Source organism: Enterobacter cloacae complex sp. 2022EL-00981 (assembly GCF_028737495.1).
In the GTDB taxonomy this organism is placed as follows: domain Bacteria; phylum Pseudomonadota; class Gammaproteobacteria; order Enterobacterales; family Enterobacteriaceae; genus Enterobacter; species Enterobacter cloacae.
Window position 1 is genome coordinate 1 of the sequence record NZ_JAQZRK010000004.1, and the last position, 55,544, is coordinate 55,544.

Genomic DNA, 55,544 nt, shown 5'->3' on the forward strand with positions numbered 1-55,544 from the left:
AAGTCATCCGGCATGAGCCCGGGAAAGTGAGACGGCTGAATATAGTTAACGAGATGAAAAAGCTGGGAAAAGAGTACAGTAATATGGTCATGGTGGCATGACCATATTACTGGGGATCCCTCAGCCCAAAGGGAGAGGGAACTTGAATACCCTCTCCCTTTGGGAGAGGGCAGGGTGAGGGGTGTTATTTTCTAGCGGCGACGATAGTTCTTCTGCGCCGTATTCACCTTATACAGATAACGACGGGATTCCGCAGACGGGTGGCGGGTGGTGAGGGTGGCGTACACATCCCCCGGCGCCATGCTGTTGATGATATTTGCGGCCTGCACTTTGTCATTCGAGAAGACACGCAGCACGCTGCCTGCACCGCCGTTGTACGCGGTAATGACCGCATAGCGACGTGAGGTTGGGTTATCAATTCCGCCCAGATAAACATTGTTCAGCATCGCCAGATAGGCCGTGCCGGTATCAATGTTGCTTTGCGGGTCAAACAGATAGCTACGGCTCGGCGTGCCGGATTTCCCCTGTGCACGGAACACGTCTTTACCGGCACTGTGCTGGACAACCTGCATCAGCCCCAGCGCGTCGGAACGGCTCACGGCGTACGGGTTAAAGGACGATTCGGTCTGCATGATCGCCAGGATCAGCGACTCATCCACGCCATATTTACGTGACGCCTGACGCACCATGCCCAGATACTTATGCGCACGCTTGTCGAGGTGGTTCGGCACCAGGTTAATCGTGACGCTATAAATCACTTTCAGGCCGTTGGTACGGCTTTTCAGACGCGTTTGCAGCAGATAGTCGGCGAATTTCGTGGCGCGGCCTTCCCAGCGGATTGGCTGACCGGTCTGGTCCACGACCTGACCATACAGGAACGGCTCTTTAGAAATGGTAATGTCGTCGGCGTCGGAGTAGAGATCGATAGAACCCGGATCGTCGCCCATCAGCAGGGTTTTGATAATGGCCTGCCGTAAATGCGCCGCAGGGTCAGTCCCCGCGATGGTTTCAACCGTGATCGTACCGTCATCGAAGTTGATGTGGCTACGGGTCTGGTAGGCGTCGGTGTACTTAACGTAATCCTTAGGTCCGGCGATAAGAACTTCGTTAAATCCCCATATGTTCTCGATGTTGTGGGCAAACTGCCCCATCAAAATATCAAAACCGTTGGTGTCCTTAACCCAGGCTTCGTTGTATTCATCGCCTTTTTTGGATGAACACGAGACAAGCAACGGCGCAACAAGGGCTAGCGCTAAAATTTTTTTCATCATTCCGGGAGTGCGTGTTGTGTTTGCTTGAACGGCGGGGTTTCCCCCGCGCGCTGTTATTTTTCCGGCGGCGTATAACCTTCGATGTGCACGTCTTTACCTTCGAACAGGAAGTTCACCATCTCCTGCTCCAGCAGCTTGCGGTGTTCCGGGTTCATCATGCTGAGTTTTTTCTCGTTAATCAGCATGGTCTGTTTTTTCTGCCACTGTCCCCAGGCTTCTTTGGAGATCTCGTTATAAATGCGCTTACCCAGTTCGCCCGGATAGAGCTGGAAGTCCTGGCCTTCAGCGTCGCGCTGCAGGAAAGTACAAAAAATGGTTCTGGCCATACTCATTCCTCTTTTTTAGCCGATGCTAAACCATTGCACCGGCACGTAATTGTTGTAACAGGCGCTCCACGGGAGCCGCCAGCCCGACTGATGGCGGTTGCGCTAAGTTATACCAGAGAGCGGTGCCTTCATCCATGCACGAGGCGAAGGAGGACACGGGAAGCCACATCGGCACTATATCCAGATGGAAATGGCTGAAAGTGTGGCGAAACGCGGTCTGCTGCGTCAGGTTATCGGCAGCAATGCCGCGCTGTTTAAGCCAGGCCCGCAGCGTGGCTTCATCTTCAAACTGTGGGAAGCAGTATAGACCACCCCAGAGGCCGCTCGGCGGGCGCTGCGCCAGAAAGACCTCGTCCCCATGCTGCATCAACAGCATGTAACCGGTGCGCTCCGGCAGCGTCTGCTTCGGCTTTTTACCGGGATACTGCGCCCAGGAATGATTTGCGTACGCCACGCACAGGTTATTGAGCGGGCAGAGCTCGCATTTTGGTTTCGAGCGCGTGCAGACCATCGCACCGAGATCCATCATCGCCTGGTTAAACCGCTCCACGCCCTTTGCCGGGGTCACCGCTTCGCTGATCTCCCACAGCCGCTTTTCGACCTCTTTTTTCCCCGGCCAGCCGTCAACCGCATAGCAACGTGCCAGCACGCGCTTCACGTTACCGTCAAGGATCGGGAAATGTTTGCCGAGGGACAGTGAGAGGATGGCACCCGCGGTGGATCGCCCAACGCCGGGTAAATCCGCCACCTCGTCGAAGGTTTCCGGGAATTTACCGTTGTGGCGCGTCGCGACCTGCTGCGCGGCTTTGTGCAGATTGCGCGCGCGGGCGTAGTAGCCAAGCCCTGTCCACAGGTGCAGCACCTCGTCTAACGGCGCGTTGGCCAGATCGGTTACCGTGGGAAAGCGCGCCATAAAACGCTCAAAGTAAGGGATCACCGTGGCAACCTGCGTTTGTTGCAACATCACTTCGGAGAGCCATACTTTGTAAGGCGTTTTTTCAATTTGCCAGGGCAGGGTTTTACGCCCGTATTTGTCGTACCAGTCCAGCACCTGGGCTGAAAATTGAGAGGCTTGCATGGTCATCGATTCGTATAATCAGGGACGCCGATTGCAGCACAGCGTCAATCTGCTGTAAACCGGATCTTTCCCATGCTTGCATAGAAGCCTTAACTTTGGATAATGCCCGTTTCCCGAACATTCTCACAAGCAGACAACTCTTTTATGAAAAACGACGTCATTTCACCGGAATTTGATGAAAACGGTCGCCCGCTGCGCCGTATTCGCAGCTTTGTCCGCCGTCAGGGTCGCCTGACAAAAGGGCAGCAACACGCGCTGGACAACTACTGGCCGGTGATGGGCGTTGAGTTCAGCGAGCAGCCGCTCGACTTTGCCGACCTGTTCGGTCGCGATGCGCCAGTGACCCTGGAGATCGGCTTTGGTATGGGCACCTCGCTGGTGACCATGGCGAAAGCCCGCCCGGAGCAGAACTTCCTCGGCATAGAAGTGCATTCTCCAGGCGTTGGCGCGTGTCTGGCCACCGCCCACGAAGAGGGGGTCGAGAACCTGCGCGTGATGTGTCACGACGCGGTGGAAGTGCTGCACAAAATGATTCCTGACAATTCTTTGAACATGGTTCAGCTCTTTTTCCCTGACCCGTGGCACAAAGCACGTCATAATAAGCGCCGTATCGTTCAGGCGCCGTTTGCTGAGCTGGTAAAAAGTAAGCTGAAACTGGGCGGTGTCTTCCATATGGCGACCGACTGGGAACCGTATGCGGAACATATGCTGGAAGTGATGTCGTCTCTGGACGGGTATAAAAACCAGTCAGAGAGCAACGACTATGTACCGCGTCCGGAATCGCGTCCGGTAACGAAATTTGAACAGCGTGGCCATCGTCTTGGTCACGGCGTATGGGACTTAATGTTCGAGAGGGTGAAATAATGGCAAAGAATCGTAGCCGTCGTCTGCGTAAAAAGATGCACATCGAAGAATTCCAGGAAGTGGGCTTCTCCGTTGCCTGGCGTTTCCCGGAAGGCACCAGCGTTGAGCAGATCGATCAGGACGTTGATGCGTTCATCAACGAGGTGATCGAGCCAAACAAGCTGGCCTTCGACGGTAGCGGCTATCTGGCGTGGGAAGGTCTTATCTGCACCCAGGAAGTGGGTAAATGCACCGAAGAACATCAGGCGCTGGTACGTAAATGGCTTGAAGACCACAAACTGGAAGATGTCCGCGTCAGCGAACTTTTCGACGTTTGGTGGGACTAATAAAGAAGTCAGGGGCCAGCATTAGCTGGCCCATTTTGTCTGAGGGAGTGTTAAAGATGCGCAAAACGTTGCTGGCTGTTGTCTTAATGGCAACCGGATTCACCGCCCATGCGGAGTATAAATGTAGCGTCACCCCGCGTGATGACGTGGTGTTAAGTCCGCAAACCGTTCAGGTTAAAGGTGAGAACGGCAATCTGGTCATCACGCCGCAGGGTGATGTCACGTTCAATGGCAAACAGTACAACCTGACCGCCGCGCAGCGTGAGCAGGCCAGAGACTACCAGGCCGATTTGCGTACTGCGCTGCCGTGGATTGACGAAGGCGCCCTGACCCGCGTTGAGAAAGGCCGCGTTGCGCTGGATAAGATCATTACCAAAGAGGTAGGTGAGAGCAGCAACATGCGCACCCGCCTGACGAAGCTCGACAAACAGCTGAAAGAGCAGATGAACCGGATTATCGAGCATCGTACCGACGGCCTGACGTTCCACTACAAAGCGATTGATCAGGTGCGTGCTGACGGCCAGCAACTGGTGAATCAGGCCATGGGCGGCATCCTGCAGGACAGCATTAACGAGATGGGCGCCAAAGCGGTACTGAAAGGCGGCGGTAACCCGCTGCAGGGCGTGCTGGGTAGCCTGGGCGGTCTGCAGACCTCGATTCAGAACGAGTGGAAGAATCAGGAAGCCGATTTCCAGCAGTTCGGTAAAGACGTGTGTAAACGCGTGGTGTCGCTGGAAGATAGCAGGAAGGCACTGGTGGGGACGTTGAAGTAATTAACTTCACCCCTCACCCTAACCCTCTCCCCAAGGGGGCGAGGGAATGGTTTGCTCCCTCTCCCTTTCAGGGAGAGGGCCGGGGTGAGGGTAGTAGCATTTGCAGGGTTTCCCGTATTTGTTCTAATACCGCCTCTTCGTTGTTCCAGAGTTCGTTATTCCAGAATCGAATGACATGCCAGCCTTTCCCTCAGCTGGCAGAACGGGATGCAAAATCCTGAATCAGCCTTCAGATTCTTCGGCGAGGAACAGCTCAAGAAGGGAGTTTAAGAACAGTTTGCCGTGCTCGGTGATCTGCCAGTATTCCTCACATTCCGTGAGATACCCCTGTGCCAGCGCCTCGTCAATTTGTGGGCGAATCACGGTTTCCGGCAACCCGGTATAAAGGGCAAACTCTTTACGCGGCGCGGCTTCCAGCAGGCGGAAGCGGTTCATAAAGAACTCAAACGGCTTATCCACCGCCTCGACATCGTGCTGCCGTTCGAGATAACGACCTTCCATATACCCGCGCGGATGGCGAGTTTTTGCGGTACGCAGGATACGCCCGTCAGGGAACGTCACTTTACCGTGCGCGCCGCAGCCAATGCCCAGATAGTCGCCAAAGCGCCAGTAGTTCAGGTTGTGCTGGCACTGGTAGCCCGGCTTCGCATAGGCCGACGTTTCGTACTGCTGATAGCCTGCGGCGGTCAACAGTTGATGGCCCTGCTCAAAGATATCCCACAGCGCATCGTCATCCGGCAGCACCGGCGGACGAGAGCCAAACAGCGTATTGGGCTCGATGGTCAGCTGATACCACGAAAGATGCGGCGGGTTCAGGGCAATCGCCTGACGCAAATCGTCCAGCGCCTCTTCCAGCGACTGATCCGGCAGGCCGTGCATCAGGTCGAGGTTAAAACTGCGCAGACCCAGCCCAGTAGCCAGCGTTGCCGCCCGCTTCGCCTCTTCCGGGCCGTGAATACGCCCCAGTCGTTTTAACTTCGGCTCGCTAAAGCTCTGCACGCCGATGGAAATCCGGTTCACGCCCGCCCGCTGATACTCGACAAAACGGTCGGCCTCAACGGTCCCGGGGTTGGCTTCCATCGTAATTTCAGCATCCGCTGCCAGATTCAGGCGCGCACGCACGCCGTCCAGCAGCGTCTGCATCGCCGGGCCTGACAGCAGGCTCGGCGTACCGCCACCAATAAAAATGGTCTTCACTTCACGTCCCTGTGCGTAAGGTACATCGGCATCCAGGTCGGCCAGCAGATGCGCAACGTAATCATCGTGCGGCACTTCACCTTTCAGCGCATGCGAGTTGAAATCGCAGTACGGGCATTTCTGCACGCACCAGGGGATATGAATATAAAGACTCAGAGGCGGCAAATTAGCCATTACGCAGGGCTTCCAGTAACAGTTTCAGGGCGCGTCCTCGGTGGGAAATCGCGCTTTTCTCTTCGCGGGTCAGTTCCGCAGCGGTTTTGCCCTCAGTCGGGACAAAGAAAATCGGATCGTAGCCAAAGCCGCCGTTACCGGTGGCTTCACGGGTAATCACCCCCGGCCAGCTGCCGTGGCAGACGACAGGCGTGGGGTCTTCAGCGTGACGCATATAAACCAGCACGCAGTGGAACTGCGCGGTACGCTGTTCGTCTGGCACATCCTTCAGGGCGACAAGCAGCTTTTCCAGATTCTGCTGGTCGGTGGCGTCCACGCCTGAATAGCGGGCAGAGTAAATGCCCGGAGCACCGCCCAGAAAATCAACCGCCAGACCGGAATCATCGGCAATCGCGGGCAGGCCGGTGACCTGTGCGGCATGGCGTGCTTTCAGGATCGCGTTTTCGATAAACGTCAGGCCGGTCTCTTCGGCGGACTCCACGCCAAGCTCGGTCTGCGCCACCACATCCAGCCCAAAATCATTTAATAGCGAGGCCAGCTCGCGCACTTTACCGGCGTTGCCGGTAGCGAGAACAACTTTCTGCATCGTTTTATCCTGTTAAATCAGAGCCGCGACTTCCGTCGGGATGGATTGCGGATTAAGGATTTTTACCTGTTTATGCCGCCCAAGTTCACCCTTTTCTATGATGACCTGGCTTTTAGCAACGCGAAACTGTTTTGCCAGATATTTGGTCAGATGCGCATTTGCCTGGCCATCTACCGGTGGGGCGGTGATGGCGACTTTTAACTCGTCGCCATGCAGTCCAACAATATTGTCACGGCTGGCTTTCGGCTGAATATACAGCCGTAAAACCAGCCCATCAGCGCAGGTGCTTACTGCACTCATAGCGCCATCCACAGCCCCGGCAGCAGCATATCGCCCGTGGACTGTAACAGCTCGGCAATGCCCATATTAACGACATACAGCAGCAGAACCAGGATCATCGGGGAAAAGTCGATGCCGCCCATTGACGGGAGCAGGTTGCGGATAGGGCGCAGCAGCGGTTCCGCCAGCTGAATCAATGCATATTCCACCGGGCTACGGCCCTGGCTGACCCAACTCATGATGGCCATGACCAGCAGCACCCAGAAGATCAGCAGACCGATGGTTTTAATCAGGATCAGGACGGCAGCAATCCAGATGATCGGCTGGAAGGTGATGACCATAAACAGCACAATCGCTTTGATAACGCTCAGAATAAACGCTACCAGCAGCGATGCGCTGTCAATGGGGCCCATCGCCGGAATAATACGGCGCAGCGGCCCCACAACAGGTTGGGTGATTTTCACGACAAACTGCGAGAACGGGTTATAAAAATCACAGCGGGCCCACTGCATCCAGACGCGCAGCAAAAGCGCCATCGTATACAGCTCAATGACCGTTGAGAGCAGGAAAGTCAACGTCTTCATGGCGTTCCTCAGGTTTCCTTATTATTGGGTGTAGTCGCGCGCACCGAATATTGCCGTGCCGATGCGCACCATAGTGCTGCCTGCCGCGATGGCGGCTTCCATATCATCCGACATGCCCAGAGAAAGCGTGTCTACCGTTTCGTAGCGCGCTTTAAGCGCCCCAAATGCTACAGCCATTTGCTGTGCCACGGCAAACTGCCTTTCATAACTTGACTCAGGCGCCGGGATTGCCATCAAACCGCGCAGGGTTAAGCGCGGCAGCGCGGCCACTTCAGCCGCCAGCGCATCCAGCTCGCTCAGCGCAATGCCGGACTTGCTGTTTTCATCACTGATGTTGATTTGAATCAGCACGTTAAGCGCGGGCATCTCCGCCGGGCGCTGATCGTTCAGACGTGTGGCAATGCGCAGACGGTCGATGGTATGGCACCAGTCAAAGTGCTCTGCCACCAGACGGCTTTTATTCGACTGCAGTGGGCCAATAAAGTGCCATTGCAGGCCGGTATTCCCCTGCTCCTGGAAGTAGCGAATTTTATCCACGCCTTCCTGCACGTAGTTTTCACCAAATGCACGCTGGCCAGCATCAATCGCTTCTGCGATGGCGCTCGCAGGCTTGGTTTTGCTCACTGCAAGTAACGTAATTTCTTCTGAAGCACGGCCGCAACGTGTTGCTGCGGCTGAGATTTTGTCCCGGACCTGTGCCAGGTTATGCGCAATGTTGTTCATTTTCCGAGGAGTAATGTATGGATGTGGAAGAAATTGTGGCCCTTAGTGTAAAGCATAATGTCTCCGATCTACACCTGTGCAGTGATTCGCCACCGCGCTGGCGCAGAGTAGGCCGCCTTGAACCGGCTCCCTTTCCCTCTCCCGATGTGGATGCGTTACTGAAAACGTGGCTCAACGATGAGCAGCAGGGGGCATGGTGGGCAAGCGGGCAGGTGGATTTTGCCGTGACCCTTACGGGAAACCAGCGTCTGCGCGCAAGTGCCTTTAAACAGATGAAGGGCAACTCCATCACGCTACGCCTGTTGCCCCGGGCCTGTCCGCAGCTCTCCGCTTTGGGTGTTCCCCGGGCTATCCCGGAACTCTTATCCCACGACAGTGGGCTGATATTGGTGACGGGGGCAACCGGCAGCGGCAAATCTACCACCCTTGCGGCAATGGTGGATTTTCTTAATCACCAGACGGATGGGCATATTCTGACGCTGGAAGATCCGGTGGAGTTTGTCTATCAGAGCGAACGTTGCCTGATTCAGCAGCGAGAGATCGGCCTGCACAGTCCCTCATTTGCCGAGGCGCTGCGCGCTGCGTTGCGTGAAGATCCGGATGTCATCCTGCTGGGAGAACTGCGCGACAGCGAAACGATCCGCCTGGCGCTGACGGCCGCTGAAACCGGGCATCTGGTGCTGGCGACGCTGCACACGCGCGGTGCCTCTCAGGCGATTGAACGGCTGGTCGATACGTTCCCGGCGCAGGAGAAAGACCCGGTGCGTAATCAGCTGGCCGGCAGCCTGCGGGCGGTGCTGGCGCAAAGACTGCTTCCCGACCTGCAGGGTGGGCGCGTCGCGCTGTATGAACTGCTGGTGAATACGCCAGCGGCAGCGAACCTTATCCGCGAAGGTAAAACGTGGCAGTTGCCCGGGATTATTCAAACCGGTCAGCAGGCGGGGATGCAGAACTTTGACCAGAGCCTGGCAGAGCGACGGGCGCAGGGGCGGTTGTAGGCCCCGGCGCTCAGTAACCCTGTTCGAAATAGCTTTCGAGGATAATGACGGCAGAAGCCGAATCGACGCTGCCTTTGTTGAGTGCGCGGAAACCCCCGTGCTCAAACAGGCCGGCACGCGCTTCGACGGTACTCAATCGTTCGTCGTGGAGCTTCACGGAGACGCCAAAGCGACCGTGGATTTTATTGGCAAACTTACGCGCGCGGGCGGTAAGCGGCTGTTCAGTGCCATCCATGTTCAGCGGCAGACCGACAATCACATCGTCTGGCTGCCACTCTTTGAGCAGACGCTCAATGAGGTTCCAGTCCGGTGTGCCGTCGTTCGCCTTAAGGGCCGTGAGCGGGCGAGCGGTGCCGGTGATACGCTGGCCGACGGCGACGCCAATGCTTTTCGTGCCAAAGTCGAAGGCCAGAAGTGTGCCGCTCATTACGCGTGCCCCGCTACGCCTGGCATGGTCAGAATATCAATGCCAATCAGTTTCGCCGCATCACGCCAGCGATCGGCGATAGGGGTTTTAAACAGGATATTCATATCCGCAGGTGCGGTGAGCCAGGCGTTATCCAGGATCTCCTGTTCAAGCTGACCCTTCTCCCAGGAGGCGTAACCCAGTGCCACCAGCACTTCGGAAGGCTGCTCTGCGGTGCCCAGCGTTTCCAGCACATCGCGGGAGGTGGTGATTACCGTGGTGTCAGAGATACGAATACTGGAAGAGAAAATGGGCGGCGTATGCAGGATAAAACCGCGATCCTCTGCAAGGGGGCCACCCAGCATTACCGGTTTATCAAGACGGATTTCCGGCAGGCGCGCTTCAGCTGTAATTTTCAGCTTTTCCAGAATCCCTTCAACCTGCAGGTTTTCCAGCGGTTTGTTGATGATAATGCCCATCGCGCCGTCTTCATTGTATTCACAAATATAAACCACGGAGCGGCGGAAAATCGGGTCCTGGAGAGCAGGCATGGCAATAAGAAAGTGATGCTGTAAATTCATTGTCAGAGGTACTGTTTCCTGGTTTAAAAAGCGACAGCCCCAGTATGCGGACAAACCGGGGTGCTGTCACTAATAGTATTGGTAAGTTATTTCTGGAGACGTTTTTCGATGGCGTCCATCAGCATTCCGGTGATCGAGACCGGGAATTCCGCTTCAATTTCACGAATGCAGGTCGGGCTGGTGACGTTCACTTCGGTCAGACGATCGCCAATGATATCCAGGCCAACAAAGATCAGGCCTTTGGCTTTCAGCGTTGGGCCGACGCGGCGGGCAATTTCCCAGTCGCTTTCGGTTAACGGACGCGGTTCGCCACGGCCACCGGCCGCCAGATTGCCACGGGTTTCGCCCCCCTGCGGGATACGTGCCAGGCAGTAAGGCACGGGTTCGCCATCCACGATCAGGACGCGTTTATCGCCATCTTTAATCGCGGGCAGATAGTTCTGTGCCATGCAGTAACGCGTACCCAGTTCGGTCAGCGTTTCGGCAATCACGCCGATATTCGGGTCGCCTTCTTTTACGCGGAAAATAGACGCACCGCCCATGCCGTCCAGCGGCTTCATGATGATATCACCGTGCTTCTGCCAGAATGCCTTAAGCTGTGTTTTGCTGCGGGTCACCAGCGTTTCCGGCGTCAGATCGGAGAACCAGGCGGTGTAGAGCTTTTCGTTGCAGTCGCGCAGGCTCTGCGGCTTATTGACGATAAGCGTCCCTTTTTCTTCTGCGCGCTCAAGGATATAGGTGCAGTAGATGTATTCGGTGTCGAACGGAGGATCTTTACGCATCAGGATGACATTGAGATCGGCGAGCGCAATATCCTGCTCGCTGCCGAATTCGTACCATTTGTCGTAATCTTGCTCGACGTTAACGATGCGGGTGCGTGCGCGGGCTTCACCGTTGATCAGATAAAGATCGTTCATCTCCATATAGTGGAGCTCATAGCCGCGACGCTGCGCTTCCAGCAGCATAGCGAAGCTGGAATCTTTTTTGATGTTAATGTTTGCGATGGGGTCCATCACGATGCCGAGCTTGATCATGTTCTTCTCCGTTAATGGGTCAACCCAGATCGCCAAACCGCACCTGTAGCGCGGTGATGGCTGTGAGTGCCGTTGTCTCAGTGCGCAGAACGCGAGGTCCCAACAGAATATCAGTAAACTGGTAACGCGCCGTCATGGCAATTTCATCTGCCGACAGGCCGCCTTCCGGGCCAATCAGCAGGCGTACACGCTCAACGGGCAGCGGCAACGTATTGATGCTGGCGCTGGCGCGCGGATGGAGATTAAGCTTGAGCCCGCTCTCCTCTTCTGCACACCAGTCTTCCAGGTCCATCGCCGGGCGGATCTCCGGAATACGGTTGCGGCCACTCTGTTCACAGGCAGCAATGGCAATTTTCTGCCACTGCTGGATCTTCTTGTTCAGACGTTCCGCATCCAGTTTAACGCCGCAGCGCTCAGAAAAAAGTGGCGTAATGAGGCTTACACCCAGTTCAATGGATTTCTGAATGGTGAACTCCATCTTTTCCCCGCGCGACATCACCTGGCCCAGATGAATGTGCAGCGGCGATTCACGGTCATCGATTTCGCCGCGCAGCACATTGACGTGCACGCTTTTTTTATCCGCCCGCGTAATTTCCGCGTCGAAAACCTGGTTGGAGCCGTCAAACAGCTGAATCGCCTGGCCTGCCCCCATGCGCAGCACGCGGCCAACGTGGTTGGCAGCATCGTCAGACAGGGCGATTTCGCGGCCAGCGGTAATCAGTTCAGGGTGATAGATGCGAGGAATACGCATAGTCAAAAATTCCATGTGTCATGCTGTGTAAGCGAATTGCCGCTAGTGTAGGTTAGCTCTTTTGCGCCTGGCAAGCCCGCTGGACGTAAGGGTTATGATTCCCCTGGACCCTGGCGATGCGTTCGTCGCGCTGACATTCCCACTCGGTGACCGGGTATTGTTTATTCCAGGCGTTAAACAGTTGGGTTTGCTGGCGGGAAAGGTTGAGGTTGTAACGATCGCGCATATAGAAGTACGTGCGGGCAATGCTGCCGCGTGCCCGGGCGGGTGGCTCAGCGACTTTCTCTTTAAAATCAACCTTCATACCGCACTGGCCGTACTGACCTTCGCCACCGTTCCACTGGCTGTACATAAAGTTGCCGCGATCGCCATTGACTTCGCCAACCGCCGGCTGCAGGTTGTGCATATCGCTTTCCATCTGACGATAGACCGGATCTTTGGCGCAGTTTTTACGTCCGCCATCCTGCCAGCACTGGCGCTGGTGACCAAACTGCCATGCCGGAACCACATGCTCCCACTCGATGCGGCTGGCGCGGTTTTCGTTTTTACGCACCTTATAGCCGCAGGATTCAAGGTCAACGATCCCTTTTTTACCCTGCCAGTTAATTTTGCAGCCACAGTAGAAATCGCCCGGCACGTCAGCGTTGACCTTCACGCCTGCCGCTTTGGCCTGGGAGAAACTGTTGATACCGTCGGCCAGAGCCTGGCCGGAGAGGGCCGTTGTCAAAAAGGCAACCGCGAGAGAGAAATTACGGGACATCTTACACTCCGTGTCAAAACGAGCCCGCAACGTAGCGAAAGTTGTTCCGGTATGCAATCAGCCAGATCAGGAAAGTTCCTGAAAGTTCAGTTGGTTATTCTGCGACCAGTGGCTCGCCGCACTTCACGCAGCGGTAGGTTGCCTCGCCGCGTACCACACGATTATGGCGACGAACGGTGAGCTGATGCTGTTGGCACTGGCAGCGGTAGGGGAAGGTATTACGGCGTACCGATTCCAGTTCAAACTGATGAGTCCGGCGTGCCGGAACGCCGAGCACCGCCTCCATCATCCATTTCCACTCTTTGCCGTGCGGAGCCACGCGGCCGAAGTGTTTCCATACCAGAAGGTGTGCCAGTTCGTGCGGTACCACCTCCTCGATAAACGCCTGCTGGTTTTCCATCATCAGAACCGGGTTCAGGCGGATCTCATAGGATTCCAGCCAGGCGGTACCCGCCGCGGTTCCTCGCTGCTGGTAGACGAGTTTCGGTTCCGGATAATTACGGCCGAGCTTCAGGTTGGCCTGGGCGAGTTTTTCCCGCAGGCTGCGCATAACGGCTTGCTGAATGGCGATGGGGAGACGGGGTGCTTTCATAGGGGCAGAGCATAAAGCGCGAAGCGGGGAGGCGCAAGAGGCGCCTCCCGCAAGAGGATTAGTCGTGTGCGCCGATTTCGCGCAGCGGACGACCTTTCATCAGGTTACGTTCAATGTGTTCCAGTGAAACGTGTTTGGTTTCAGGAACCAGCCAGACGGTGAGAACAATAAAGAACAGGTTCAGACCGGCGTAGACCCAGAAGGTGTTCGCATTACCCAGCGTGTTGAGCATGGTGAGGAACGTGGCACCGACGATCATGTTGGCAATCCAGTTGGTCGCAGTAGAGCAGGTGATACCGAAATCACGCCCTTTCAGCGGCTGGATTTCAGAGCACAGAACCCAAATCAGCGGACCGGCACTCATTGCAAACCCGACGATAAACATCAGCAGCATACCTACCGCCAGGTACTGCGCGGTTGGAGAGTGAATGCCCATGTGCATCATGGTACCGAGAATCCCCATACCGGCGGCCATCACCAGGAAGCCCAGAGTCAGCGTTGGCTTACGTCCCCAGCGGTCGACCAGACCGATGGCGATGAAAGTCGCCAGCACGTTGGTCAGCCCCACGATCACGGTGCCCCACATCTGCTCGGTGGTATTGGTATAACCCGCCAGTTCAAAGATTTTTGGCGCGTAATACATGATGACGTTCATCCCGGTGAACTGCTGCATTACCTGTAACAGCACGCCAAGGAATACCGCGCGGCGGAAGTTGCTGTTCTCTTTGAACAGCGCCCAGCCAGACTGTTTCACCTTCAGGCTTTCGCGGATCTCTTCCAGCTCGTTCTTCGCCTCTGCGCTGGTATCTCGCAGGCGCAAAAGTACCCGTTCAGCATCGTGGAAGCGGCGTTTGGCGGCAAACCAGCGCGGGCTGTCCGGCAGGAAGAAGACGCCAATCAGCAGCAGAACGGCAGGAATGATGATCACGCCCAGCATCCAGCGCCATGCGCCGCTGTAGCTGAACGCGGTATCGGACAGATAAGCACCCAAAATACCGATGGTGATCATCAGCTGGTACATCGAAATCATACTGCCGCGGATTTTCTCCGGCGCGATTTCTGACAGGTAAAGCGGCGCGGTATAAGACGCCACGCCCACGGCCAGCCCCAACAGCACGCGGGAAAGAATAAGCACTTCAACGTTAGGAGCGGCGGCAGAGAAGAGGGAACCGGCGACGAAGAGGATCGCGCCAATCATCAGGCTCTTTTTACGTCCCAGTTTGAAAGAGAGCCAGCCGCTGCCGACGGCACCAACGGCCGCGCCAAACATCATGGAGCTGACCACCCATTCCTGGGTGTGTGCGTTAATCTGGAATTCGTCTGCGATGAAGGGAAGAGCGCCGGCAATCACGCCGATATCCAGACCAAAGAGTAATCCTGCCAGGGCGGCAAGGAAGCAGACGAAGAAAGTCATCGCCTTGTTGGACGTACGCCCCTGTTTATTATTGTCAGGCATTATGCCCTCCAGTTGGGTTATCAGTTTTATCGATGTTAAGGGTAGGTGAGCGACCCGTAAAAATATGTGAGACAAATCACAATGGTGTAATCGGTTACACTAAGCTGCAACCGTAAAAATAATTAAAGCTTTGAAAATATAGAGGTAAATTAATTGATGTGCATCGCGTTTGTGTGAATTTCAGACTTAACTGAAAGGAAATGTAACAGCAGAAGAAAGGCGATCATGCAAAGAGAATATTCTGAAAGCGGGGTTTAGAAAGTGAGGTGTAAGCGGTTCCAAACATTGCCGCCACCCGCCATAAAAAAGGCCAGCACAAAGGCTGGCCTGTTTAAGCAGCGGGTAGTGGATTACTTCAGACCGGCAGCTTCACGCAGCAGAGCGGCTTTGTCGGTTTTTTCCCATGGGAAATGTTCGCGACCAAAGTGACCGTATGCAGCGGTTTCTTTGTAGATTGGGTGCAGCAGATCCAGCATCTGAATCAGGCCGTATGGACGCAGGTCGAAGAACTCGCGCACCAGCAGGGTCAGCTGTTCTGAAGGCACTTTTTCAGTACCGAAGGTTTCAACCATGATGGAGGTTGGCTCTGCCACGCCGATGGCGTAGGAAACCTGGATCTCACAGCGGTCAGCCAGGCCTGCAGCAACGATGTTTTTCGCCACATAGCGTGCAGCGTAAGCAGCAGAACGGTCCACTTTTGATGGATCTTTACCGGAGAATGCACCGCCACCGTGACGCGCCATGCCGCCGTAGGTATCAACGATGATTTTACGACCGGTCAGACCGCAGTCACCCATTGGGCCGCCAATCACAAAGCGTCCGGTTGGGTTGATGAAGTATTTGGTTGCGCTGCTCAGCCATTCGGTTGGCAGAACAGGCTTGATGATCTCTTCCATCACTGCTTCCTGCAGGGATTTCTGATCGATATCTTCGGCATGCTGGGTAGACAAAACTACCGCGTCAATGCCGACGATTTTGCCGTCGTCGTACTGGAAGGTCACCTGGCTTTTTGCATCCGGGCGCAGCCATGGCAGGGTGCCGTTTTTACGCACTTCAGCCTGGCGCTGCACCAGACGGTGCGCGTAAGTCACCGGTGCTGGCATCAGCACGTCGGTTTCGTTGGTTGCATAGCCGAACATCAGACCCTGGTCGCCCGCGCCCTGTTCCAGCGGATCGGCACGGTCAACGCCCTGGTTGATGTCTGGAGACTGTTTACCAATTGCGCTCAGAACCGCGCAGGAATTGGCATCAAAGCCCATATCAGAATGTACATAACCGATCTCACGTACCGTGTTACGGGTGATCTCTTCGATATCAACCCATGCGCTGGTGGTGATCTCACCGCCAACCAGAACCATGCCGGTTTTGACATAGGTTTCACACGCTACGCGCGCTTTCGGATCCTGAGTCAGGATCGCATCCAGCACCGCATCGGAGATTTGGTCAGCAATTTTATCAGGATGTCCTTCTGATACGGACTCGGACGTAAACAGGTGTTTTGCCATGTTTTATTTCACCTAAGAGGAATTTGGTTAGCTCAAGCTGCTGTGTGGAATAGCCAAAGGAGATAATTCTACCAAGGCCGCAGGTTTTTTGACACTGGCAGTATGAGTGTTAATCAGTATAGATGGATTAACATCTGGATGGCTATTTTAGGTCACTTCTTCGCCCGATTTCCAGTTTTTTTTGACAACGCTCTCACTGAGTTGAATTCATTACTGGAAATTTTTCCTGACGCTCCTGGCAACCCGCGTATTTATCTTTTGCTTTTTACCCCTGTTCTCGGTATAAAACGCGGCGCGCGGCTCATACCAAAAAAGCGCTCGATGAACTCATCGTGTCGCCACTTCCAGCCGGGTTAAGCAGTGAACTTTTAGCTTTGGCTTGTGGTCCGTTTCAGCAGAGGCGGCCGTGGAGGTGATACGAGATAATGAACCATCGTTTTCCGCTAATTCAGCGCAGCCGTTCTGGCGCGCATTTGATTCCCGCAACCCGCATTTCTAGTCTGCAAACCTGCCGATGTTATACCCATCTCGGCGCTTCTCAGGATTCCAGAGCCGGTCACGCTTTGTGAAAACTGAACAAGGGCGCTCTTGTTAATACAAGAGTTTTCTCGTGGTTTCGCCGAACCTTGTCATACAGAGTTCGGATACGTGTTTTACAATGATATGAATAAGAAACCGGTCGCACGGTCTGGATTTCAGCATACTCTGCTGGGAAACGGAGCCGTTTATGGGTTGTTATCGCCGTATAACGCTGCGATAGTAGTCAACTGTTTTACACTTAATACAAAGAGTTGAGGTTCGCTATGTCTGACGACATGTCTTCTTTTTCGCCTTCGTCAGCGGGCGAACAGGGTGTACTACGTTCCATGCAGGAGGTTGCGATGAGCTCCCAGGAAGCCAGCAAGATGCTGCGCACTTACAATATTGCCTGGTGGGGCAATAACTACTACGACGTCAACGAGCTGGGCCACATCAGCGTCTGCCCGGACCCGGACGTCCCTGAAGCGCGCGTGGATCTCGCCAAACTGGTGAAAGCACGTGAGGCGCAGGGCCAGCGTTTGCCTGCACTGTTCTGCTTCCCGCAGATCCTGCAACACCGTCTGCGTTCTATTAACGCCGCGTTCAAGCGTGCGCGTGAATCTTACGGTTACAAAGGCGACTACTTCCTGGTTTACCCCATCAAGGTGAACCAGCACCGCCGCGTCATTGAATCCCTGATCCACTCCGGCGAACCGCTGGGCCTGGAAGCGGGTTCAAAAGCAGAGCTGATGGCCGTACTGGCGCATGCGGGCATGACCCGTTCAGTGATCGTCTGTAACGGCTATAAAGACCGTGAATACATTCGTCTGGCGCTGATTGGCGAGAAGATGGGCCATAAGGTCTATCTGGTTATCGAGAAGATGACAGAAATCGCTATCGTGCTGGAAGAAGCCGAGCGCCTGAACGTGGTGCCACGTCTTGGCGTGCGTGCGCGTCTGGCCTCGCAGGGTTCCGGTAAATGGCAGTCCTCCGGCGGCGAAAAATCTAAATTCGGTCTGGCGGCAAACCAGGTACTGCAGCTGGTGGAAATTCTGCGCGAGCGCGGTCGTCTGGACAGCATTCAGCTGCTGCACTTCCACCTCGGTTCGCAGATGGCCAACATTCGTGATATCGCCACCGGCGTGCGTGAGTCAGCGCGTTTCTACGTTGAGCTGCACAAGCTCGGCGTCAATATTCAGTGCTTTGACGTGGGTGGCGGCCTGGGCGTGGACTATGAAGGTACCCGCTCGCAGTCCGACTGCTCCGTGAACTACGGCCTGAACGAATACGCGAACAACATTATCTGGGCGATTGGCGATGCCTGTGAAGAGCACGGCCTGCCGCACCCGACGGTGATCACCGAGTCTGGCCGCGCGGTGACCGCGCACCATACGGTGCTGGTCTCTAATATCATCGGCGTTGAGCGCAGCGAAATCACCGAAGCGACGCCTCCGCAAGACGATGCCCCGCGTTCGCTGCAAAGCATGTGGGAAACCTGGCAGGAGATGCACGAGCCGGGCACGCGCCGTTCACTGCGCGAATGGCTGCACGACAGCCAGATGGACCTGCATGATATTCACGTCGGCTACTCTTCAGGCACCTTTAGCCTGCAGGAGCGCGCGTGGGCCGAGCAGCTTTATCTGAACATGTGCCATGAAGTGCAGAAACAGCTGGACCCGAGCAACCGTGCGCACCGTCCGATTATCGACGAATTGCAGGAACGTATGGCGGACAAGATTTACGTCAACTTCTCGCTGTTCCAGTCGATGCCGGATGCCTGGGGTATCGATCAGCTGTTCCCGGTTCTGCCGCTGGAAGGGCTGAACCACGCCCCGGAACGTCGTGCGGTGCTGCTGGACATCACCTGTGACTCCGACGGTGCCATCGACCACTATGTTGACGGCGACGGTATCGCAACGACCATGCCAATGCCGGAATACGACCCGGAGAACCCGCCAATGCTGGGCTTCTTTATGGTCGGCGCGTATCAGGAGATCCTTGGCAACATGCATAACCTGTTCGGTGATACCGAAGCGGTTGACGTGTTTGTCTTCCCTGACGGCAGCGTGGAAGTGGAGCTGTCCGACGAAGGTGACACCGTGGCGGACATGCTGGAATACGTGCAGCTGGATCCGAAAACCCTGCTGACGCAATTCCGCGATCAGGTGAAAAACACCGGTCTGGATGACGCACTGCAGCAGCAGTTCCTGGAAGAGTTTGAAGCGGGTCTGTACGGGTACACCTACCTGGAAGACGAATAAGGCAAACCTCCCTCTCCCCGTGGGAGAGGGTTAGGGTGAGGGGCAAAGGCCGCACAATGCCCTATACTCACTTGAACCCGTATGAATTAACGGCGATAATTCGCCCCAATAAGCGATTTACGAATCAATCCCTTCCTCGTCGGGTTTAACGACGCGGAGGGGATTTTTTTTCATCTGTTTTTAACGCATCGACTTTAAAAGAGGTCAGGACATGAGCACTTTAGGTCATCAGTACGACAACTCTCTGGTATCTAACGCGTTTGGTTTTTTACGCCTTCCGATGAACTTCCAGCCGTACGACAGCGATGCTGACTGGGTGATCACCGGCGTGCCGTTTGATATGGCCACATCAGGCCGTGCGGGCGGTCGTCACGGTCCGGCGGCGATCCGTCAGGTTTCCACCAACCTGGCCTGGGAGCATAACCGCTTCCCGTGGAACTTCGACATGCGCGAACGCCTGAACGTGGTGGACTGCGGTGACCTGGTGTACGCCTTCGGTGACGCGCGTGAAATGAGCGAAAAGCTGCAGGCCCACGCCGAGAAACTGCTGGCTGCCGGTAAACGCATGCTCTCCTTCGGTGGCGACCACTTTGTGACCCTGCCGCTGCTGCGCGCCCACGCGAAGCACTTCGGTAAGATGGCGCTGGTCCACTTCGATGCGCATACCGACACCTACGCGAACGGCTGCGAGTTCGACCACGGCACCATGTTCTACACCGCGCCGAACGAAGGTCTGATCGATCCTAACCACTCCGTGCAGATCGGTATCCGTACCGAGTTTGACAAAGACAACGGCTTCACCGTACTGGATGCCTGTCAGGTGAACGATCGCGGCGTGGATGACATCATCGCGCAGGTTAAGCAGATCGTCGGTGATATGCCGGTGTACCTGACCTTCGACATCGACTGTCTGGATCCGGCGTTTGCGCCGGGCACCGGTACGCCGGTGATCGGCGGGCTGACCTCAGACCGCGCCATCAAACTGGTGCGCGGCCTGAAGGATCTGAACATTGTCGGGATGGACGTGGTGGAAGTGGCGCCTGCCTATGACCAGTCCGAGATCACCGCGCTGGCCGCGGCGACCCTGGCACTGGAGATGCTCTATATCCAGGCTGCGAAAAAAGGCGAATAAGCCTTACGCGCTGATTGCTGCTGCGCGACGCATGCGCAGCAGCAACATTCCCCCCGCCAGCAGGGTGATAATCTGCGACACCACCAGCACGGAAAAGCCAGAGCTGACCGACCCCACCGATCTCATCACCATCCCCATCAGCAGTGGAATAAAGGCGGCGCAGAGATTGCCGATCCCATTAATGATGCCGTACGCGCTTCCCACCGCCTCCCGCGCGGCGTGATGTTGGATCACCGCCGGAATGGCCGCGCCCTGAAGTCCCCAGAAGACGTTAGCCGACAGCATAAACAGCGCCAGCCAGGCAGGCTGATTGCTGAGCATCAGCGCGATCACGGATAACGCCGTCAGCGCCCCGCCCGCGACAAACAGCAGCGGTGCCTGTTCCGGCCGCATTTTATCGAGCAGTACCCCGCCAAGGAATTTTGAGCCCAGGCTCAACAGAAAGGGGATGGCCGCGAGCATGCCCGTGGCGTGCAGTGAGAAGTGATGTTCGTCGCGTAGCCACGCCGGGAGCCAGGCGCTGCTCCCCCAGAGATAGCTCAGCGTGGCGATTTCAACCAGCAGGATCCAGCCCAACAGCGGGGTTTGCCACGCAAGCATCACTGTCTCTGCGAGCCCCCGTTTGTGCATTTTTACTGTACCGCGCGGTGCCGGCAGGAAACGCCAGATCAGGCCGCCACCGAGCACCAGGTTGATTGCCGCCAGCGCATAAAACGATCCGGCCCAGCCCAGATGGGCCATCAGCCAGGTCACCAGCGGAAAGCCCACGGCTAGCCCGAGCGAGACGCCCAGTGCGGTCACGGCGTTGGGTTTGCCAACCTCTTCCGCACGAAAGTTATCGCTGATAAAGCGGGTTTTCAGTGAAAAGAGCGGTCCCTCAGCGATCCCCAGAATCACACGGGCGATGAGCATTCCCATTAGCGATCCGAGTAAGGGAGAAATGGCGCAGACCAGAGCCCAAATCGCAATGCTGCTTAATAATCCATGTCGATAATGCAGTTTGCTTTCGATAACCGGTGTTAATAATAAAGCCGATAATCCATAACCCAGAAGAAAGCAGGTCATTAACATTCCTTGTAACATTCTGTTTTCATTTAACTGAAAATGTTCGGCAAATTCCGGGTTTAAAATCATCACCGAGATATTTACCCGGTCAATGTAGGAAATAATAATGAGAAATAACAGTGCAATTGTGCCTTGCCATCTTGCCGTCATATTGCCCGCCTTATGCGTTCTCGCATTTATATTTTTATCAATGTGATTGTCACGGAGGTAAAATGATTCACCAGTGAAACTTGTTGTTTTTAAAGATGTATTTTTAAATGTGTTCACAGGTGAAACACGGTTCTTTTTCGGTTGTTTATTTTTAAGGAAGAAAAAGAAAAGAAGTCAATATTTTTTATTTGCGCTTTGAGTTCATCACTAAAACGTATTCATTCACGCCTTAATAATGAAAATTTCATATCGCTGCATTTTTTCGTGATCCCTTGCACACTTAGCTTATTAATTGTCGGCTGATTAACAAATTCGTCACATTGGCGCTTGACGAAACATTCATCGCTTTTATATTGACCGTATTAAATAAGAAACAGAGTTTCATATATGAAACAAAGGCCTGGAGGATCGTGATGAGCTGGATAGGCGTATGTGACGCAGAACAAGTACAGGAAGATTTCCCTTTTAGCGGCAACGTTGAAGGTAAAGAGATCGGCGTTTATTTAATCGACGGCGAATATTACGCGCTGGAAGACGTATGCCCGCACGCCTATGCGCTGCTGAGTCAGGGCTTTGTCGAGGACGGCAAAGTGGAATGCCCGCTGCACGAGGCGGTGTTCGACGTCAAAACCGGCCAGTGCCTGCAAGGCCCCGGCGGCCGAAACCTCAACCGCTACCCGGTTCGGGTATTTGAAAACCAAATCCAGATTACTTTTGTCGAGGAGACCGTGGCATGAGCGACATCCTGAACTTCAACCCGGCGCTGCCCGAAAGCCGCCAGTTTACGCCCCCGGCAGAGGGCGGGAACGGCGCCATTCATAAACCGGGTGAGTATCAGAACCTGATCTGGCAGACCCGCAGCCGGGTGCCGGAAAACTGGGAAATGAGCCTTATCGCCACGCTGGAAGATCTCTTTGAGCAGGGCGTTGAAACCTTGCCGGAGCTGGTCAACGGGCTGAATGCGGTGCGCATGCATGACCAGCAGGGCGAGCCGTGGAGCGACGCCAGCTTCCAGGCATTCTTACAGGTTAACGGCTACTGAGGACGACGCGATGACAACTACCGTACAAAACTATCTCGATAAAGGTCTGCGTGGCCTCTGGTATCCGGTGCTGGCGAGCTGGGAAGTGCAGTCTGCGCCCGTGGGCATTACTCGTCTGGGCGAACAGATTGTGGTCTGGCGCAATAAAGATGGTCAGGTGCAGGCGCTGGAAGACCGCTGTCCGCACCGCGGTGCGCGTCTGTCGATGGGCTGGAACCTTGGCGACCGCATCGCCTGCTGGTATCACGGCATGGAAGTGGCGGGAAACGGTGAAGTGAAAGACGTGCCCGCCGTGGACAAATGTCCGCTGGTCGGCCAGCAGTGCGTGCGCAGCTATCAGGTGCAGGAGGCGCACGGTGCCATCTTCCTGTGGTTTGGCGTCATCGCCGATCAGCAGCCGGACGAGCTGACCTTCCCGGATGAACTCGCCGACACGGAACATTTCAGCAACTTCCTCTGCACCGCAGCCTGGAAATGTAACTACCAGTACGCGCTGGAAAACGTGATGGATCCGATGCACGGTACGTATCTCCACTCCTCCTCGCACTCGATGGCGGAAGGGGATCGCAAGGCCGACATGGTCCTGCAGCCGACGAAGGCCGGCTTTATCTTCGAGAAAAAAGGGCAGAGCGGCGTCAACTTCGACTGGGTGGAGCTGGGCAATAGTGGCACCTGCTGGATGCGACTGTCCATTCCCTATAAGAAGCGTTTCGGACCGGGTGGCCACTTCTTCATCGTTGGCATGGTGGTGCCGGAAGATAACGACAACTGCCGCGTCTTCTTCTGGCGTATCCGCCGCGTACAGGGCTGGCAGCGCGATATGTGGCGCTTCATGTACCGTAACCGCCTGGAAAAACTGCACTGGGAGGTGCTGGAACAGGACCGCGTGGTGCTGGAAAGCCTGGCGCCAAACGCCCGCGACCACGAATACCTGTACCAGCATGATGTCGGCCTCTCGCGCCTGCGCCGCATGATGCAAAAGGCCGCTAAAGAGCAACTGGCGATGCGTGAAGCGCAGCAGGGAGCGGCCTGATGAATGCGCTGCTGAGCGGAAAACGCATTGTGGTGACCGGCGCCGCGCGCGGGCTGGGCTATCACTTCGCCAGCGCCTGCGCGGAGCAGGGCGCCGCGGTGGTGATGTGCGACATTCTTGAAGGCGAGCTGGCCGAAAGCGCACACGCTCTGCGGGCACAGGGTTTTACGATCGAATCGCACGTTATCGATCTCGCCGATCCGGCCTCCATTGAGCAGGTGTTCAATGCGATTGGCGAGCAGGGGCAGATTGACGGGCTGGTAAATAACGCGGCGATGGCGACCGGCGTGGGCGGCAAAAACATGCTCGATTACGACCCGGATCTGTGGGACCGGGTAATGCGCGTCAACGTCAAAGGCACCTGGCTGGTGACGCGCGCCGCCGTGCCGCTGCTGCGCGATGGCGCAGGGATCGTGAACGTGGCGTCCGACACAGCACTTTGGGGTGCGCCGCGCCTGATGGCCTACGTGGCCAGCAAAGGGGCCGTGATTGCCATGACCCGCTCAATGGCGCGCGAGCTTGGTGAAAAGCGTATTCGAATCAACGCCATCGCGCCGGGGCTGACCCGCGTCGAGGCAACGGAATATGTTCCCGCCGAACGACACCAACTCTACGAAAACGGCCGGGCGTTAACAGGGGCACAGCAGCCGGAAGATGTCACCGGCAGCGTGGTCTGGCTGTTAAGCGATCTGTCGCGTTTTATCACCGGGCAGCTGATCCCGGTCAACGGCGGTTTTGTCTTTAACTAAGGTAGGGCGATGATGGCAAACGATCAGGAAGTGAAGTATCTGGTACCGGGGCTGGAGCGTGGCCTGCAGCTGCTGTTAGCCTTTGGCGAGCAGCATCGCGAACTGACCTTTGCCGAGCTGCACCGGCTGGTGGATATGCCGAAGGCCACCGCCTACCGCGTGGTGCAGACCCTGGAGTATATGGGCTTTCTGGAGCGCAACACCCGTACCAATACCTTCTCGCTCGGCATGAACGTGCTGCGTCTGGGCTTTGAGTACATCGCCTCGCTGGATGTGGCGCAGGTGGGTCAGCCGGTGATTGAACAGCTGCGCGACGTAAGCCAGTGCAGCAGCCATCTGGCGATCCGCGACGGGCGCGACATCATCTACATCGCCCGCGTCAGCGCCGCCGGATCACGCATCAACCAGGTCAGCATTGGTACCCGTTTGCCGGTGCACTGCACCTCGCTTGGCCGCATGCTGTTGACCGATATTTCCCGCGCCGATTTCGAACAGCTGTTCCCGCAGGAGCGCCTGCCGGGCAACACACCGGGTCAGCTTCACGATCGTGAAGCCCTGTGGCAGATGGTGCAGCAGGATAAAGCCCGGGGGTACGTGATCGGTGAATCCTTCTTCCGCCACGGTATCTCCTCCATCGTTTATCCGGTGTTTGACCGAAGCCATCGCGTGGCGGCGGTAGTGAGCATTCTGGTGCCGTCGGAAGAGATCCCGCAAGCCGACCGCGAGCGACTGCAAAACGAGGTTCGTCTGGCGGCGGACAAAATTTCTGGCTTCTTAGGGTATTTATCACAGGCCAGTTAAATCAGTGAGTTAAGGTCAGGCGCTTTGCTGCGTCGGGCATGTTTTACGCCCTATTTGGGCCAGATGAGGCAACGAACGATGAGTGTAACCGGAATTGAAAAGCTGGAATTTGGCGTTGAAGACCTGACGCACTGCGCCAAATTTATGCGTGATTTTGGCCTGACGGGCGATGCCAGTGGCCAGCGTTTTACCACCCTGAGCGGCGCGCGCGTGGAACTTAACCCGATCGACAGCCCCGACCTGCCCCCGGCGTTTGAAGCGGGCAACACCCTGCGCCGCATGACGTGGGCGGTTGCCGCACAGTCAGATCTGGATGCGCTGCGCCCGAAGCTTGCGCAGCAGCCCGGCTTTCGCGAAGTGGGTGACGCCCTGGAGTGTCTTGACCCGAACGGCATGACGCTGCGTGTGCAGGTCAGCCAGCAGACTGAGGTGGAACTGAATGTTGAGCCGATCAACCAGTGGGGCGACGCTCGCCGTATCGACACCCCCAGCCCGGTTTACGATCGCGCCCAGCCCATTAACGTGGGGCACGTGGTGTTCTTCGTGGAGGAGCTCGCGGCGGTGGAGACATTTTACCGCGAGGTGCTCGGCTTCCAGGTCTCTGACCGCTACATCAACCGCGCCGTGTTTCTGCGCTGCGGCGTGCGCGGGGGTCATCACAACCTGTTCCTGCTGCAGCTGCCGAACCGCAAGCGCGGCCTGAACCACGTGGCCTTTACCGTGCGCGATATTCACGAAGTGATCGGCGGCGGGATTGCGATGAACAAAAACGCCTGGAGCACGTTTATCGGACCCGGCCGCCATCCGGTGTCGTCAGCCTACTTCTGGTACGTCAACAGCCCGACCGGCGGGGCGTTCGAGTATTACACCAATGACGACTACCTGACGGAAAACTGGCAGCCGCGCGAGCTGGAGCATTCGCTGGTCTCCTTTACCGAGTGGGCGGTGGAAGGCGGGATCGATCACGACACGCGCCGCCAGCAGAAAAAACCGGAGGCGGTATGACGTCGCGCATTGTCATTATTGGTGGCGGTCAGGCGGGAGGCTGGGCGGCGAAAACCCTGCGCGACGAGGGCTTTGACGGTGAGATCTGCGTGGTGGCGGAAGAGGCGTGGGATTTCTATGAACGTCCGCCGCTGTCGAAAGCGGCTCTGCTGGAGGCGGACGCGACGCTTCCGCGACTCTTTACTGAAGAGGCTCAGCAGGCGCTGAATCTGACCTGGTACCGTCCGCTGCGCGCGGAGCAGATTGACCGCAACGCAAAAACGGTGCGCTTGAGCAGCGGCGAACGAATTAGTTACAACATCCTTTTAATTGCCACCGGGGGGCGGGCGCGCCTGCCGGGCGAGGCGTGGGCTGCGCATCCGCAGGTCTACACCCTCCGCCACTGGCAGGACGCGCAGCGCCTGAAACGTCGGCTTGTGGAAAGTCAAAAGCTGGCGATTGTGGGCGGCGGCTGGATAGGCCTGGAGATTGCCGCTTCTGCGCGCAAAAGCGGCGTCGCGGTCACCCTGTTCGAGCAGCAGCCTGCGCTGTGCATGCGCTCGGTGAGCGGCGAGGTATCGCAGCGCTTAGAGACCATTCACCGTGAGCAGGGCGTGGAGATCCGAACCGGCTGCGGCGCGCTGGAGCTGGAGGACGATAACGGCCTGCCGGTCATTCACTGTGATGGCAAACGTGAAACCTTTGATGCGGTGGTGGTAGGGATCGGCGTCGATCTCAATCTGGAACTGGCGCGCGACGCGGGGCTGCAAACCGAACGCGGGATCGTGGTGGATGCGCAGGGCCGCACGTCGGATCCGTCCATCTTCGCTGCCGGGGATGTGGCACAGCATCATCATTACGGCTTGTGTATTCAGTCCTGGGCCTTCGCCCAGAATCAGGCGGTGGCGGTGGCAAAAGCGATGCTTAACCCCGATGCGGCAGGCTATGACGACGCGCCGTGGCTATGGTCGGATCAATACCAGCACAACATCCAGATCCTCGGCATTCCGCAGCCGGGCAGCCGCACCATAGTGCGTGAAGACGCGCTGTACTTCTCGCTGGACGAAAATGGGCGCCTGACGCAACTGGTGGCGTTCAACGATGCGCGCACCGTCAAGCTGGCGAAGCGCTGGATGGCGGCCGGGCGGGATTTATCAGACGTGCCGCTCGCCGACCCAACTTTTTCACTGATGTCATTGCGATAGTTAACCCGCACCCGTAGGGGGAGACATGACCACATTAGAGACCAACACCGCGCCCGTTGAGGCGAGCGGTGAGGGGACCCGCACGCCTGAAAAAGCGGTGCGCTGGGCCATCCCGCTGTCGCTGCTGGCCTGCGTGCTGCTGGCGTTTTTCGACAAAATCAGCATTGCCGCGCTGTTTTCTGACGGCCACTTCCAGCAGGCGATGGGCATCGATTTTGACACCACGCGCCTCGGCATTCTGATGAGCGCCTTCCTGTTGAGCTACGGCTTTTCATCGGTCTTTCTCAGTGGGCTGGGGGACAAAATCGCCCCGCTGCGCCTGCTCACCGGGATGATGGTGGTGTGGTGCGTGCTGATGGTGGCGATGGGCTTTACCCATAACTACACGCTGATGATCGTGCTGCGCATTCTGCTGGGCGTGGCGGAGGGGCCGCTGTTCCCGCTGGCCTTCGCCATTGTGCGCCACAACTTCCCACAGCATCTGCAGGCGCGCGCCACCATGCTGTGGCTGCTGGGCACGCCGGTAGGGGCGGCGATTGGCTTCCCGCTCTCCCTCTGGCTGCTGAACACCTTCGGCTGGCAGAGCACCTTCTTCGTGATGGCGATGCTGACCGTACCGGTGCTGATCTTCGTGCGCGTCGGTCTGCGCGGGATCCGTCTGGAGGCGAAAAGCGATACGTCACAGACCTCCCGGGACGAACGGCGTGCTGCACGGCGCGAGCTGTTTGTCAGCCCGCACTTCTGGATCATCTGCATCTTTAACATCGCTTTCCTGACCTACCTGTGGGGCATTAACGGCTGGCTGCCGGGCTACCTGATCAAGGGGAAGGGCATTCACCTGGAACATGCGGGCTGGCTGTCGTCGATGCCGTTCATCGCCATGCTGGCGGGGGAAGTGATTGGCGCATGGCTCTCTGACCGGGTCGATAAGCGCGCGGCGGCCTGCTTTATCTCCATGGCGGGGGCCGCTGTCGGGCTCACGGCCGTAATGCACCTCGATACCCCGCTGACCATCATTGCGGCGATGAGCTTCAGCACATTCATGTGGGGCACCGGGGCACCCAACATTTTCGCCCTGCTGGCAAAGGCCACCCATCCAAGGGTGAGCGCCACGGCGGGCGGCATTTTCAACGGGCTGGGAAACTTTGCGGGCGCGCTGTCGCCAGCGGTGATGGGCGCGCTTATCGCCTTCACCCACAGCATGGATTCCGGGCTGATTTTTCTGGCGGTGATGGCGGCGGTGGGCTGCGTCCTGTTACTGCCGCTGCTGAGACGTTACTGAGGAGAGTGTCATGACTGATTCAACCGTAACCAACCCATCTGGCATCAAACCTGACCACCTGACGATGGAAGAGTGGGTCGAGTCCCGTATTGCGCGCTTTGAGGGCCGTAAATACGACTGGAACGCGCTGAAGTTCCAGGCCGATTTTGACCCGAAATACCGCCGCGCGCAGATGCGCTATATCGGCACCGGCGCTACCGGCGTGGCGAGCGACACCAACACCGTACAGGCGGAGCATTTTACCTTTTCCACCATGGTACTGCCGTCGAAGTGCGAAGGGCCGCTGCACCTGCACGACGATGTGGAAGAGGTGTTCTTCATGCTCAAAGGGCAGATCACGCTGATGATCCAGGACGGCGATAACTACACCGAAACCGTGCTGCGCGAGCGTGACCTGATCTCCGTTCCGCCGGGGATCTATCGCGGGCTGTTTAACCACGGCGAAGAAGAGGCGCTGATGTGCGTCATGCTGGGCACCAACAAGCCGGAAATTCCGACCTACCCGGCGGACCATCCGCTCTCGAAAGTGAAGCGGAACTAAGGGGGCATGATGACGGGTTTTCGTGAACAGGGAAGCGGCATTCCGCTGATGCTGCTGCACGGGATCAGCTCTGGCGCAGCCTCCTGGCACAAGCAGATGGCGCTGAACGGTTTTCGCGTGCTGGCGTGGGACATGCCCGGTTATGGCGAAAGCCCGATGCTGGCCGCGGAACGGGCGAACGCGGGGGATTACGCCGATGCGCTGGCGGCGATGCTTGACCGGGCTGGCGTGTGGCAGGCGGTGCTGGTGGGCCATTCACTCGGGGCACTGGTTGCCAGCGCCTTTGCGGCGAAATATCCGGATCGTGTGCTGCATCTGGTGCTGGCGGACGCCGCGCAAGGTTACGGCCAGGCCGCGCCGGAGCAGCGCGAGCAGGTCTGGCGCAGTCGCGAGCAGCAGATGGCACGCGGCGGCGAAATCCTCGCGCAGACCCGCGTCGCAAAACTGCTGCGTCCCGGCGCGCGTGAAGCGGATATCGCCACCGTGGCAGCGGGCATGCGCAGGCTTCGCCCCGAGGGCTACCTCGCCGCCGCGTGGATGCTGGCGCACGACGATATTCATGGCTGGCTGAAGCGCTATTCAGGCAACTTTGAAGTGTGGTGCGGCGAGCAGGATGCGATCACGCAACCCGAGCTGGTGCAGGGGCTGGCGCTGCGCTACGGCATGCCGTTTATCGCCATTGCCCAGGCGGGACATGCCAGCTATCTCGATAACGACGCCTTTTTTAACCAACAGCTTTTACGTATTAACGAAGAGGTGCGCGATGAATGCACAAATTGACGGACGCGTAGCGGTCGTCACCGGCGGTTCTTCTGGTATTGGCTTTGAAACGCTACGCCTGCTGCTGGGCGAGGGGGCAAAAGTGGCCTTCTGTGGCCGCGATCCGGATCGCCTCGCCAGCGCCCATGCCGCGCTGCATAACGAATACCCCGGCGGGGAGGTTTTCTCTTATCGCTGCGACGTGCTGAACGCTGACGAGATGCAGGCCTTCGCGGATGCCGTTCAGGTGCGCTTTGGTGCCGTGGACATGCTGATCAACAACGCCGGGCAGGGATACGTGGCGCACTTCCATGACACCCCGCGCGAGGCGTGGCTGCATGAAGCTGAACTCAAACTGTTTGGCGTGATCAACCCGGTGCAGGCGTTTCAGCCTTTGCTGGAGCAGTCCGACATCGCTTCCATCACCTGCGTGAACTCCCTGCTGGCGCTGCAGCCGGAGGAGCACATGATTGCCACCTCTGCCGCCCGCGCCGCGCTGTTGAATATGACGCTGACGCTCTCAAAAGAGCTGGTGGGCAAAGGCATCCGCGTGAATTCGATATTGCTGGGCATGGTGGAGTCCGGGCAGTGGCAGCGTCGCTTTGAAAACCGGACAGACAAAAGCCAGAGCTGGCCGGAGTGGACAGCGGAGATCGCCCGCAAACGCGGTATTCCGATGGCGCGCCTCGGCAAGCCGCAGGAGCCCGCGCAGGCGCTGCTGTTCCTCGCCTCGCCGCTGGCTTCGTTTACCACCGGTGCGGCACTGGACGTTTCCGGCGGCTTTTGCCGCCATCTGTAAGGACACATCATGAAAAAGATTATGTTGATTGGTTTTGGCGCCATGGCGCAGGCGGTGATTGAGCGCCTGCCCGCTGGCGTGGCTATCGGCTGGATTGTGGCGCGCGAGGCCCATCATGCGGCGATTCACGCGCAGTTTGGTGATGCGGTAGTGGCATTGACCTCACCGCTGGAATGTGCGCAAACGCCCGACCTGGTGCTGGAGTGCGCCAGCCAGCAGGCGGTAGCGCAGTACGGTGAGGATATTTTACGTCGCGGCTGGCATCTGGCGGTTATTTCGACCGGCGCACTGGCGGACAGCGCGCTCGAACAGCGCCTGCTCAACGCCGGCGGCAGACTGACGCTGCTCTCCGGGGCGGTAGCCGGTATCGACGGGCTGGCGGCGGCGAAAGAGGGCGGGCTGGCGCGCGTGACTTACCAGTCGCGTAAAAGCCCGGCCAGCTGGCGCGGCAGCTATGCCGAGCAGCTTATCGATCTTAATTCGGTATCTGCTGCGCAGGTCTTTTTTGAAGGCAGCGCCCGCGAGGCGGCACGACTGTTTCCGGCCAACGCCAACGTGGCGGCCACCGTGGCACTCGGCGGCGTGGGAATGGACGACACGCGCGTACAGCTGATGGTCGACCCGTCAACGAAACGTAACACCCACACGCTGCACGTTGAAGGCGCGTTTGGTGAATTCCATCTGGAGCTAAGCGGCCTGCCGCTTGCCTCTAACCCGAAAACCTCCACCCTGGCGGCACTCAGCGCGGTACGCGCCTGCCGCGAGCTGGCCATGAGCTGAGGAGTGACGATGGACGATCTGAAGATATTTATCGGCGGCCAGTGGCGACACGGTGGCGGCAACCCGATGCAGAGCTATTTCCCGGCAGACGGGTCGATCAACGCGACGTTGAATGCGGCCAGTCCCGACGATCTGCATGACGCGATCGAGGCTGGCGAGCGCGCGTGGCGCGATCCCGCCTGGCGCTACAGCCTGCCGCATATGCGGGCGAAGATCCTGCACAAGGTGGCAGATCTCATTGAATCCCGTGTCGACGAGCTGGCGCAGATGCAGAGCCGCGATAACGGCAAGCCGCTGGCGGAGGCCCGCGGGCTGGTAATGAGCGCGGCGGGAACGGCGCGCTACTTTGCCGCCGCCTGCGAGCTGCTGGAAGGGGAACTTCCGACGCCGCGCCAGCCGGATTTACTGACCCTGAGCCGCTATGAGCCGCTCGGCGTGGTGGCGGCCATCACGCCGTGGAACTCGCCGATTGCCAGCGAGATGCAGAAGGTCGCTCCGGCCATTGCCGCGGGTAACGCGGTGATCCTCAAGCCCGCCGAAGCCACGCCGCTGATGGCGCTGGAGCTGGCGCGGATATTTGAACAGGCCGGGCTGCCCGCCGGGCTGCTGAGCGTGCTGCCGGGCAAAGGCTCGGTGATTGGCGATGCGCTGGCACGCCACCCTAAGGTACGCAAAATTTCCTTTACCGGCGGTACCACCACGGGCCGTCACCTGGCCCACGTGGCGGCGGAAAAACTGATCCCGGCATCGCTGGAGCTGGGCGGAAAATCGCCGACTATCGTGCTGGAGGATGCGGATATCGAGCAGGCCGCGCGCGGGATCTGCTACGGCATTTTCAGCTCGGCGGGGCAGGCGTGCATCGCCGGTTCACGGCTGTTTATCCACGAGAGCCTTTACGCCCCGCTGATGGCGCGGCTGCTGGAGTTAACCCGCGGTCTGCGCGTCGGACATCCGTTTACCGACGGTGTCCACGTTGGGCCGCTGATCAATGAAAAACATCGTCAGAGCGTACAGGCGTACGTTGAGCTGGCAAAGCGTGAAGGGGGCCGCGTGCTGTGCGGTGGAGAGATCCCGGCCGATCCCACGCTGGCAAGCGGCAGCTTCTTCCTGCCAACGATTATCGAAGGGCTGAGCAACAGCGCCCGTGTCTGCCAGGAGGAGATCTTTGGCCCGGTGCTGGTGGCGATGCCGTTTCGCGATGAAACCTCGCTTATCCGCGAGGCCAACGACTCGGTTTACGGCCTGGCCGCCGGGATCTGGACACGCGATACCGGGCGCGCGCTGCGCTTAAGCGAACAGCTTGAGGCGGGCACGGTGTGGATCAACACCTACAAAGTGTTTGCGATTTCGACCCCGTTCGGGGGCTTTAAAGAGAGCGGTCTGGGCCGCGAGAAGGGCATTCAGGGGCTGAAAGCCTGGATGCAGCAAAAGAGCATTTATCTGGCGACGGGTAACAGCGTCAACCACTGGTGCGACTGAGAAAGGGTGAGCAATGAGCGAAATGATAACCGTCGGCGACGCCATCGCCAGAACGCTGGAGCAGTATCAGGTCGAGGCCATCTACGGCGTCATCTCCATTCACAACCTGCCCATCGCGGATGCAGTAGGGCAGCGCGGCAACATCCGCTTTGTACCGGCACGCGGCGAAGCGGGGTCTGTCACCATGGCTGATGCCCACGGACGTTTTTCCGGCCTTGGCGTGGCGCTGACCAGCACCGGCGCGGGCGCGGGTAACGCCGTAGGCGCGCTGGTGGAGGCGATGAACGCCTGCACGCCGCTGCTGCACCTGACCGGGCAGGTAGAAAAAGCCTGGCTGGATGCCGATACCGGGTTTATCCATGAAACCCGCGACCAGCTGACTTTCCTGAAGGCCAGCTCAAAACGGGCGTATCGCATCAGCAATGCCAGTCAGGCGATAGCGATTTTGCATAAAGCGATTCAGGAGGCGCAGATACCGCCGTGCGGGCCGGTCTCCGTGGAGATCCCGATTGATATTCAGGGCGCGAAAATTCCGCTGTCGCTGGTGACCGCTCCGGTGAAACCGGCGCCGGGTGTGAGCGTTGATGCGACCGTTATCGATACGCTGTGGGCGCAGCTCAAGCAGGCAAAACAGCCGCTGCTGTGGCTGGGTGGCGGGGCGCTGGGCAGCGCTGAGGCGGTGAAAAAGCTGGCGGATGCGGGCATTACCGTGATCTCCAGTACTCACGCGCGCGGCGTGCTGCCGGACAGCCATCGCGCCAGCCTGCGGGCGTTCCACAACTCGCCATCGGTCGAGGCGCTCATTTCGCAGTGTGACTTTACGCTGATTGCCGGTTCACGTCTGCGCAGCAATGAGACCCGTTCATGGACGCTCGAGTTGCCTTCTCCGCGGGTGCAGATTGATATCGACCCGGCGGCGGCAAGCCGTAACTATCTGATGGATAACACGCTGGTAGCCGACTGCTCAGCGTTGCTGAGCGCGCTGGCTGAAAAAGCACAGGGGCGTGAATGGGGGAATGCTCAGTGGGATGGTCTGGTTCAGGAGGCGGTGACACAGGCCGAACGTGGGCTGCGTGAACAGTGCGGCGTCTATACGCAACTCAACGATGCCATAGAGAAAGCGCTACCTGAAGATGGCCTGCTGGTGCGCGATATTACCGTTTCCGGCAGCCTGTGGGGCAGCCGACTGTTCCGCGCCAGAGGGCCGCTGATGAATATTCACTCTCTGGCCGGGGCAATTGGCATGGGCCTGCCGATGGCGATTGGCACCGCGATTGCCAACCCACAACGCAAAGTGGTGGGGCTGGTGGGGGACGGCGGTCTGAGCCTGAATCTGGGCGAACTGGCGACGCTGGCGCAGGAGAAGGCCAACGTGACGTTGCTTATCATGAATGACGGCGGCTACGGCGTGATGCGCGGTATACAGGACAAGTATTTCGGTGGCCGTCAGTACTATAACGAGCTGCATACGCCGGATTTTACCCTGTTGGCACAGGCGATTGGCCTGCAGGCATGGAGCGTTGAGCGGGCAGAGGATTTTGATGCGGTGATGACGGAAGCGCTGGCGATGCCGGGACCGTCGGTAGTGGAAGTGCGGATGGGACAAATTGGCGCGCTGAAGTTTGCCGGGCCGCCGCAGAAAACGCTTTACTAGCTGTCGTGCCCGGTGGCGCTGCGCTTACCGGGCCTACGTTTCGGGTAGTAGGCCGGGTAAGGCGAAGCCGCCACCCGGCTTGTTTTATCAGAACACGTTAAACGGGTATTCCACGTAAGCGCGGATCTCATCCCCGCCCACGTTGTAATCGCTGGCGTTGCTGGAGACGCGCAGTACGGAATAGCGCAGTTTCAGCTTCAGATCTTTCGCCGGGCCGTCCTGCACCTGATACTGGATCTGGTTAAACCATTCATGCTCTTTGCCGTTACTGGTTTCAGCGGTTTTAATGTTGTCGCCACGCACGTAGGCGGTGGTCCAGCTCAGACCCGGCAAACCGAGACCGCCAAAGTCCAGCCCGTAAGACGCCTGCCATGAACGTTCGTCTTCACCATTAAAATCAGACCAGTAGGAGTTCGCCAGCCAGATGGTGTTGCCGCCGTCACCAACACCGCCCTGGTCGCGGTAGCCGCCATAGTTGTAGCCGGTGCTTCCGCTGCTCTGCTGGTACACCACTTTGAACGTATGGATATCCCAGATGTAGCTCGCCGCCAGGCTCCAGATGGTGTTGCTGCGGCCCGTGTCGAGGCTGTCTGCGTAGCCCTGATCCAGACGCGAGTTGTAGCCGTTAAAATCGAGTACCAGCTGCTGGCCGGTGCTGAACGGCTGTTTGAAATTCATGCCCAGATATTGCTTGTTCATCACCTCTTCATTATGGGAGGCGTACAGCGCGCCGCTGAACTGGTCATTGAACTGGTAGCTCGCCCCGCCGAAGGAGAAGCCCTTGAGGCCGCTGTCGTGGCGATCGTCACTTTTACGCTGCTCGTCGGTGAAATAACCGGCGTTGATTTCCAGACCGTCGATCTCTTTAGAAGTCAGCATGGTGCCGGTGTAGCTTTCAAACAGCAGGCGGGAGCTGTCGGCGTTAATGATTGGCAGCTCGGGACGCTGATTACCGTAGCTGAGTACGGTATTCGAGATGCGCATTTTGGCGGTCGCGCCAAATTTCGCCAGATCGGATTTTGCGCGTCCGTCGTCTTCCTGTTTAAAGAAGTCAATGCCACCTGCGCCGCTCTTACCGCGGCCGCCGTCCAGACGCACGCCATACTGCGCAATGCCGTCTACGCCAAAGCCAACCACTCCTTCGGTAAAACCTGATTCAAAGGTGGCGATGATACCCTGACCCCATTCTGCTTTATCCTGCTGGCCCTGGTGATAATCACGGCTGATATACGCATTGCGTAAAAACAGATCTAAATGGCTGTCATTAATAAAACCCTGGCTGTCTGATTGTTGGCTTGCAACGGCAGGTAATGTGGCAAATATGCTTAACGCAACTAACGATAATTCTTTTTTCACGGAGGGAACGTCTCTGTCTTAATATATTAATTTGAATTACTGCGGATTCGATAATTACCCGAAAAGTAACCGATTGCAATAATTATGTGACCAGACATTTCAATGGTGAAGGGCAGGTGTGACGGGGCTTTTGTGGGTGTTACCGATATGTGCGGTTAAGTTAGCAATTCATGCGAAATAAAAAGGAGGCAAATTTGCCTCCTTCCAAAATTATTTAATTCCGTCTGCGGCCATACGGTCGCGAATATGTTGTGCACGCGCTTCTGAGGCCGGGTGATCGTCAAACATGGAGCTTTGACGTCCGGCTTCCAGTTTAGCCAGCTTTTCAAAACTGGTGGCTAAACCTGCTGGATTGATACCGCGTTTGCGCAACAGATCGTAGGAGTAGTCATCCGCTTCGGACTCCTGACGTTGAGAGAACTGGGAGTTAACCAGTTTTTCGCCCACATCGCCAAGCTGTGACTGGGACAGGCTGCCCACAATACCGCCCGCAGAAGCCGCCGCCGCGCGGATGGCGTTAGTGCCTAAGGCGACCTGCATCCCTTTCTTCACGTGGCCGAGGGCAACGTGGCCCATTTCATGGCCGATCACCGCTTCCACTTCGTTGTCGGTCATCATGTCCATTAACCCGCTGTAAACGCGGATACAGCCGTTCGCCATGGCAAAGGCGTTCACGTCTTTCGCGACGTACACTTTATAGTTCACCGGCTGACCGTTAATGTTATCGCCAAGCGCAGAGGCAATTTTATTCAAACGCTGCGTGTAGGGACTGTTGGCCGGGGCAATCGTAGCCTTTCCATCCATATCTTTACAGGCCTGGTCGCTCAGGGCTTTAACCTGCGCGTCGCTCAGGGAATAGGCCTGAAAAGCTTCTGCGCCTGAGGACATCAGGCCGTTAGAATCCATATTCTGACAACCGCTCAGCAGGAACGTTGTACCCAGGGCCAGCACTAATGCACGCATTTTCATGAGGTTGCTTCCGTACTCGTTAATCTGAATAAAATCCGAAAAGTACACCGACAGCGAAGCCGGGGTCGGGCTAAGTATAAGGAATATCGACGGGCCCGGGCGAGCAGATTGCGCAACATGCGAGCATGATCCAGAGATTTCTTAAGCGGCAAAAGAATGCTCCATGTACATGGCATGCCGCTTGGGTTACATTGTTGGCACTTTTTTCCGGCGTAGCCCAAAACGCGCTGTCGTCAAGGGCATGGCCTTTAACAGTCCGATCTGGAGTTAAAATGTCCTCACGTAAAGAGCTTGCTAATGCTATTCGTGCGCTGAGCATGGACGCAGTACAGAAAGCCAAATCTGGCCACCCAGGGGCCCCTATGGGTATGGCTGATATCGCCGAAGTCCTGTGGCGTGATTTCCTGAACCACAACCCGCAGAACCCGGCATGGGCTGACCGCGACCGTTTCGTGCTGTCTAACGGCCACGGCTCAATGCTGATCTACAGCCTGCTGCACCTCACTGGCTACGATCTGCCTATCGAAGAGCTGAAAAACTTCCGTCAGCTGCACTCCAAAACCCCGGGTCACCCGGAAGTGGGTTACACCGCAGGTGTTGAAACCACGACCGGCCCACTGGGTCAGGGTATTGCGAACGCGGTGGGTATGGCGATTGCTGAGAAGACTCTGGCGGCGCAGTTCAACCGTCCTGGTCACGACATTGTTGACCACTTCACCTACGCGTTCATGGGCGACGGCTGCATGATGGAAGGCATTTCTCACGAAGTGTGCTCCCTGGCAGGTACCCTGAAGCTGGGCAAACTGGTTGCGTTCTACGACGACAACGGTATCTCCATCGACGGTCATGTTGAAGGCTGGTTCACTGATGACACTGCGGCACGTTTCGAAGCCTACGGCTGGCACGTTGTGCGTGGCGTTGATGGCCACGATGCTGATTCGATTAAACGTGCAGTAGAAGAAGCGCGTGCGGTCACTGACAAACCATCCCTGCTGATGTGCAAAACCATCATCGGCTTCGGTTCTCCGAACAAAGCGGGCACCCACGATTCCCACGGTGCGCCGCTGGGCGACGCGGAAATCGCGCTGACCCGTGAAGCGTTGGGCTGGAAACACCCTGCATTCGAAATCCCATCTGAAATCTATGCCCAGTGGGATGCCAAAGAAGCGGGTCAGGCGAAAGAAGCGGCCTGGAACGAGAAGTTCGCGGCTTACGCTAAAGCCTTCCCACAGGAAGCGGCTGAATTCACCCGTCGTATGAAAGGTGAAATGCCGTCTGACTTCGACGCGAAAGCGAACGAGTTCATCGCTAAGCTGCAGGCGAACCCATCTAAAATCGCCAGCCGTAAAGCGTCTCAGAATGCGATCGAAGCGTTCGGTCCATGGCTTCCAGAATTCCTCGGCGGCTCCGCTGACCTGGCACCGTCTAACCTGACCCTGTGGTCTGGCTCTAAGCCAATCAACGAAGATGCGGCCGGTAACTACATCCATTATGGTGTACGTGAATTCGGTATGACCGCTATCGCGAACGGTATCTCCCTGCACGGTGGTTTCCTGCCGTACACCTCTACCTTCCTGATGTTCGTGGAATATGCACGTAACGCCGTGCGTATGGCTGCGCTGATGAAACAGCGTCAGGTGATGGTTTATACCCACGACTCCATTGGTCTGGGCGAAGATGGTCCAACTCACCAGCCGGTAGAGCAGGTTGCTTCTCTGCGTGTCACCCCGAACATGAGCACATGGCGTCCATGTGACCAGGTGGAATCTGCAGTGGCATGGAAATACGGCGTTGAGCGTCAGGACGGTCCAACCGCGCTGATCCTCTCCCGTCAGAACCTGGCACAGCAGGATCGTACCGAAGAGCAGCTGGCGAACATCGCCCGCGGTGGCTACGTGCTGAAGGATTGCGCGGGACAGCCAGAGCTGATCTTCATCGCAACCGGTTCTGAAGTTGAGCTGGCTGTTGCAGCCTGGGACAAACTGACTGCCGAAGGCGTTAAAGCGCGCGTGGTTTCCATGCCGTCTACCGATGCGTTCGACAAGCAGGATGCTGCTTACCGTGAATCCGTACTGCCTAAAGCCGTTTCCGCACGCGTGGCGGTTGAAGCGGGTATCGCTGACTACTGGTTCAAATACGTGGGCCTGAACGGCGCTATCGTCGGTATGACCACCTTCGGTGAATCTGCTCCGGCAGAGCAGCTGTTCGAAGAGTTCGGCTTCACCGTTGAGAACGTTGTCGCTAAGGCGAAAGAACTGCTGTAATTGCCGTTTTGCCCGGTGGCGCTTACGCTTACCGGGACTACAAATGGCTCGAAAGTAGGCCGGGTAAGCGCTAGCGCGCCACCCGGCTTTTTTGTAAGCATTATTCCACCTAAAATGTGACGCAAGTCATATAGCTCGCTTATTCATCTGGACAGACATTCCTTTTATTCCCCGATTCGCTTATTCTTGCTGAAGCGTTTCAGTCGATTAAATGTTCGACAATTGACCAATCAATCGCAGTTTGTGATAGCAAAGATTCCCCTTCGGGCGTAGCTGGATTACTCTTTCAGCCACCTCGAACTCAGGGATAGCTTTGCAGGAGATCTATGACCGTACGCGTAGCGATTAATGGCTTCGGTCGCATCGGGCGCAACGTGGTTCGTGCTTTATATGAATCCGGGCGTCGGGCGGAAATTACCGTGGTGGCAATCAATGAACTGGCGGATGCTGCGGGCATGGCGCATTTATTGAAATATGACACCAGCCACGGACGCTTTGCCTGGGACGTGCGCCAGGAAAGGGATCAGCTGTTTGTCGGTGACGATACGATCCGCGTACTGCATGAGCGCAGTATTGCCGCGCTACCGTGGCGTGAACTGGGTGTGGATGTGGTGCTTGACTGCACCGGCGTATATGGCAACCGCGAACACGGCGAAGCGCATCTCACCGCCGGCGCGAAAAAAGTCCTGTTCTCTCATCCCGGCAGTAACGACCTCGACGCAACGGTCGTTTTCGGCGTCAATGAGCATGAGCTGCAAGCCGAACACCGTATTGTCTCCAACGCCTCCTGCACCACCAACTGCATTATTCCGGTCATTAAACTGTTAGACGATGCATATGGCATTGAATCCGGCACCGTGACCACGATTCATTCCGCCATGCACGATCAGCAGGTCATCGACGCCTACCACCCGGATTTACGACGCACGCGTGCTGCAAGCCAGTCAATCATCCCGGTGGACACAAAACTGGCTGCCGGGATCACCCGAATTTTCCCGCAGTTTAATGACCGTTTTGAAGCGATTGCCGTGCGTGTACCGACGATAAACGTCACCGCAATTGATCTCAGCGTGACGGTGAAAAAACCGGTAAAAGCCTGTGAAGTCAACCTGTTGCTGCAAAAAGCGGCACAGGGGGCATTTCATGGTATAGTTGACTATACGGAATTACCGTTGGTCTCAGTGGATTTTAACCACGACCCGCACAGCGCCATTGTTGATGGCACGCAAACGCGCGTCAGTGGCGCACACCTTATCAAGACGCTGGTCTGGTGTGATAACGAATGGGGCTTTGCTAACCGAATGCTCGACACCACGTTAGCAATGGCTGCCAAAGGTTTCAGGTAAGACGCATCGTGCGTCTGCAAAACTTTAAGAATCAACGAGAGGATTCACCATGTCTGTAATTAAGATGACCGATCTGGATCTGGCTGGTAAACGCGTTTTCATCCGTGCGGATCTGAACGTGCCAGTTAAAGATGGCAAAGTGACCAGTGACGCGCGTATCCGTGCATCTCTGCCAACCATCGAACTGGCTCTGAAGCAGGGTGCGAAAGTGATGGTGACCTCCCACCTGGGTCGTCCAACTGAAGGCGAGTACAACGAAGAGTTCTCTCTGCTGCCGGTTGTTAATTACCTGAAAGACAAACTGTCCAGCCCGGTTCGCCTGGTGAAAGATTACCTGGATGGCGTGGAAGTGGCTGCCGGTGAGCTGGTGGTGCTGGAAAACGTTCGCTTCAACAAAGGCGAGAAGAAAGACGACGAAGCACTCTCCAAAAAATACGCGGCGCTGTGCGACGTATTCGTAATGGATGCATTCGGTACTGCACACCGTGCGCAGGCGTCTACCCACGGTATCGGTAAATTCGCAGACGTTGCGTGCGCTGGTCCTCTGCTGGCTGCGGAACTGGATGCGCTGGGTAAAGCACTGAAAGAGCCTGCTCGTCCAATGGTTGCCATCGTGGGTGGTTCTAAAGTTTCTACCAAACTGACCGTTCTGGATTCCCTGTCTAAAATCGCTGACCAGCTGATCGTTGGCGGTGGTATCGCGAACACCTTCGTTGCCGCTCAGGGCCACAACGTTGGTAAATCCCTGTATGAAGCAGACCTGGTTGACGAAGCCAAACGCCTGCTGGGCAGCTGTGATATCCCGGTTCCAACCGATGTTCGCGTTGCCACTGAGTTCTCCGAAACGGCGACTGCTACCCTGAAATCTGTAAACGACATCAAAGATGAAGAGCAGATTCTGGACCTGGGCGACGTTTCTGCACAGAAACTGGCTGAAATCCTGAAAAACGCAAAAACTATTCTGTGGAACGGTCCTGTTGGCGTGTTCGAATTCCCGAACTTCCGTAAAGGGACTGAAATTGTTGCTAACGCTATCGCAGACAGCGAAGCGTTCTCTATTGCAGGCGGTGGTGACACCCTGGCAGCAATCGACCTGTTCGGTATCGCTGACAAAATCTCCTACATCTCCACTGGTGGCGGCGCATTCCTCGAATTCGTGGAAGGCAAAGTTCTGCCAGCAGTAGCAATGCTCGAAGAGCGCGCTAAGAAGTAAGCCATTCAAGGGCAGGGAAACCTGCCCAATTTTCAGCGCGCTTTAAAAGCTCGCACCTTTTCTAACGGCCGAAGATACAGGACTAAGCAACATGTCTAAAATTTTTGATTTCGTAAAACCTGGCGTGATCACTGGTGATGACGTTCAGAAAGTGTTCCAGGTAGCTAAAGAAAACAACTTTGCTCTGCCAGCAGTTAACTGCGTGGGTACTGACTCCATCAACGCCGTACTGGAAACCGCTGCAAAAGTTAAAGCACCGGTTATCGTACAGTTCTCTAACGGCGGCGCTGCGTTCATCGCAGGTAAAGGCGTGAAAACTGACATTCCTCAGGGTGCTGCAATCCTGGGCGCTATCTCTGGTGCGCACCACGTACATCAGATGGCTGAACACTACGGTGTTCCAGTTATCCTGCACACTGACCACTGCGCGAAGAAACTGCTGCCGTGGATCGACGGTCTGCTGGACGCGGGTGAAAAACACTTCGCGGCTACCGGTAAGCCACTGTTCTCTTCTCACATGATCGACCTGTCTGAAGAGTCTCTGGAAGAGAACATCGAGATCTGCTCCAAATACCTGGCGCGCATGTCCAAAATGGGCATGACCCTGGAAATCGAACTGGGTTGCACCGGCGGTGAAGAAGACGGCGTGGACAACAGCCACATGGACGCTTCTGCTCTGTACACTCAGCCAGAAGACGTTGATTACGCTTACACCGAGCTGAGCAAAATCAGCCCACGCTTCACCATTGCAGCGTCCTTCGGTAACGTACACGGCGTTTACAAACCAGGTAACGTGGTTCTGACCCCAACCATCCTGCGTGACTCTCAGGAATACGTGTCCAAGAAACACAACCTGCCGCACAACAGCCTGAACTTCGTCTTCCACGGCGGTTCCGGTTCTTCTGCTCAGGAAATCAAAGACTCCGTAAGCTACGGCGTAGTGAAAATGAACATCGATACCGACACCCAGTGGGCAACCTGGGACGGTATCCTGCAGTACTACAAAGCGAACGAAGCTTACCTGCAGGGCCAGCTGGGCAACCCGAAAGGCGAAGACCAGCCGAACAAGAAATACTACGATCCACGCGTATGGCTGCGCGCAGCGCAGACGTCCATGGTGACCCGTCTGGAGCAGGCATTCAAAGAGCTGAACGCGATCGACGTTCTGTAATTTGAGCTGCTGACAGCATCAGGAGGCCCGCAAACGCGGGCCTTTTTTTATGCTTTTTCAATACCCTGTCAGACCGGTTTTTGTGATCTGTTTGGCAAAACTTGCGCTTTTTGTTTACCCTTTACGGACCTGCCTGTCTCCATGGGGGATGGATTTGTGTTTTGGTTTAACAAAAGGAAGAATAAATGGAACAACTCGATGTTGTAGACAGCATCAATAACGCCGGTAACTGGCTGGTGCGCAACCAGGCGCTGCTGCTGAGCTACGCCGTGAATATCGTCGCGGCGATTGCCATCATCATCGTCGGGATGATCGTGGCGCGTATTGTATCGAATGCGGTCAACCGGGTGATGGTAGCGCGACATATCGACGCTACGGTGGCTGACTTTCTCTCTGCGCTGGTGCGCTATGGCATCATCGCGTTTACGCTGATTGCTGCACTGGGGCGCGTGGGGGTACAAACGGCATCGGTGATCGCCGTGCTTGGTGCCGCGGGTCTGGCGATTGGTCTGGCATTACAGGGCTCGCTCTCGAACCTGGCGGCAGGCGTACTGCTGGTCACCTTCCGTCCATTCCGTTCCGGTGAGTATGTTGATCTGGGCGGCATTGCCGGTACCGTACTGCAGGTACAAATTTTCTCTACCACTCTGCGTACCGTTGACGGGCGTATCGTTGTGGTCCCGAACGGCAAAATCATCGCGGGCAACATTATTAACTTTTCTCGCGAGCCGGTTCGCCGTAACGAGTTAATTATCAGCGTGGCGTATGATTCCGATATTGATCAGGTGAAATCGCTGATTGCTAACATTATCGCCTCCGACGATCGCATTCTGAAGGACAAAGAGCAGACCGTGCGCCTGCATGAGCTGGGTGCTTCCTCTATTAACTTCGTGGTGCGTATCTGGAGCAAAAGCAGCGATCTGCAAAACGTGTACTGGGACGTGCTGGAGCGCATTAAGCGCGAGTTTGACGCCAACGGCATCAGCTTCCCGTATCCGCAGATGGACGTAAACGTCAAAAAAGTAAAAGAAGCCGAATAACATCTCCCGTAGGCCCGGTAAGCGCTAGCGCCACCGGGCTTATCTTTTATTAGCTATGCTAATACCCAATTAATATTATCAATTTCCTCTAATGTTCTTCTCGCAGTATAGTCTGCTCCAAAGACAATTCTGCGAGATAAATGTCATGTTATCGTATTATTTTCAGGGGCTTGCGTTAGGCGCAGCCATGATCCTTCCCCTCGGTCCGCAAAATGCGTTTGTCATGAACCAGGGGATTCGCCGCCAGTATCATCTGATGATTGCCCTGCTGTGCGCGGTAAGCGATTTACTGCTGATTTGTGCCGGGATTTTTGGCGGGAGTGCGCTACTGATGCAGTCACCCTGGCTGCTGGCGCTGGTGACCTGGGGCGGGGTCGCCTTCCTGCTGTGGTACGGATTCGGTGCGTTAAAAACGGCAATGAGCAGTAACCTGGAGCTGGCGAGCGCCGAAGTGATGAAGCAGGGGCGCTGGAAGATCATCGTCACCATGCTGGCGGTAACGTGGCTTAACCCGCACGTCTATCTCGACACGTTTGTGGTGCTCGGGAGCCTGGGTGGGCAACTGGACGTTGAGCCGAAGCGCTGGTTTGCCCTGGGCACGGTGAGTGCCTCCTTCCTCTGGTTCTTTGGCCTCGCCATTCTGGCGGCGTGGCTGGCACCCCGTTTGCGTACCGCCAAAGCCCAGCGGATCATCAACACGCTGGTGGGCGTGGTGATGTGGGTCATTGCCTTTCAACTGGCGAAAGAGGGGATTCATCATGTTCAGGGATTGTTCAACTAAGCGTTGTCTTATGGACAACTGAGCAGGACCCGCTAAGCTTGCTGGCATGCGCCCTGTTGTTAGGGCACTCTTCGCAACATGGAGGAATGACAGTGAAGTTTAACGTGATGGCCCTGGCGGCATTAGTAAGTTTGGGTGCGGTGTCTGTTCAGGCGAATGAATTGCCAAATGGTCCGCACATCGTCACTTCCGGCACCGCCAGCGTGGATGCGGTACCGGATGTTGCGACGCTGGCAATTGAAGTCAACGTAGCCGCGAAGGATGCCGCTTCCGCCAAGAAGCAGGCTGACGATCGTGTTGCGCAATATCTCTCTTTCCTGGAGCAGAACGGTGTTGCCAAAAAAGACATCAGCTCTGCGAACCTGCGTACTCAGCCCGATTACGACTACCAGAACGGCAAAAGTATCCTGAAAGGCTATCGCGCGGTGCGTAGCGTTGAAGTGACCGTCCGCCAGCTGGATAAGCTGAACTCCCTTCTGGATGGCGCGCTGAAGGCGGGGCTGAACGAAATTCGTTCCGTCTCACTGGGCGTTGCGCAACCGGAGAAATACAAAGACGAAGCGCGTAAAGCGGCAATTGACGATGCGATGCATCAGGCGCAGCAGCTGGCCGCTGGCTTTAAGAGTAAGCTCGGCCCGGTGTATAGCGTGCGTTACCACGTCTCTAACTATCAGCCAAGCCCGATGGTACGGATGATGAAAGCCGATGCGGCGCCGGTATCTGCTCAGGAAAGCTATGAGCAGCCGACCATTCAGTTCGACGATCAGGTTGATGTGGTGTTCCAGCTGGAGCCGACGCAAACTCAGCAAACTGAGACGGCTAAGGCGCAGTAATTTGCCCTCACCCTAACCCTCTCCTACAGGGAGAGGGTATTCAAGCGATTAATCCTGTCTCAACACCTTGTGCCCGTATGCCAGCAGCGCGTCGGTGACGTTGCGCATCATGCGGCTTTCCGGCGCAAAACGGTGCCAGTAAAGCATCCGGCGCTGATACAGCCCCGGCGTCAAATCAATCAGCTCACCGCTTTTCAACTCCTTTTCAATCTGCAGGTGCGGGATCATGCAGCAGGTGGTTCCCTGACGCGCAAGCTGCACGAAGGCTTCAGACGAGTTCACGATGTGGCACGGCACGCTGCCCGGCGGCAGGTCGAAGTTTTGTTGCAGGAACGCCTGATGCATATCGTCCAGATGGTCGAACGCCACGGCAGGTGCTTTAAGTAGCGCGGCGCGGGTGACGCCATTGGGGAAGTAGCGCTCCGCAAAGGCTTTTGAACCGACAAACAGGTAATCCAGCGCGCCCAGTTGATCGACCAGGCAGCTTGGCAGTGCCTGAGGCTGAATACTGACCGCCCCGACCACTTCACCGCGACGCAGGCGTTCCTGGGTGCGGGTTTCATCTTCAACCTGCAGATTAAGACGGATAGGGGAATCGGCCAGGACCGGGGCGAGGGCGGGCAGCAGCCAGGTTGCCAGACTGTCGGCGTTCACCGCCAGTGACAGCAGCAACGGCGTAGAACCCGTTTGTTCATCACCCAGCCATTCGTCTTCCAGCAGTTCAACCTGACGCAGCAGGGCGAGGAGCTTTTGTCCTTGCTCTGTTGGACGCGGTGGCACGGTACGCACCAGCAGTGGCTGCCCGAACATGTTTTCAAGCTGTTTGATACGCTGTGATACGGCGGACTGAGTAATACACAGCTTTTGCGCTGCGCGCTCAAAACCGCGTTCACGAATAACTGCATCAAGTGCCTGTAGTGTTCTGTAGTCCGGACGTTTCATTGCTCTGGCTTACTCCTTAATTTTGCTTAATCTGCACTATGACACAATTTTCCCTTTGTGGCAGACGAATTCCACGTCACGTGTTCTATAATGCGCCCTAAGTTTTCATACCACAGGCAAAACGATCATGACGCAGGATGAACTGAAAAAAGCAGTAGGATGGGCCGCGCTGCAGTACGTGCAACCGGGTACTATCGTCGGTGTGGGTACGGGATCGACGGCGGCACACTTTATCGATGCGCTGGGCACGATGAAGGGGCAGATCGAGGGCGCGGTTTCGAGCTCCGATGCTTCCACGGAAAAGCTGAAAAGCCTCGGCATTACCGTTTTCGATCTGAACGAAGTGGACCGTCTGGGGATCTACGTTGATGGCGCGGATGAAATCAACGGGCATATGCAGATGATCAAAGGCGGCGGCGCAGCGCTGACGCGTGAAAAGATCATCGCCTCCGTGGCCGATAAATTCATCTGTATCGCGGATGCATCCAAGCAGGTTGATATTCTGGGTAAATTCCCGCTGCCGGTTGAAGTGATCCCAATGGCGCGCAGCGCCGTGGCACGTGAGCTGGTAAAACTGGGCGGACGTCCTGAATACCGTCAGGGTGTGGTCACCGATAACGGCAACGTGATCCTCGACGTTCATGGCCTGGAAATTCTCGACGCGATCGCGCTCGAAAACGCCATCAACGGCATTCCGGGCGTGGTAACAGTAGGGTTATTCGCCAACCGTGGCGCGGATGTTGCGCTGATCGGCACGGCTGATGGCGTGAAAACCATCGTAAAATGATCTGACGGGGGGAGTCCTCCCCCCGCTAAAAAAATTTTGAAAAGCTAAATTCGGTGACTTGTGTCACGTTTTTGCCCCTCTCTTGCTGAACCTTCCGCATTCACAAGTATTTGCAGCATTTTACTCTGCTATTTTGCGCTGTATGACTTTTCTTCAGAGTGCCGACGCAAACGTTCATATTGCTGCAATAGTTTTTTTTGATATGTTGGCTAAGCGGATTTCAATCCAGCACAACATCAGTTCAGACAAAAAAACAGGGTCGGGTAAATGGCAAAGGTATCACTGGAGAAAGACAAGATTAAATTCCTGCTAGTAGAAGGCGTGCATCAAAAAGCACTTGATAGCCTTCGCGCGGCAGGTTACACCAACATCGAATTTCACAAGGGCGCGCTGGATACTGAAGAGCTGAAAGCGTCCATCCGTGATGCCCACTTCATCGGCCTGCGATCCCGTACTCACCTGACTGAAGATGTTATTGCTGCGGCGGAAAAGCTGGTCGCTATCGGCTGTTTCTGCATCGGTACCAACCAGGTTGACCTGAATGCTGCCGCAAAACGCGGTATCCCGGTCTTCAACGCCCCGTTCTCCAACACCCGTTCCGTGGCGGAGCTGGTGATTGGCGAACTGCTGCTGTTGCTGCGTGGTATTCCGGAAGCCAACGCCAAAGCCCACCGCGGCGTGTGGAACAAACTGGCCGCGGGCTCTTATGAAGCGCGCGGTAAAAAGCTGGGTATCATTGGTTACGGCCACATTGGTACCCAACTGGGTATCCTGGCTGAATCCCTGGGCATGCATGTTTACTTCTACGACATTGAAAGCAAACTGCCGCTGGGGAACGCCACTCAGGTTCAACATCTTTCTGACCTGCTGAACATGAGCGACGTGGTAAGCCTGCATGTGCCGGAAAACGCCTCAACCAAAAATATGATGGGCGCGGAAGAGCTGGCGCTGATGAAGCCAGGTTCCCTGCTGATCAACGCCGCACGCGGTACGGTTGTCGACATTCCCGCGCTGTGCGATGCCCTGAAGCGTAAGCATCTGGCGGGGGCGGCTATCGACGTCTTCCCGACGGAGCCTGCAACCAACAGCGATCCATTTAACTCTCCGCTGTGCGAGTTCGACAACGTGATCCTGACGCCACACATCGGTGGCTCTACTCAGGAAGCGCAGGAGAATATCGGTCTGGAAGTGGCGGGTAAACTGAGCAAATACTCCGATAACGGTTCAACGCTCTCTGCCGTTAACTTCCCGGAAGTGTCGCTGCCGCTGCACGGTGGCCGTCGTCTGCTGCACATTCACGAAAACCGTCCGGGTGTGCTGACCGCCATCAACCAGATCTTTGCTGAGCAGAGTGTCAACATTGCCGCGCAGTATCTGCAAACCAACTCGCAGATGGGCTATGTGGTTATTGATATCGAAGCAGATGAAGATGTGGCCGAGAAAGCGCTGCAGAGCATGAAGGCCATTCCGGGGACGATTCGCGCGCGTCTGCTGTACTGAGGGTGTGAGGTAAATGCAAAACGGTAACGATAGTTACCGTTTTTTATGTTTTCTCCCTCTCCCGGTGGGAGAGGGCTGGGGTGAGGGCATCAGGCTGCACGCCTGTTTCACCATTCCCACAACTTCGATGGCGTCACCACCGCCGGCAACGGCACATCCCACTTCTCGACCGGCAAGGCGTCTACCGCCTGGCAATCATGCGCATAACCCACCGGCTGCAACCCGTACTGCTGCCAGTTTTGCAACGTTCTGTCATAGAACCCCCCGCCCATTCCTAAACGCTGGCCCTGTTCATCAAACGCCACCAGCGGCGTAATCAGCACGTCCAGCTGTGACAGCGGCAGCACGTCGCGCACATCCAGCTTCGGCTCGGTGATTTTCAGACGATTCACAACCAGTTCGCTGTGCGGGTGGTAGTGCAGAAACAGCAGGTTCCCTGCGCTAAACGGATGCAGCACCGGCAGATAAACCCGCTTTCCGGCTCGCCAGAGTTGTTCAATGAGTGGCTGCGTATCCAGCTCACCATCAAAAGAGAGAAACAGCGCGACGGTATGCGCCATTACTACAGGCGGATACGCCATCATGCGTGCCGCGGCCTGCTGGGCAAAATGCGCTTGCTGTTCAGGGGGTAACGCCCGGCGACGTTGTCGAATGAGTTGACGAATATCCTGGCGTGAGGCAGAAACTTCAGGGAATTGAGTCATGGTAGTGGTAGAAGAAGAGTGAGGGAATCTCCGAGATGCCGCCGCAGGCTGTAACCCTTGAACCCTTGGTTCAAGGTGAATGTGTCGTCATAGTTTTAAGGCTTCTCGGACGAACCGAGCATGCTCACCAACCATGGAGCGCCACATTCTTGTGGTATGAAATATCGGCTCAGGGGACTGGCCCGCTTGCGAACATCTCAGAGAAATTTTGTCTTCACAGTTACTCTACCATAGTCAACTGAGAAGTGTTATTCAAACTTTGGTCCCGGTCTTTCGGGATTGCGACCTTGATCAAGCAACGCCTGTTCTATGGTCTGCTGGAGCATTTTAATGCGCTGCTCCATGCTTGCCGCGTAGTCGCGGGTCTTCGCTTTTTCCTGAGTCAGTTCATAGCTGATGTTCAACGCGGCGATAAAAACCAGCTGCTCAGTATTTGTGACTCTAGTGCGTTCTTTAAGATCTTGCAACCGCTGATTCAAATCGTCCGCAGCCTGATTCAAAGCATCCCTTTGTTCAGGAGGACAATTCACTCGCAGTGAACGGCCAAAAATCTGGAGATCGACGGGTTGTGCAGACATGCCACCTTCCTGCTGATTGACTGCGCTGCCTTCGCTTACTGCCCCGGGGGCTGCGAAGGGGCGACACTATAGCTACCCTGATGTGAAGATACAAGCCCTTTTCTGGTATCACCAGGGTCCAAAGTGGTAGCATATCATGAATATTCCTCCCTTTGATGACGAAAGCTCATGTCTATACAGAACGAAATGCCTGGTTACAACGATTTAAACCAGTTACTGAACCAGCAGGGTGTGGGTTTAACCCCTGCCGAAATGCACGGTCTGATCAGTGGCATGCTATGCGGCGGAAACAGCGACAGCTCATGGCAGCCGCTGATCCACGACCTGACGAACGAAGGGCTGGCGTTTGGTCATGAACTGGCGGAAGCGCTGCGAAAAATGCACTCGGCAATCAGCGATTCGCTGGAGGACGATGGCTTCCTTTTTCAGCTTTATCTGCCTGAAGGCGACGATGTCAGCGTGTTCGATCGCGCCGATGCGCTGGCCGGTTGGGTAAACCACTATCTGTTGGGGCTGGGTGTAACGCAGCCCAAGCTTGATAAAGTGACCGGCGAAGCGGGTGAAGCGATCGACGATCTGCGTAACATCGCGCAGCTGGGTTACGACGAAGAAGAAGATCAGGAAGAGCTGGAGATGTCTCTCGAAGAGATTATCGAGTACGTTCGCGTGGCGGCACTGCTGTGCCACGATAACTTCACCCGCTCGCAGCCAACCGCACCGGAAGTTCGTAAGCCAACCTTACATTAAGAAAAATAACGCACAGGAGGGTGTCATGGTTATCTCGAATCAAGAGTATTCCCGTCGTCGTCAGGCGCTGCTGGCAAAAATGCAGCCCGGAAGCGCTGCGCTGATTTTTGCCGCGCCCGAAGTGACGCGCAGTGCTGACAGTGAATACCCCTATCGCCAGAACAGCGATTTCTGGTACTTCACCGGGTTCAATGAACCGGAGGCGGTATTGGTGCTGATCAAGAGCAATGACACCCACAACCACAGCGTGATTTTCAACCGCGTACGGGATCTCACCGCGGAGATCTGGTTTGGTCGCCGCCTGGGGCAAGAGGCCGCGCCCGCGAAACTGGGTGTGGACCGTGCGCTGGCGTTCAGTGAAATCAACCAGCAGCTCTATCAGTTGCTGAACGGGCTGGATGTGCTTTACCACGCGCAGGGTGAGTATGCGTACGCCGATGAGATAGTCTTCACCGCGCTGGATAAGCTGCGTAAAGGCTCCCGGCAGAATCTCTCCGCCCCGGCCACGCTGACGGACTGGCGCCCGGTGGTCCACGAGATGCGCCTGTTTAAATCGCAGGAAGAGCTGGACGTGATGCGTCGTGCAGGCGAAATCAGCGCGCTGGCTCACACAAGGGCGATGGAAAAGTGCCATCCCGGCCTGTTTGAATATCAGCTGGAAGGCGAGATTCACCACGAGTTCAACCGCCACGGCGCGCGTTATCCCTCTTACAACACCATTGTCGGCGGCGGTGAAAACGGCTGCATTCTGCACTACACCGAAAATGAAAGTGAACTGCGTGACGGCGATCTGGTGCTGATTGATGCAGGCTGCGAATATCAGGGCTATGCGGGCGACATTACCCGTACCTTCCCGGTGAACGGTAAGTTCACCCCCGCGCAGCGCGAAATTTATGACATCGTTCTTGAATCTCTTGAAACCGCGCTGAATCTCTATCGCCCCGGCACCTCCATCCAGGAAGTGACCGGCGAAGTGGTGCGCATCATGATTACCGGCCTCGTAAGGCTCGGGATTCTGAACGGTGATGTGGATACCCTGATTGCTGAAAATGCGCATCGCCCCTACTTTATGCACGGCCTGAGCCACTGGCTGGGGCTGGATGTGCATGATGTTGGTGCGTATGGTTCAGAACGTTCTCGCGTGCTGGAGCCGGGTATGGTGCTGACCGTTGAACCGGGGCTCTACATTGCGCCGGATGCCGACGTGCCGGAAGCGTACCGTGGAATTGGTATTCGCATCGAAGATGACATTGTCATCACCGAAACCGGTAACGAAAACCTGACCGCGGGCGTGGTGAAAAACGCCGATGACATTGAGGCGCTGATGGCAGCGGCACGCCCATGAGCGTGATTATCGTTGGTGGGGGGATGACGGGAGCTACGCTGGCGCTGGCCATCTCGCATTTGACGAAAGGGCAACTCCCGGTCCATCTGGTGGAGGCTGTGGCGCCAGAGGCGTCCGATCATCCTGGTTTTGATGCCCGCGCCATTGCGCTGGCACAGGGGACATGCCAGCAGCTCGCTCGAATTGGCATCTGGCAGGCGATTGCGGATTGTGCGACGGCAATTAACACCGTTCACGTCAGCGATCGTGGCCATGCCGGGTTTGTGACGCTGGATGCGCAGGATTACCGCATCGATGCGTTAGGCCGGGTGGTCGAACTTCACGACGTCGGGCTGCGTCTGTTCCGTTTATTGCAGGATGCCCCGGGCGTGACGCTGCATTGCCCGGCGCGCGTCGCCAGCTTCAGCCGCAGCGAAGCGGCGGTCAGCGTGACGCTGGAAAACGGCACGGTTCTGGATGGCCAGCTTCTGGTCGCCGCCGATGGTTCACGTTCTGCGCTTGGCACCCAGTGCGGCGTGGAATGGCGCGCCCAGCCTTACGGACAGGTCGCCGTTATTGCTAACGTTTCTACGGCGGGAGAACACAACGGCAGGGCGTTTGAACGTTTCACTCAGCACGGCCCGCTGGCCATGCTGCCGATGTCAAACGGACGCTGCTCGCTGGTGTGGTGCCATCCTCAGGATAAAGCGGCTGACGTTGAGGCCTGGTCCGACGACCGTTTCTGTACCGAACTGCAAAAAGCCTTTGGCTGGCGGCTGGGGCGTATTACCCATGCGGGAAAACGCGCTGTTTACCCGCTGTCGCTGACCACGGCATCTCAGTCCATCTCCCATCGCGTGGCGCTGGTCGGCAATGCCGCGCAGACGTTGCACCCAATCGCCGGGCAAGGCTTCAACCTTGGGCTACGCGACGTGATGAGCCTGGCAGAGATTCTGTCTCAGGCGTGGCATGAGCAAAAAGATTGCGGTGCGTATCCGGTGCTCAGCCATTATCAGAGGCGACGCCGGGCCGATAAAGAAGCGACTATCGGCGTCACCGATGGCCTGGTACATCTGTTTGCCAATCGCTGGGCACCGCTGGTTGCAGGCCGCAACCTTGGGCTGATGGCGATGGAATTATTCATTCCGGCACGTGACGTGCTGGCGCAGCGGACCCTTGGTTGGGTCGCGCGTTAAGGAGTTATCATCGTGCAAAATGTTGATGTCGCCATTGTAGGCGGCGGAATGGTAGGGCTGGCGCTGGCCTGTGGTTTACAGGGCAGTGGTCTGCGCGTGGCCGTGCTGGAGCAAAATCTGCCTCAGCCCGTTGCGCACGATGCGCCGCCGGAACTGCGCGTCTCGGCAATCAATGCCGCCAGCGAAAAACTACTGACGCGCCTTGGCGTCTGGTCAGATATCGTGGCGCAGCGTGCCAGCTGCTATCACGGAATGGAAGTGTGGGACAAAGACAGCTTTGGTCGTATCGCGTTTGATGATGAAAGTATGGGCTATAGCCATCTGGGTCATATCATCGAAAATGCCGTCATTCACCATGCGTTATGGCAAAAAGCGCAATCCTGCAGCGATATCACCCTGATGGCGCCCGCGCAAATCCAGCAGGTGGCATGGGGCGAAAACGAAGCGTTTCTCACCCTGCAGAGCGGCGACATGCTCACCGCGCGGCTGGTGGTGGGCGCGGATGGCGCAAACTCGTGGCTGCGTAACAAGGCGGATATTCCCCTGACCTTCTGGGATTATCGTCATCATGCGCTGGTAGCAACCATTCGTACTGAAGAGCCGCACGGTGGCGTTGCGCGCCAGATTTTCCATAACGACGGTATTCTGGCATTTCTGCCGCTGAGCGATCCGCACCTGTGCTCGATCGTCTGGTCTCTGGTGCCGGAAAAAGCACAGCTGATGCGCGAGGCGACGCCAGAGGCGTTTAATCAGGCGCTGTGCATGGCGTTTGATAACCGTCTTGGTCTGTGCACCCTTGAGAGCGAACGCCTGGTATTCCCGTTGACCGGCCGTTACGCGCGCCAGTTTGCGGCGCACCGTCTCGCGCTGGTGGGTGACGCGGCGCATACCATTCATCCGCTGGCCGGACAGGGAGTTAACCTTGGCTTTATGGATGCGGCAGAGCTGGTGAATGAGCTGCGCCGTCTGCACCGCGAAGGTAAAGACATCGGCCAGCATCTCTACCTGCGTCGCTACGAACGCAGCCGCAAGCACAGCGCGGCGGTGATGCTGGCAGGCATGCAGGGCTTCCGCGAGCTGTTTGCCGGGGCAAACCCGGCGAAAAAACTGCTGCGCGACATCGGCCTGAAACTGGCCGACACCCTTCCGGGCGTAAAACCTCAACTCCTTCGTCAGGCGATGGGTCTTAACGATCTTCCCGACTGGTTACGTTAATCTCGATCCCCGTCACACTTTATTTACCCGGCCTCTGCGCCGGGTAAATATCCTCGTTTGAAATAATCTAATTTCACGCCATTTTTCGCATTAGATAATCTAATCTGGCTATTTTTACGTTACGGAAATTTGGCCCGTTTTTCCGCATGAAATATCACCATGTGCTAAATATTGTTAGATCGTTGTTAATTTTATGCGGGTTGAATCGCATTTTACCAGTGAATAACTCTGTAGGCTTTTCAGCGTTTTTTGGTCATAAGCTAATGTGATGACCTGTTTTACCTTATGGTTAACCGTCGGTTTCGGTGGTAAGTTCAGGTAAAAGAGAACGTTTGCGTCGGTGCCGAATGACGGGGCCGATACCGGGATTCACGGTGAATTTTTCAACGAGGAAAAGATGGCTCAACAGACTCCTTTGTACGAACAACACGTGTTATGCGGTGCACGTATGGTGGACTTTCATGGCTGGATGATGCCGCTGCATTACGGCTCCCAGATTGATGAACACCACGCAGTGCGTACCGATGCCGGTATGTTCGACGTCTCCCACATGACAATTGTCGACCTGCGCGGTAGCCGCACCCGGGAGTTTTTGCGTTATCTGCTGGCAAACGACGTCGCAAAACTGAAGACGCCAGGTAAAGCGCTCTATACCGGCATGCTAAATGCCTCTGGCGGCGTGATTGACGACCTCATCGTCTACTACTTCACTGAAGATTTCTTCCGCCTCGTTGTAAACTCCGCCACCCGCGAAAAAGACCTCTCCTGGATTACCCAACACGCTGAACCATATGCCATCGACATCACCGTCCGTGATGATCTGTCGCTGATCGCCGTGCAGGGGCCGAACGCGCAGGCGAAAGCCGCCACGCTGTTCAACAACGAGCAGCGTGAAGCCACCGCTGGCATGAAGCCGTTCTTCGGCGTGCAGGCGGGCGATCTGTTTATCGCCACCACCGGCTATACCGGTGAAGCGGGCTATGAAATTGCCATGCCGGATGAAAAAGCCGCCGATTTCTGGCGTGCGCTGGTGGAAGCGGGCGTCAAGCCTGCAGGACTGGGCGCGCGCGATACGCTGC

General features: G+C 56.6%; 58 protein-coding genes, 1 other RNA gene and 1 pseudogene (1 of these 60 running past the window's edge). 36 read left to right on the plus strand and 24 right to left on the minus strand.

The features are described 5' to 3' along the window. Window positions 1-191: 191 nt before the first annotated feature. From mltC to mutY, 3 genes are read right to left on the minus strand one after another with little or no spacing between them, the layout of a single operon-like run. Entirely contained in the window at window positions 192-1,268 is a 1,077-nt protein-coding gene (gene mltC / locus PUZ33_RS04980) for a membrane-bound lytic murein transglycosylase MltC (RefSeq protein ID WP_013098675.1), read from the minus strand. Between the two features lie 56 nt (window positions 1,269-1,324). Beyond that, window positions 1,325-1,597, minus strand: a complete 273-nt coding sequence (locus tag PUZ33_RS04985; RefSeq protein ID WP_013098674.1) for an oxidative damage protection protein — start codon at window positions 1,595-1,597, stop codon at window positions 1,325-1,327. 25 nt (window positions 1,598-1,622) lie between these two features. Continuing rightward, a complete protein-coding gene (gene mutY / locus PUZ33_RS04990) occupies window positions 1,623-2,675 on the minus strand; it encodes an A/G-specific adenine glycosylase (RefSeq protein ID WP_168733707.1) in 1,053 nt (350 codons plus the stop codon). Window positions 2,676-2,819: 144 nt separating this feature from the next. Between mutY and trmB the strand changes: the two genes are divergently transcribed. Genes trmB through PUZ33_RS05005 form a run of 3 tightly spaced genes read left to right on the plus strand, consistent with a single transcriptional unit; the run spans window position 2,820 to window position 4,638 of the window. Then, window positions 2,820-3,539 (plus strand): tRNA (guanosine(46)-N7)-methyltransferase TrmB, encoded by a 720-nt coding sequence (gene trmB / locus PUZ33_RS04995; protein ID WP_020689542.1) that lies wholly within the window; start codon window positions 2,820-2,822, stop codon window positions 3,537-3,539. After that, complete coding sequence (locus PUZ33_RS05000) at window positions 3,539-3,865, plus strand: YggL family protein (protein ID WP_003862421.1); 327 nt, start codon at window positions 3,539-3,541, stop codon at window positions 3,863-3,865. Before trmB ends, PUZ33_RS05000 begins: the two co-directional genes overlap by 1 nt. 56 nt (window positions 3,866-3,921) lie before the next feature. Further along, entirely contained in the window at window positions 3,922-4,638 is a 717-nt protein-coding gene (locus PUZ33_RS05005; protein WP_023621456.1) for a DUF2884 domain-containing protein, read from the plus strand. Between the two features lie 67 nt (window positions 4,639-4,705). On the opposite strand, the pseudogene PUZ33_RS05010 reads toward PUZ33_RS05005, so the two are convergent. The 6 genes and pseudogenes from PUZ33_RS05010 to PUZ33_RS05035 all read right to left on the minus strand — a co-directional run. Then, window positions 4,706-4,825, minus strand: a pseudogene (locus PUZ33_RS05010) (DUF559 domain-containing protein); the annotation flags it as partial. Between the two features lie 35 nt (window positions 4,826-4,860). After that, window positions 4,861-6,009 carry a radical SAM family heme chaperone HemW gene (gene hemW, locus PUZ33_RS05015; RefSeq protein ID WP_058680987.1) on the minus strand — a complete coding sequence of 383 codons (1,149 nt, stop codon included), beginning with the start codon at window positions 6,007-6,009 and terminating at the stop codon, window positions 4,861-4,863. Then, entirely contained in the window at window positions 6,002-6,595 is a 594-nt protein-coding gene (locus PUZ33_RS05020) for an XTP/dITP diphosphatase (RefSeq protein ID WP_058680986.1), read from the minus strand. The genes hemW and PUZ33_RS05020 overlap by 8 nt, the downstream gene beginning before the upstream one ends. A 12-nt stretch (window positions 6,596-6,607) precedes the next feature. Further along, window positions 6,608-6,895 (minus strand): DUF167 family protein YggU, encoded by a 288-nt coding sequence (gene yggU, locus PUZ33_RS05025; protein WP_013098668.1) that lies wholly within the window; start codon window positions 6,893-6,895, stop codon window positions 6,608-6,610. Beyond that, entirely contained in the window at window positions 6,892-7,458 is a 567-nt protein-coding gene (locus PUZ33_RS05030) for a YggT family protein (RefSeq protein ID WP_013098667.1), read from the minus strand. The genes yggU and PUZ33_RS05030 overlap by 4 nt, the downstream gene beginning before the upstream one ends. A 21-nt stretch (window positions 7,459-7,479) precedes the next feature. Continuing rightward, window positions 7,480-8,181 carry a YggS family pyridoxal phosphate-dependent enzyme gene (locus PUZ33_RS05035; protein WP_023620785.1) on the minus strand — a complete coding sequence of 234 codons (702 nt, stop codon included), beginning with the start codon at window positions 8,179-8,181 and terminating at the stop codon, window positions 7,480-7,482. 17 nt (window positions 8,182-8,198) lie between these two features. Between PUZ33_RS05035 and PUZ33_RS05040 the strand changes: the two genes are divergently transcribed. After that, complete coding sequence (locus tag PUZ33_RS05040) at window positions 8,199-9,179, plus strand: type IV pilus twitching motility protein PilT (RefSeq protein ID WP_029883139.1); 981 nt, start codon at window positions 8,199-8,201, stop codon at window positions 9,177-9,179. Window positions 9,180-9,189: 10 nt separating this feature from the next. On the opposite strand, the gene ruvX is transcribed toward PUZ33_RS05040, so the two are convergent. The 8 genes from ruvX to metK all read right to left on the minus strand — a co-directional run bounded on the left by ruvX (window position 9,190) and on the right by metK (window position 16,264). Beyond that, on the minus strand, window positions 9,190-9,606 hold the full coding sequence (gene ruvX, locus PUZ33_RS05045) for a Holliday junction resolvase RuvX (protein ID WP_006811925.1): 417 nt from the start codon (window positions 9,604-9,606) through the stop codon (window positions 9,190-9,192). Then, window positions 9,606-10,166 carry a YqgE/AlgH family protein gene (locus PUZ33_RS05050; protein ID WP_058680985.1) on the minus strand — a complete coding sequence of 187 codons (561 nt, stop codon included), beginning with the start codon at window positions 10,164-10,166 and terminating at the stop codon, window positions 9,606-9,608. The genes ruvX and PUZ33_RS05050 overlap by 1 nt, the downstream gene beginning before the upstream one ends. 86 nt (window positions 10,167-10,252) lie before the next feature. Next, window positions 10,253-11,200 carry a glutathione synthase gene (gshB, locus tag PUZ33_RS05055; RefSeq protein WP_058680984.1) on the minus strand — a complete coding sequence of 316 codons (948 nt, stop codon included), beginning with the start codon at window positions 11,198-11,200 and terminating at the stop codon, window positions 10,253-10,255. Between the two features lie 19 nt (window positions 11,201-11,219). Then, the gene (gene rsmE / locus PUZ33_RS05060; RefSeq protein WP_013098662.1) at window positions 11,220-11,951 is read right to left on the minus strand and encodes a 16S rRNA (uracil(1498)-N(3))-methyltransferase; all 732 of its coding nucleotides are present in this window, start codon (window positions 11,949-11,951) and stop codon (window positions 11,220-11,222) included. A 52-nt stretch (window positions 11,952-12,003) separates the two neighbouring features. Continuing rightward, window positions 12,004-12,711 carry a deoxyribonuclease I gene (endA, locus tag PUZ33_RS05065; protein ID WP_013098661.1) on the minus strand — a complete coding sequence of 236 codons (708 nt, stop codon included), beginning with the start codon at window positions 12,709-12,711 and terminating at the stop codon, window positions 12,004-12,006. A 94-nt stretch (window positions 12,712-12,805) separates the two neighbouring features. After that, window positions 12,806-13,303 (minus strand): SprT family zinc-dependent metalloprotease, encoded by a 498-nt coding sequence (locus PUZ33_RS05070; protein WP_003860035.1) that lies wholly within the window; start codon window positions 13,301-13,303, stop codon window positions 12,806-12,808. 58 nt (window positions 13,304-13,361) lie between these two features. Next, complete coding sequence (gene galP / locus PUZ33_RS05075; protein WP_020687062.1) at window positions 13,362-14,759, minus strand: galactose/proton symporter; 1,398 nt, start codon at window positions 14,757-14,759, stop codon at window positions 13,362-13,364. 350 nt (window positions 14,760-15,109) lie between these two features. Next, on the minus strand, window positions 15,110-16,264 hold the full coding sequence (gene metK, locus PUZ33_RS05080; RefSeq protein ID WP_013098658.1) for a methionine adenosyltransferase: 1,155 nt from the start codon (window positions 16,262-16,264) through the stop codon (window positions 15,110-15,112). Between the two features lie 425 nt (window positions 16,265-16,689). Here metK and PUZ33_RS25195 point away from each other — a divergent pair, with 425 nt between their 5' ends. From PUZ33_RS25195 to speB, 4 genes are all read left to right on the plus strand, one after another. After that, a complete protein-coding gene (locus tag PUZ33_RS25195) occupies window positions 16,690-16,833 on the plus strand; it encodes a hypothetical protein (RefSeq protein WP_418250466.1) in 144 nt (47 codons plus the stop codon). Between the two features lie 94 nt (window positions 16,834-16,927). After that, window positions 16,928-17,059, plus strand: a complete 132-nt coding sequence (yqgB, locus tag PUZ33_RS05090; RefSeq protein ID WP_127312443.1) for an acid stress response protein YqgB — start codon at window positions 16,928-16,930, stop codon at window positions 17,057-17,059. A gap of 8 nt (window positions 17,060-17,067) precedes the next feature. After that, window positions 17,068-19,044 carry a biosynthetic arginine decarboxylase gene (speA, locus tag PUZ33_RS05095; protein WP_014833212.1) on the plus strand — a complete coding sequence of 659 codons (1,977 nt, stop codon included), beginning with the start codon at window positions 17,068-17,070 and terminating at the stop codon, window positions 19,042-19,044. 211 nt (window positions 19,045-19,255) lie between these two features. After that, window positions 19,256-20,176, plus strand: a complete 921-nt coding sequence (gene speB, locus PUZ33_RS05100) for an agmatinase (protein WP_002434404.1) — start codon at window positions 19,256-19,258, stop codon at window positions 20,174-20,176. A 3-nt stretch (window positions 20,177-20,179) separates the two neighbouring features. Here speB and PUZ33_RS05105 read toward each other — a convergent pair whose 3' ends face one another. Continuing rightward, window positions 20,180-21,391 (minus strand): MFS transporter, encoded by a 1,212-nt coding sequence (locus tag PUZ33_RS05105; protein ID WP_058680983.1) that lies wholly within the window; start codon window positions 21,389-21,391, stop codon window positions 20,180-20,182. Window positions 21,392-21,804: 413 nt separating this feature from the next. On the opposite strand from PUZ33_RS05105, the gene PUZ33_RS05110 reads away from it, so the two are divergent. From PUZ33_RS05110 to PUZ33_RS05175, 14 genes are all read left to right on the plus strand, one after another. After that, the gene (locus PUZ33_RS05110; protein ID WP_038983552.1) at window positions 21,805-22,128 is read left to right on the plus strand and encodes a Rieske (2Fe-2S) protein; all 324 of its coding nucleotides are present in this window, start codon (window positions 21,805-21,807) and stop codon (window positions 22,126-22,128) included. Continuing rightward, on the plus strand, window positions 22,125-22,433 hold the full coding sequence (locus PUZ33_RS05115; RefSeq protein ID WP_020687064.1) for a recombinase-like helix-turn-helix domain-containing protein: 309 nt from the start codon (window positions 22,125-22,127) through the stop codon (window positions 22,431-22,433). Before PUZ33_RS05110 ends, PUZ33_RS05115 begins: the two co-directional genes overlap by 4 nt. Before the next feature lie 10 nt (window positions 22,434-22,443). After that, window positions 22,444-23,466, plus strand: coding sequence for an aromatic ring-hydroxylating oxygenase subunit alpha (locus tag PUZ33_RS05120; RefSeq protein WP_252107747.1), 1,023 nt, complete (start codon window positions 22,444-22,446; stop codon window positions 23,464-23,466). After that, on the plus strand, window positions 23,466-24,215 hold the full coding sequence (locus tag PUZ33_RS05125) for an SDR family oxidoreductase (protein WP_013098651.1): 750 nt from the start codon (window positions 23,466-23,468) through the stop codon (window positions 24,213-24,215). The genes PUZ33_RS05120 and PUZ33_RS05125 overlap by 1 nt, the downstream gene beginning before the upstream one ends. A gap of 12 nt (window positions 24,216-24,227) precedes the next feature. Next, entirely contained in the window at window positions 24,228-25,016 is a 789-nt protein-coding gene (locus tag PUZ33_RS05130) for an IclR family transcriptional regulator (protein WP_028028063.1), read from the plus strand. 78 nt (window positions 25,017-25,094) lie between these two features. Continuing rightward, the gene (locus tag PUZ33_RS05135; protein ID WP_020687066.1) at window positions 25,095-26,021 is read left to right on the plus strand and encodes a VOC family protein; all 927 of its coding nucleotides are present in this window, start codon (window positions 25,095-25,097) and stop codon (window positions 26,019-26,021) included. Next, a complete protein-coding gene (locus tag PUZ33_RS05140) occupies window positions 26,018-27,205 on the plus strand; it encodes an NAD(P)/FAD-dependent oxidoreductase (protein ID WP_062677015.1) in 1,188 nt (395 codons plus the stop codon). Before PUZ33_RS05135 ends, PUZ33_RS05140 begins: the two co-directional genes overlap by 4 nt. Window positions 27,206-27,230: 25 nt before the next feature. Next, window positions 27,231-28,487, plus strand: coding sequence for an MFS transporter (locus PUZ33_RS05145; RefSeq protein ID WP_038420552.1), 1,257 nt, complete (start codon window positions 27,231-27,233; stop codon window positions 28,485-28,487). Window positions 28,488-28,497: 10 nt separating this feature from the next. Next, entirely contained in the window at window positions 28,498-29,028 is a 531-nt protein-coding gene (locus tag PUZ33_RS05150; RefSeq protein ID WP_013098646.1) for a cupin domain-containing protein, read from the plus strand. Window positions 29,029-29,037: 9 nt separating this feature from the next. Next, window positions 29,038-29,808, plus strand: a complete 771-nt coding sequence (locus PUZ33_RS05155) for an alpha/beta fold hydrolase (protein WP_058680980.1) — start codon at window positions 29,038-29,040, stop codon at window positions 29,806-29,808. After that, complete coding sequence (locus PUZ33_RS05160; protein WP_038420550.1) at window positions 29,792-30,586, plus strand: SDR family oxidoreductase; 795 nt, start codon at window positions 29,792-29,794, stop codon at window positions 30,584-30,586. The genes PUZ33_RS05155 and PUZ33_RS05160 overlap by 17 nt, the downstream gene beginning before the upstream one ends. Window positions 30,587-30,595: 9 nt before the next feature. After that, window positions 30,596-31,366 (plus strand): aspartate dehydrogenase, encoded by a 771-nt coding sequence (locus tag PUZ33_RS05165; RefSeq protein WP_029883147.1) that lies wholly within the window; start codon window positions 30,596-30,598, stop codon window positions 31,364-31,366. Between the two features lie 9 nt (window positions 31,367-31,375). Then, window positions 31,376-32,845: an aldehyde dehydrogenase gene (locus tag PUZ33_RS05170; RefSeq protein ID WP_058680979.1), complete on the plus strand. Its 1,470-nt coding sequence runs from the start codon at window positions 31,376-31,378 to the stop codon at window positions 32,843-32,845. 13 nt (window positions 32,846-32,858) lie between these two features. Next, complete coding sequence (locus PUZ33_RS05175) at window positions 32,859-34,499, plus strand: thiamine pyrophosphate-binding protein (RefSeq protein ID WP_058680978.1); 1,641 nt, start codon at window positions 32,859-32,861, stop codon at window positions 34,497-34,499. An 87-nt stretch (window positions 34,500-34,586) separates the two neighbouring features. On the opposite strand, the gene PUZ33_RS05180 is transcribed toward PUZ33_RS05175, so the two are convergent. Together PUZ33_RS05180 and PUZ33_RS05185 are read right to left on the minus strand one after the other, a co-directional pair. Further along, window positions 34,587-35,855, minus strand: coding sequence for an OprD family outer membrane porin (locus PUZ33_RS05180; protein ID WP_058680977.1), 1,269 nt, complete (start codon window positions 35,853-35,855; stop codon window positions 34,587-34,589). A gap of 210 nt (window positions 35,856-36,065) precedes the next feature. Next, window positions 36,066-36,824, minus strand: coding sequence for a M48 family metallopeptidase (locus tag PUZ33_RS05185; RefSeq protein ID WP_013098638.1), 759 nt, complete (start codon window positions 36,822-36,824; stop codon window positions 36,066-36,068). Window positions 36,825-37,096: 272 nt separating this feature from the next. Between PUZ33_RS05185 and tkt the strand changes: the two genes are divergently transcribed. The 7 genes from tkt (at window position 37,097) to PUZ33_RS05220 (ending at window position 45,472) form a co-directional block, all read left to right on the plus strand. Further along, window positions 37,097-39,088, plus strand: a complete 1,992-nt coding sequence (gene tkt / locus PUZ33_RS05190) for a transketolase (RefSeq protein WP_038420542.1) — start codon at window positions 37,097-37,099, stop codon at window positions 39,086-39,088. Between the two features lie 326 nt (window positions 39,089-39,414). Next, the gene (epd, locus tag PUZ33_RS05195) at window positions 39,415-40,434 is read left to right on the plus strand and encodes an erythrose-4-phosphate dehydrogenase (protein WP_020687074.1); all 1,020 of its coding nucleotides are present in this window, start codon (window positions 39,415-39,417) and stop codon (window positions 40,432-40,434) included. Window positions 40,435-40,483: 49 nt separating this feature from the next. After that, complete coding sequence (gene pgk / locus PUZ33_RS05200; protein WP_058680976.1) at window positions 40,484-41,647, plus strand: phosphoglycerate kinase; 1,164 nt, start codon at window positions 40,484-40,486, stop codon at window positions 41,645-41,647. Between the two features lie 91 nt (window positions 41,648-41,738). Continuing rightward, entirely contained in the window at window positions 41,739-42,818 is a 1,080-nt protein-coding gene (fbaA, locus tag PUZ33_RS05205) for a class II fructose-bisphosphate aldolase (RefSeq protein WP_013098634.1), read from the plus strand. A gap of 185 nt (window positions 42,819-43,003) precedes the next feature. Further along, entirely contained in the window at window positions 43,004-43,858 is an 855-nt protein-coding gene (locus PUZ33_RS05210; protein WP_013098633.1) for a small-conductance mechanosensitive channel MscS, read from the plus strand. A 145-nt stretch (window positions 43,859-44,003) separates the two neighbouring features. Next, a complete protein-coding gene (gene argO / locus PUZ33_RS05215) occupies window positions 44,004-44,639 on the plus strand; it encodes an arginine exporter ArgO (protein ID WP_013098632.1) in 636 nt (211 codons plus the stop codon). A 92-nt stretch (window positions 44,640-44,731) separates the two neighbouring features. Further along, complete coding sequence (locus PUZ33_RS05220) at window positions 44,732-45,472, plus strand: oxidative stress defense protein (protein WP_013098631.1); 741 nt, start codon at window positions 44,732-44,734, stop codon at window positions 45,470-45,472. A gap of 48 nt (window positions 45,473-45,520) precedes the next feature. Here the strand turns inward: PUZ33_RS05220 and argP are convergent, their stop codons facing one another. After that, window positions 45,521-46,414: a DNA-binding transcriptional regulator ArgP gene (gene argP / locus PUZ33_RS05225; RefSeq protein ID WP_008499727.1), complete on the minus strand. Its 894-nt coding sequence runs from the start codon at window positions 46,412-46,414 to the stop codon at window positions 45,521-45,523. A 127-nt stretch (window positions 46,415-46,541) separates the two neighbouring features. Here argP and rpiA point away from each other — a divergent pair, with 127 nt between their 5' ends. Both rpiA and serA read left to right on the plus strand, forming a co-directional pair. Beyond that, window positions 46,542-47,201, plus strand: coding sequence for a ribose-5-phosphate isomerase RpiA (gene rpiA / locus PUZ33_RS05230; protein WP_013098630.1), 660 nt, complete (start codon window positions 46,542-46,544; stop codon window positions 47,199-47,201). Window positions 47,202-47,468: 267 nt separating this feature from the next. Continuing rightward, window positions 47,469-48,701 carry a phosphoglycerate dehydrogenase gene (gene serA / locus PUZ33_RS05235; protein WP_013098629.1) on the plus strand — a complete coding sequence of 411 codons (1,233 nt, stop codon included), beginning with the start codon at window positions 47,469-47,471 and terminating at the stop codon, window positions 48,699-48,701. A 107-nt stretch (window positions 48,702-48,808) separates the two neighbouring features. Here the strand turns inward: serA and PUZ33_RS05240 are convergent, their stop codons facing one another. From PUZ33_RS05240 to zapA, 3 genes are all read right to left on the minus strand, one after another. Further along, on the minus strand, window positions 48,809-49,405 hold the full coding sequence (locus PUZ33_RS05240) for a 5-formyltetrahydrofolate cyclo-ligase (protein ID WP_028028108.1): 597 nt from the start codon (window positions 49,403-49,405) through the stop codon (window positions 48,809-48,811). A gap of 23 nt (window positions 49,406-49,428) precedes the next feature. Continuing rightward, a non-coding RNA gene (gene ssrS / locus PUZ33_RS05245) (6S RNA) lies at window positions 49,429-49,612 on the minus strand. Between the two features lie 41 nt (window positions 49,613-49,653). Next, window positions 49,654-49,983, minus strand: a complete 330-nt coding sequence (gene zapA / locus PUZ33_RS05250; RefSeq protein WP_006811891.1) for a cell division protein ZapA — start codon at window positions 49,981-49,983, stop codon at window positions 49,654-49,656. A gap of 168 nt (window positions 49,984-50,151) precedes the next feature. Here zapA and PUZ33_RS05255 point away from each other — a divergent pair, with 168 nt between their 5' ends. The 5 genes from PUZ33_RS05255 to gcvT all read left to right on the plus strand — a co-directional run. Continuing rightward, on the plus strand, window positions 50,152-50,730 hold the full coding sequence (locus tag PUZ33_RS05255; protein WP_013098627.1) for a YecA/YgfB family protein: 579 nt from the start codon (window positions 50,152-50,154) through the stop codon (window positions 50,728-50,730). Between the two features lie 31 nt (window positions 50,731-50,761). Beyond that, window positions 50,762-52,075: a Xaa-Pro aminopeptidase gene (pepP, locus tag PUZ33_RS05260; protein WP_028028109.1), complete on the plus strand. Its 1,314-nt coding sequence runs from the start codon at window positions 50,762-50,764 to the stop codon at window positions 52,073-52,075. Further along, on the plus strand, window positions 52,072-53,250 hold the full coding sequence (gene ubiH / locus PUZ33_RS05265; protein ID WP_058680975.1) for a 2-octaprenyl-6-methoxyphenyl hydroxylase: 1,179 nt from the start codon (window positions 52,072-52,074) through the stop codon (window positions 53,248-53,250). The genes pepP and ubiH overlap by 4 nt, the downstream gene beginning before the upstream one ends. A gap of 12 nt (window positions 53,251-53,262) precedes the next feature. Further along, complete coding sequence (gene ubiI / locus PUZ33_RS05270; RefSeq protein WP_058680974.1) at window positions 53,263-54,465, plus strand: FAD-dependent 2-octaprenylphenol hydroxylase; 1,203 nt, start codon at window positions 53,263-53,265, stop codon at window positions 54,463-54,465. A 397-nt stretch (window positions 54,466-54,862) separates the two neighbouring features. Continuing rightward, window positions 54,863-55,544: the 5' portion of a glycine cleavage system aminomethyltransferase GcvT gene (gcvT, locus tag PUZ33_RS05275; RefSeq protein WP_058680991.1), read on the plus strand. The gene runs 413 nt beyond the window's last position; only the first 682 of its 1,095 coding nucleotides appear in the window; it begins with the start codon at window positions 54,863-54,865; its stop codon lies off the right edge, out of view.

Coding starts and splice junctions, on each gene's coding strand:
- mltC (WP_013098675.1), bottom strand. CDS start 1,268: ATGAAAAAAATTTTAGCGCTAGCCCTTGTTGCGCCGTTGCTTGTCTCG.
- PUZ33_RS04985 (WP_013098674.1), bottom strand. CDS start 1,597: ATGGCCAGAACCATTTTTTGTACTTTCCTGCAGCGCGACGCTGAAGGC.
- mutY (WP_168733707.1), bottom strand. CDS start 2,675: ATGCAAGCCTCTCAATTTTCAGCCCAGGTGCTGGACTGGTACGACAAA.
- trmB (WP_020689542.1), top strand. CDS start 2,820: ATGAAAAACGACGTCATTTCACCGGAATTTGATGAAAACGGTCGCCCG.
- PUZ33_RS05000 (WP_003862421.1), top strand. CDS start 3,539: ATGGCAAAGAATCGTAGCCGTCGTCTGCGTAAAAAGATGCACATCGAA.
- PUZ33_RS05005 (WP_023621456.1), top strand. CDS start 3,922: ATGCGCAAAACGTTGCTGGCTGTTGTCTTAATGGCAACCGGATTCACC.
- hemW (WP_058680987.1), bottom strand. CDS start 6,009: ATGGCTAATTTGCCGCCTCTGAGTCTTTATATTCATATCCCCTGGTGC.
- PUZ33_RS05020 (WP_058680986.1), bottom strand. CDS start 6,595: ATGCAGAAAGTTGTTCTCGCTACCGGCAACGCCGGTAAAGTGCGCGAG.
- yggU (WP_013098668.1), bottom strand. CDS start 6,895: ATGAGTGCAGTAAGCACCTGCGCTGATGGGCTGGTTTTACGGCTGTAT.
- PUZ33_RS05030 (WP_013098667.1), bottom strand. CDS start 7,458: ATGAAGACGTTGACTTTCCTGCTCTCAACGGTCATTGAGCTGTATACG.
- PUZ33_RS05035 (WP_023620785.1), bottom strand. CDS start 8,181: ATGAACAACATTGCGCATAACCTGGCACAGGTCCGGGACAAAATCTCA.
- PUZ33_RS05040 (WP_029883139.1), top strand. CDS start 8,199: ATGGATGTGGAAGAAATTGTGGCCCTTAGTGTAAAGCATAATGTCTCC.
- ruvX (WP_006811925.1), bottom strand. CDS start 9,606: ATGAGCGGCACACTTCTGGCCTTCGACTTTGGCACGAAAAGCATTGGC.
- PUZ33_RS05050 (WP_058680985.1), bottom strand. CDS start 10,166: ATGAATTTACAGCATCACTTTCTTATTGCCATGCCTGCTCTCCAGGAC.
- gshB (WP_058680984.1), bottom strand. CDS start 11,200: ATGATCAAGCTCGGCATCGTGATGGACCCCATCGCAAACATTAACATC.
- rsmE (WP_013098662.1), bottom strand. CDS start 11,951: ATGCGTATTCCTCGCATCTATCACCCTGAACTGATTACCGCTGGCCGC.
- endA (WP_013098661.1), bottom strand. CDS start 12,711: ATGTCCCGTAATTTCTCTCTCGCGGTTGCCTTTTTGACAACGGCCCTC.
- PUZ33_RS05070 (WP_003860035.1), bottom strand. CDS start 13,303: ATGAAAGCACCCCGTCTCCCCATCGCCATTCAGCAAGCCGTTATGCGC.
- galP (WP_020687062.1), bottom strand. CDS start 14,759: ATGCCTGACAATAATAAACAGGGGCGTACGTCCAACAAGGCGATGACT.
- metK (WP_013098658.1), bottom strand. CDS start 16,264: ATGGCAAAACACCTGTTTACGTCCGAGTCCGTATCAGAAGGACATCCT.
- PUZ33_RS25195 (WP_418250466.1), top strand. CDS start 16,690: ATGAACCATCGTTTTCCGCTAATTCAGCGCAGCCGTTCTGGCGCGCAT.
- yqgB (WP_127312443.1), top strand. CDS start 16,928: ATGAATAAGAAACCGGTCGCACGGTCTGGATTTCAGCATACTCTGCTG.
- speA (WP_014833212.1), top strand. CDS start 17,068: ATGTCTGACGACATGTCTTCTTTTTCGCCTTCGTCAGCGGGCGAACAG.
- speB (WP_002434404.1), top strand. CDS start 19,256: ATGAGCACTTTAGGTCATCAGTACGACAACTCTCTGGTATCTAACGCG.
- PUZ33_RS05105 (WP_058680983.1), bottom strand. CDS start 21,391: ATGACGGCAAGATGGCAAGGCACAATTGCACTGTTATTTCTCATTATT.
- PUZ33_RS05110 (WP_038983552.1), top strand. CDS start 21,805: ATGAGCTGGATAGGCGTATGTGACGCAGAACAAGTACAGGAAGATTTC.
- PUZ33_RS05115 (WP_020687064.1), top strand. CDS start 22,125: ATGAGCGACATCCTGAACTTCAACCCGGCGCTGCCCGAAAGCCGCCAG.
- PUZ33_RS05120 (WP_252107747.1), top strand. CDS start 22,444: ATGACAACTACCGTACAAAACTATCTCGATAAAGGTCTGCGTGGCCTC.
- PUZ33_RS05125 (WP_013098651.1), top strand. CDS start 23,466: ATGAATGCGCTGCTGAGCGGAAAACGCATTGTGGTGACCGGCGCCGCG.
- PUZ33_RS05130 (WP_028028063.1), top strand. CDS start 24,228: ATGGCAAACGATCAGGAAGTGAAGTATCTGGTACCGGGGCTGGAGCGT.
- PUZ33_RS05135 (WP_020687066.1), top strand. CDS start 25,095: ATGAGTGTAACCGGAATTGAAAAGCTGGAATTTGGCGTTGAAGACCTG.
- PUZ33_RS05140 (WP_062677015.1), top strand. CDS start 26,018: ATGACGTCGCGCATTGTCATTATTGGTGGCGGTCAGGCGGGAGGCTGG.
- PUZ33_RS05145 (WP_038420552.1), top strand. CDS start 27,231: ATGACCACATTAGAGACCAACACCGCGCCCGTTGAGGCGAGCGGTGAG.
- PUZ33_RS05150 (WP_013098646.1), top strand. CDS start 28,498: ATGACTGATTCAACCGTAACCAACCCATCTGGCATCAAACCTGACCAC.
- PUZ33_RS05155 (WP_058680980.1), top strand. CDS start 29,038: ATGACGGGTTTTCGTGAACAGGGAAGCGGCATTCCGCTGATGCTGCTG.
- PUZ33_RS05160 (WP_038420550.1), top strand. CDS start 29,792: ATGAATGCACAAATTGACGGACGCGTAGCGGTCGTCACCGGCGGTTCT.
- PUZ33_RS05165 (WP_029883147.1), top strand. CDS start 30,596: ATGAAAAAGATTATGTTGATTGGTTTTGGCGCCATGGCGCAGGCGGTG.
- PUZ33_RS05170 (WP_058680979.1), top strand. CDS start 31,376: ATGGACGATCTGAAGATATTTATCGGCGGCCAGTGGCGACACGGTGGC.
- PUZ33_RS05175 (WP_058680978.1), top strand. CDS start 32,859: ATGAGCGAAATGATAACCGTCGGCGACGCCATCGCCAGAACGCTGGAG.
- PUZ33_RS05185 (WP_013098638.1), bottom strand. CDS start 36,824: ATGAAAATGCGTGCATTAGTGCTGGCCCTGGGTACAACGTTCCTGCTG.
- tkt (WP_038420542.1), top strand. CDS start 37,097: ATGTCCTCACGTAAAGAGCTTGCTAATGCTATTCGTGCGCTGAGCATG.
- epd (WP_020687074.1), top strand. CDS start 39,415: ATGACCGTACGCGTAGCGATTAATGGCTTCGGTCGCATCGGGCGCAAC.
- pgk (WP_058680976.1), top strand. CDS start 40,484: ATGTCTGTAATTAAGATGACCGATCTGGATCTGGCTGGTAAACGCGTT.
- fbaA (WP_013098634.1), top strand. CDS start 41,739: ATGTCTAAAATTTTTGATTTCGTAAAACCTGGCGTGATCACTGGTGAT.
- PUZ33_RS05210 (WP_013098633.1), top strand. CDS start 43,004: ATGGAACAACTCGATGTTGTAGACAGCATCAATAACGCCGGTAACTGG.
- argO (WP_013098632.1), top strand. CDS start 44,004: ATGTTATCGTATTATTTTCAGGGGCTTGCGTTAGGCGCAGCCATGATC.
- argP (WP_008499727.1), bottom strand. CDS start 46,414: ATGAAACGTCCGGACTACAGAACACTACAGGCACTTGATGCAGTTATT.
- rpiA (WP_013098630.1), top strand. CDS start 46,542: ATGACGCAGGATGAACTGAAAAAAGCAGTAGGATGGGCCGCGCTGCAG.
- serA (WP_013098629.1), top strand. CDS start 47,469: ATGGCAAAGGTATCACTGGAGAAAGACAAGATTAAATTCCTGCTAGTA.
- PUZ33_RS05240 (WP_028028108.1), bottom strand. CDS start 49,405: ATGACTCAATTCCCTGAAGTTTCTGCCTCACGCCAGGATATTCGTCAA.
- zapA (WP_006811891.1), bottom strand. CDS start 49,983: ATGTCTGCACAACCCGTCGATCTCCAGATTTTTGGCCGTTCACTGCGA.
- PUZ33_RS05255 (WP_013098627.1), top strand. CDS start 50,152: ATGTCTATACAGAACGAAATGCCTGGTTACAACGATTTAAACCAGTTA.
- ubiH (WP_058680975.1), top strand. CDS start 52,072: ATGAGCGTGATTATCGTTGGTGGGGGGATGACGGGAGCTACGCTGGCG.